The sequence below is a fragment of the Cyanobacteria bacterium GSL.Bin1 genome (assembly GCA_009909085.1).
Taxonomy (GTDB): domain Bacteria; phylum Cyanobacteriota; class Cyanobacteriia; order Cyanobacteriales; family Rubidibacteraceae; genus Halothece.
In genome coordinates this window covers 1-54,546 of record JAAANX010000062.1, presented here as the reverse complement: position 1 = coordinate 54,546, position 54,546 = coordinate 1, and the positions used below count along the sequence as shown (strand labels likewise).

Below are 54,546 nucleotides of genomic sequence, written 5' to 3'. Positions count from 1 at the left end.
GTGGGCTGTTTGGTGTTGGCAAGAGCAGTGGAATTGCTCTCTTATATACCCTTTCTTCTATCGGCCTAGTCAGTGTTGGAATTTTGGGTTACAGCTTTTCTCATTTACGCAATATTGAAACGTTAGGAAACGCCCAGTGCAACAACTGTTTGCTTAGGAAAGATTAGAATTCATTATTAAAGCGTCCGCCACGGAAGCCAGGACCTCGACCGCGGCGACCGCGTCCCCAGTTTCCTCGACGTTCGTCCATTAACTCAGCAAAATCTTCCCGCTGTTCAGGAGTCAGGACTTCTCGCATTTCTAACATACTTTCAAAGCGCAAGTTGCCCATTTCATCCCGTAAGCTCAGGATTTTGTCATGTTGTTGGCGTAAGTCGCTATTAGAAGCGTTATCATCCACCATCATATTGCGCAGAGTTTGTCGTGCCTCAAACAGAGCCTCTCTTTGTTCCATAAAGCGGGGTTGATATTCATTGCGAATCCGTTGCAGTTCATTTTTTTGAGTGTCACTGAGATCTAACTGATCTATCAACTCTCCTCGTCTGCTACCACGATGACGGGGTCCAAAATCTGCCTCATCATCAAAAGATTGAGCAATTAGTTGCGGCGTTTCTAAAGTTTGGACATAAGAATTGGTTCCAGCAAAGGCGCTAGTCGCACTGAGAGAAAGGAAAAGAAGGGTAAACAAAGAAATACGATGAAAAAACATAAAATTTACCTCCGGTTCGATGATTTGGGTTGTTCTGGAATGAACCAACTGGTTTCTGCGGGATCAGCCATTGTCACAGCTTCCCAATTTTCAATCAGAAAGGCTTCTAACTCAGCCGTTTCTTGAGGGGACAAAGAACTAGGTTGCAAGAAGCGAACGCTGGTAAAGAGAAGTAAGACACTAGCAGCGATCGCGCTACCAAATACCCATCCTTGATAACGTCTCCTTGGGAAAGGAGTAACATTGGTCGGTTGCGCTTCTGTTTCAATTTGTGCTATTAAGGTATCTTCTATATTCTCTTTCGGCGATGGAGGAGAAGGGTGATGTTCCCGTATAAATTGAACAAGACGTTCATCTGAAGAATGATGACTCATAAAACCACTCCTTGCTTTTCTAAAAAGTCCCGTAGGGCTTTACGTCCATGAAATAAACGGGATTTCACGGTTCCTGTGGGAATGTCGAGAATGTGAGCAATTTCTTTTTGGGGAACGTCCTCTAAGTCATGAAGAACAATCACCGCCCGTTGCTCAAATGTAAGGGCTTGTAAGCCTTGTTGGACTAACTGTTGATAGTGCATGGTATTGAGATCTGCACTGTTGAGTGAAGGCTCTTGTTGAGCGAGGATTTGTTTTTGTTCCCGTAACTGAGCAAACGCCCGTCTTTGATCACAAGCGACATTCCAACAAATGCGATAAAGCCAAGTGGAAAACGTTTTCGGTTTTCGGAGTTTGGGTAATCCTTTCCAAGCCCGAAAAAAGACTTCTTGGACTAAATCATCCAGCATTGACTCCCCACACAGTTGATAAAGTGTGGAACGAACCCGCCTTTGATAACGACGGTATAGGAGTCGAAACGCAGCGCGATTGTTTGTTTGACAGCATTTGACTAATTCAGTGTCACTCAAGTTAGTATTTGGCTCAGTTAACACATTCTGTCTCCCCAAACCAATTGGATTCACCCGTTTAGACAAGCGAGATCAGAAAAAGGTTCAATGTTTAGGAAAAATGTTTCTGAGTGACCAGTAAACTTTGTAAGCGGATTAATTGTCCACTATTGAGGTAAAGCAAATCCCCTTTTCCTAATAAATGGGCGGCTTGGGTTTGACTTCCGCCAAGAATAATTTTGGAGTCAGCTTCTGTGCTGGTTTTCAATGCGACTCTTCCAGTAAGATTAGCACGAATAATTGGGGTTACAATTTTTGCTTCGGGGCGTTGGGTGGAAATAATCAAATGGATACCAGCCGCTCTTGCCATTGCTCCCAAGCGTTTAATACTATATTCGAGGGCTTCGCGATCTTCTTTTTCCACCATAAAATCAGCGTATTCATCGAAAATACACACAATGTGAGGAACAGGTGTTTTCCCTTGTTGAGTCAACGTTTGGTTATAGCTTTTTATGTTGGAAGATTGGGCTTGTTCAAGTTGTTGATACCGTTGCTCCATTTCCGAAACCAATTCTTCCATGAAGCCGATCGCGCGATCGCGCTCTTTAATCACAGGCGACATCAACCAAGGGCTGTTTTCAAATTCAGGAAACGTCACCCGTTTCGGATCAACTAAAGCAAGTTTGACCACTTCTTTTGGATAACGGCGAATTAAACTTAAAACGACACTTTTGAGGAATTCACTTTTTCCACTCCCATTTGTTCCACCCACTAGGAAATGACAACTATTGGGATCAGATAAGTCGGCATCAATTAGATTTCCTTCTAAATCAACACCAAGAGCAATCTTAATCTCAGAGTGATTTTGAGTAGCTTGAACATACGTTTCAAACTCAGCAACATCTCGGCGCGATCGCGGTAAATCAACACTAATATATCCAGCTTGAGGAGAAATCAAGGGAGGGCTAGCAATGCCCATTTGCACTTGAATATCGGTGGCGCGGTTAAGAATAGAAACCACTTTTACTCCCAGGCGAGGTTTTAAGCGAATCCGAATAAACGATGCGCCAATGGTTGCGCCTTGATAGTCAGCCTTAATCCCATACGCCTGCAAAATGGCTTCTAGCTGCTGTCCTAACTGTGTTGCGTCTGGTTCATTTGTTTTTTCCGGTTTTGGTTTAGGTTTTGGCGGATCAACTGGCTTTCTTTTTTCTTCTTGAAGTGGTTTGGAATCTTGTTCTAGAAAATAGGTTTGACACGTTTCTTGTTGAGGACAAATCGGACAAAGTTGTTCGCTTTGATGGGTTTGTGGTGGCGGATCAGGTTGCGAGGGTTTCCAAGTTAACCACTCTCGCATCTGTTGGAGTTTAAACGGAGTTAATTCATGAACGGTATCTTTCAGTTCTTCCCAACTGTAAAAATAACTTTTAAATTCCGGTAAAACACAATAAACCGCACTATCAACCGGCTGTTGTTGATGGAGATGTAAGATGTAACTATACAATGCCACTTGGGCTAACTGCGCTGCAGAATCAAGGGGTGTATAAGTTTTATACTCCACCATACACAAGCGATTTTTTTTGAGATCGCGAATTAAGCTATCAAATTGTCCTTCAATTTTCTGAGTTTTCTGGTTGGGAATTGGATAGTCACAGGAGACAGCAAGTTCTTGTGAAACAAAGGTTTGACTAATGACATTATGATAATTGGCATAGTAGCGATTCTGAATGAGCAATTCACTCCAATGTTGCATTAAACCTCTTAAACCCTGCCAAATTTGTTGCAAAACCGGGACATTTTCTGGTTTAGATTGAGCCACTTTTTGTAAGCGAGGAAAAAAGATTTGGTCATAAAATCTCTTTTGCATTTTCTGGGTCACTTCCTCTGAGTCAAGTTCTTGTGGCTTGGGCTTAAAAATCTCTCTAAATTCCGGATCAGTTTTCGCAAATTCGATAAATTTAAACGCAAATTTATGAAAGGGTTGTCCAATCGCTTTCGGTTGATCGGGAGGAATAAATAGGGTCTTACCACCAAAATGTTTACTCAAATAGAATAAGCGTGGACATTCAAATGCAACCCGAACGTCAGTTACACTAAACTTAGAAAAGTTAGTTTGAGTCATTTTCTGATTCCTCTGACAATTTGGCTGGAAATTGAGTAAATAGCGATGAACATAAGCTAAATAAATCACATCCATTGCAGCGTAGCGTAATTGTTTCTGATTAAGAGGACGTTTTTTCCAGTCGCTACTTTGCTGTTCCAAGTCAACTTCATTTTGAGAAAACTGACAAAGTTCCACCGCTAAAGTTTTCAATTGTAAATTAGAAGTTCCCAAACGCTGTTTAGAAAATTGTCGAGCGAGTTGATAGGTACAAGTGATATTTTTAGCGTTTTCTTTGCCTAAATATCTTAAATCAAAGGAAACATTATGAAAAATCTTTTCAATTTTCTCATCTTTCATTAATCTCTGAATAAATAGCGTAATTAATTCAGGTTGCTGCAACACATCTAACACATAAACTGCATCGCTTGCAGTAGCATTAGAATCAGTCAATACTTGGATGAGGGAAAGGTGAGGATGCTTCGTTTTCCAATCAGCAATTTCTGTATCTATCCAAAGTCTTGAATATCGAGAGAGTTTTTGTATAATCTGCTTACTTATTTCAAAGTTATTAACATACATTTATATTTTGGTTTTTACGAAATTATTGAAATACTTTGTGCTTCTAACTCTTCCTTAGGATTAACAATTTTAATTTGCTGTTCCTTGATGAGACTTTGGATCGACTGATCAATTTCTTCTAAAGTCGTTTCCTTATTGAATTCTGCTAATGTTTGATTAGTTAAGGCTTTTCTTCCTATGAACAAAGTAGTTTGAACAAGATTCAGTATATATTCTTTAATTTCTTGATTATTTTTAGATGAATTAACCGGAGATGGTTCAACTGGAGGTTTTTCAACTAGAGGTGGTTCAACTGGAGAGGAAGTAGCTTCCAAGACTTCTAACTTGTCTAGAATTTGACACTCGTTTAATACACCAGACTGACGCGTTAATTCCTGTAAACGTTGAACATCTGGCGTTTCATAACCTACGGTCAAATTTTGATTCGTCGCAAAGCTATAAAGACTGTGGTAAGTGGCTAAGATATAAACTGAATCTAAATCAGGTATGATATGAAAATTCGGGGAAGTTTGAAAGATTTTTTGGAATCGTTGATAGCCTCGATTTTTTGCGTGACCCATCCCTTGATAACGAATGAAAATCAGTACATCATATCTCTGGTGTCGAAATAGTTCATCACAAAGGTTCATTAATGCGGCAAAACTTCTCAAGTTCTGTCCTTCATTCCAAATAATTCCGATTTCCGGAGAAGAGCGATCTTTAAAGCTAAAAGAGTTGACACCAAAGCTTGTATTTTTATTAAATATATTAACCTTCGCTTGAGTTTGCTTGAGAGTTTCAATCCCTTTCTGCAACATATTCGCTAATTCAGCAGACGAAAAAGCACTGAAATCAGTAATGTTAGCTTTTATTTTTTTTAATTCTTCACGCCAAAGTAATTTAAAGGCTGCAATTGAATCGGGTGCCTCAACTCGACCAGTTTTATAGTATTGAATGAGTTCATGACCCACCTGTAGAGCATTTCTTGGATTAGTTTTGCCACTCGGAAAACTTGGATTAGTTTCGCCACTCGGAAAATAGAATTCTAAATCTTCTTTAGTTAATGGTGCTATGCTCGATTCAGGTTGCTTTTCGAGTTGCTGATGGAATGGTCTTAGATGAACTGACCAAAGGACTTCAATTTGCTCTGTTGTAATTGGCTTTAAAGAAAGAGTTTGGTTAATCGGAGCTTTGAGTGAAACTGCAATAGAATTTTCATGTTCTTTCCAAGTATTAGTAATAACACTCAGAATTACCAGAAAATTTTTGAGTTTCTGGCTTTGAATAATCATATTTAATCTCAAAATAGATTTTAATAATTCTTCACGCTCATGACTAATATCAATTTCATCAAAACATAAAACAATGGGTAGCGTTGAGTTAGAAATATAACTCAAGTTAGCCAACAAACTCATTGCGTCATCTTCAGTTTCAATCGTGACTTTAGCACCCAATACTTTTAAGTCTTCATCGTCTAGATCATCTCCTTTTAACCATCCACACGCTAAGGCATATAAATCCGGCTGAGTCAGTGCATATAAGACACTAAAAAATGAATTCGGATTCCAAATTCCACTGGGATAAGCTGCTTTCATTTGATTAATAAAAGTTTTTCTCTTACCCAGTATTCTTTGAGTTACTCCTTCCCTTTGCTGTTTAATAATTCGCTTTAACCATAACAATAGCTGTGACTCCGTTTCTCCTTCAGGAATAAACATTAAACTCTCAATTGTTTTCCGAAGAGTATATTGAAAAACGTATTCAGCTTGAATTGAAGCAATAATATGAGCAAAAAATGCTTTTCGGTTCAGAGTTTTTTTGAGGCGACCTAAAAGATGCGTTTTCCCAGAACCGCTATCTCCTTCTAAGCGAATAGTACGGCTTTTTTTATCTTTTGCAACTTGTGTTAAAGTCTGCTCTATGCTCTCTAAGACTTCTTTATGAATCGAATTGACATTTAAATCTTGTGGTTGTTCTTCTTCCCAAAAATTTCCTTTTTTAAAGTTGGCTGTATCAAAAGGATTAATGGATTGCTTGATAATTGTTTCCAACTCTGACATAATGGAACCTTTTAATGAGTCACTTGAATAAAAAATAAAGATCCGCCAATGCGCTGAGAAATTCCTCCTTTTAGTTGTTCTGGAGTATAACCTTCAGTCTCAATTAGGGAACTGAGTTGAATTTTGTCATTTCCTTGTAAACGATAGAGAACTTGGTCTAATTCTTCCCGCTTGAAGGGAGGTTGTAATTGCTCGCGAAGATAAAAAATTGGTAAATAATTATTGGTATTATATTCTTTATCTAACTGAATGATTAACTCTAATACTTCTTTGTCTGCTAATTGATGCTGTGGCTTTTGAAAAGATTGATTGTTTTTTTGTTGACTGTCATTGGCTTGATTTTGCCGTAAAAACTCAATATAGTTACCCAATAGGTTTAAACTTACCGAGGCTGTACCACTCGGAGTAAATTCGTTTAATAGAAAAGTTTTGCCAGTTTCAGTCAAAGTAATTTTTTTGGGCTCAGCTTCCACCACTTCCAGAAATCCTCGTTCAGTTAAACTCTGAATTAAGCTGTCACGTTCTTTTGCAGGGGAAACATTAGTTTTACCAGGAGTAATAGTTCCCTTACCACAAGCATTGATTATCTTTAATTCTGTCTTAGTAATGGGTAATTCTGATGGATCTACACTAAGAAGTGCTTTCCCAGAAGAGGTAAGTTTAATCTTCTTAATCTCCTCAGCTAATGTGACCCATCTGCGATCTTGCAAACGATAGCAAATTTTATTACGTTCCGCTGCAGAAGTTCCCTGATTTGGCTTAACTTGAGTCATGCTTCCTTCGTAGTTCGCTAAACCTAACAATTTCAGTAGTATTTTTAGCTCTATTGTTTCCAAAGTTTTCGTTGCCATTTTGGACCTCTCATTATGTGATAAATATAACAAATTTTACTCTGATGAAGCACATTCTGTGTTCTCTGTTCCCAAAGCTAATAACTTTGTCCTTCACCCAACCCAGAAGTGCTATATAACATTTTTTATGGGTGTTCCAGAAGATTGAATGGCACTCCCGATAAAATAGTGATTAATCCCTATGTGTAAAAATGCATATTTTTTCAAGATGAGATGCTGAAATGTTACACACAGATAGAGATTTAAGCTTTAATTATGCTAAATTACGATTTTTATGTGTTAAGATAGCTAATTTAATTGATTTAAATCAATATTAGATTTGTCGGGGAACTTGAGCGCGATCGCGCTTGTCAGTAAACCGGTATGATTACCTAATCCGTTTCCTCTTTAAGTGAGGAACCTGATACCAATCAAGGCGACAAGCCGCTAAACCCAATGCTGGATCGGAGAGGAATTCCTTTTCAGAATGAATTCAATCGACTTTGAAAGTAGACAGTGAGTGAGTATGAAGATTTTAATGATTTCGGCAATTTTGCCCTCTCCTTACACCCAAAATTCTATTCCTACCCGAACCTTTAACTTGATGAAAAACCTAAGTGAACGTCATGAAGTTACAGTGGTTGCACAGCATTATCAAATGGCAAAAGATGATCATATTGGTACACTCGCAGAATGGGTACAAGATTTAGTGATTTTTCCCCATCATCAAGAGATGGGGCGACGGGGAATTATGAATCGGGCAAAACGGTTAGGACAATTATTAAAAGAGGGAACTCCGAAAAGTGTTTTGTCTTATTTTTCCCCGCAAATGCAGCAATGGATTGATGAAAAAGTTGCCGCTAAAGAGTTTGATGTCATTACTTGTGAGCACAGTATTAACGAAATTTATGTGCGTCCTGAATGGCAAAACCAAGTCAGAACAATTGTCAATATTCATGGTTCAATTCATGGGACATGTCAAAAATTTTTAGAGCGTTCAACTGCTGCAAAAAAAAGTCTGCGCGAGCAGTTAAATCTACCTCTCCTCAAACGATATGAGCAACAATATTGTTCTAAATTTTCAGCACTAGTAACAACAACCGCTGAAGATAAAAAACAAATTAAAGCTTTACAAACTGAAAAACCAATCACTGTTATTCCTAACGGAGTTGATTTAAACTTATTTCCAAAACGGACGGCTGATCCAGGCGGTTATCAACTACTTTATATCAGTCATCAGGAAGAATTAGCGGTGACAGAAGAAGTTAATTTCTTGTGTGAGTCGGTTTTCCCCGAACTGAAAAAACGTTATCCGCAAATCACATTAACCCTACAGGGAATCCCTGATTATCTTCAAGATTGGAAACAGGTTTCTGGAATTGAAATTGCAACCGCAGATTCTGTTTTACAGACCATTTTGCAACGCAGCACGGTCTGTGTGCTTCCCACACAAGCGGGTTTAGGCATGAAATTAGCGACATTACAGGCAATGGCAATTGGTGTTCCTGTGGTTGGCAGCGATCGCGCCCTAGAAGGCTTAAATGTCGATGGTGCTGCAGTTCCTTTGGCAGCAATGCGGGTCAATCGCTTAGAAGAATATATTTACGCGATCGGGCGCTTATTACAAGATCCGCAACTGCGCGAACGTCTCTCTCAAAATTCTCGTACTCTGATTGAAAAAAATCATAACTGGCGAAACCTAACCGAACAATATGAAAAAGTCCTTGCTAACGGTAATCTGCAAGCCACTGCATTAATTCCGGAATACGGATAATTGCTAATAGCAATCATTGGGAAATTACGTGATCGGTGAGTTGACGTAAGGTTTGATTGAGTTCTGGATTTTGCTCTTGTTGTTGGGCAATTTTTTCACAACTATACATTACCGTTGTGTGATCTTTTCCACCAAAAATTTCCCCAATTTTTGGCAAACTCAAATTCGTGTGTTGACGCATTAAATACATCCCAATTTGTCGCGCTGAACTAATTTCTCGACGACGAGAACTGCCCTTTAAATCAGCTAAAGAGACCTGAAAATATTCGGCAATCACCTGTAAAATCCGCTCGGGAGAAGTTGCCAGTTTGGCTTGCGGTGGATTCAAAAGAGAAGTCACATTTTCTAAAGTTAACGGTAAGCCTGATAATGATAAATGAGCAACGACTTGGGTTAAAGCGCCTTCTAATTCTCGAATATTTGAGGGATAATTTCTAGCTAAATACTCAACAATAGTGGGCGATAAAGGAAGGTTGTCATATTCGGCTTTTTTCTGGAGAATTGCCATCCGTGTTTCTAAATCAGGCGGTTGAATATCGGCGATTAATCCCATAGCAAAACGAGAAGAGAGCCTTTCTGAACACCTGGGAATTTGCTTCGGGGGACGATCTGAGGCGAGAACGACTTGTTTTCCTGCCTCGTAAAGTGTATTAAATGTATGAAAGAATTCTTCTTGGGTATATTCTTTTCCTTCAATAAATTGAATATCGTCAATTAGTAAAATATCGGCAGCGCGGTAATGTTCTCGGAATTGTTGGAGTTGATCGTGACGGATCGCATTAATTAAATCATTGGTAAATTGTTCAGTAGAAACATAAAATACTTTGGAGTCGGGATACAGTTCTAAGCGATAATGACCAATCGCTTGTAATAAATGAGTTTTTCCTAAGCCCACTCCCCCACAAAGAAACAGAGGATTGAATTCTCGACCAGGATATTCGGCAACCGCTAAGGATGCAGCGTGTGCCATGCGGTTATTGGGTCCGACAACAAAATCTGAGAAGGTATGTTTGGGGCTGAGTGCATTTTCAGAAGCGCGATCGCCTGCTAAGCTATTGATGTAATCCTCACTCTGTTTCCACCAAGTTAAAGGAATTTCCTCTGAGTTGGCACTAGCCGCAAAAGGTGTCGTAATTTGAACGGTTAAATTAGAGTGAGCCAATTCTTGAGCTGTTTTTGTAATCAGAGAAAGATAATATTTTTGTAACCAATTCCGAGAAAATGGATTGGGCGCACAAATCACTAAACAGTGATCATTGAGGCTTTGTGGCGTAACAGTTTGCAGCCAAGTTTGAAAGGTCGGTGGGCTAAGTTGGGGTTGCAACTGTTCCAGAATATTCTGCCAAAGCTGTTGTGCTGAGTGATCCATTATTGATGATAAATTTAAAATAAAAATGACACAATTTCCTAGTTTCAATCCCGATTTTCTTGAAGATAGTGAAGACAAAGAAGATTATTTTGACTTCTTTTTTGACCAACCGGGGAGTGAACCCGGAACCTTATGGATTGAGGAAGATGCTGCGCCTTCACAGTTAGTTTTAATTGATTATGATGCTAAGCACGCAGTGAGAAGAGTTAATATTGATCCGCTAAAGTGTGAACATTATTTAGCAAGTGAATCTGCATCCTGGTTAGATATACAAGGGCTTGGTTCTGAAAATATTCTAAAACAGATTGGTCAAATTTTCAAGCTTCATCCTTTACTGTTAGAAGATGTAGTTAATGTTCCTCAACGTCCGAAAGTAGAAGACTATAATGAACAATTAATTATTATTATTCATTTGGTACAACCGAAACCCGAAGAAGATGGTTTTTATTCAGAACAAGTCAGCTTTGTTTTAGGAAAAAAATATCTCTTAACTTTCCAGGAAGAACCTAATCATGATTGTTTTAATCCCGTGCGCGATCGCCTTAAAAACAATAAAGGTAAAATTCGCACTTCCAGCGTTGACTACCTCACCTACCTACTTTTAGATACGATTATTGATAGTTTTTTTCCTGTTTTAGAAGATTATGGTGAACGGATTGAAGAATTAGAAAACGAAGTTGTTTTTAATCCTGATCATCATACCCTCGAAAAAATTTATAAAATACGACGAGAACTTCTGGCACTAAGACGTGCCATTTGGCCCCAACAAAGTGTGATTACAACATTAATGCGAAGTGGCAGTAACTTAATTAGTTCAGATGTAGAAATTTATTTTCGAGACTGTTATGATCATGTGATTCAGCTCCTAGATATTGTCGAAAGTTATCGCGAATTATCTTCAAGTTTAATGGATGTTTACCTCTCTTCAATGAGTAATAAAATGAGTGAGGTGATGAAAGTTCTGACGATTATTTCTAGCATTTTTATTCCCTTATCTTTTATTGCCGGTGTTTATGGTATGAATTTTGAATATATGCCAGAACTGGCTTGGAAGTGGGGATATTTTGTTTGTTTAAGTGTCATGGGAACTGTTGCTTTAAGCTTAATTATTTTCTTCTGGCGTAGCGGTTGGTTAAAACGATTTTATCCCGTTGACACCAGTGGCGAAAAAATGAGCAGAAGGAAGAAGAAGTTAAGATTTCCCCGTCGCCGCCAAAAATAATCACCAATTGAGTTACATTAGACCTGACGTAGAAAGAAACCGCCCTCTTGCTTAAAGTCTGTGGTAGGGTATGCAACGACACGTCTTTTTGAAGAATACCACAATGCTTACTCTTACCGTTTGATCAATCAGTTTTGACTGCATCGGCGAAGCATCAGCAATAGAATGATCTTCTTTACAAGTTCGTCGCTAGTCTGCTAACCAGAGCATTGTTTGATTTTGATAGCAACTTCACCAGTGACCTCAGAAAAAATTAATTCAAAACACTCTTATGTCGCCTTTAACCCTTTTGTGTTAGAATTTCCGAAGATTTTGCCCTAAAAGTCAATCAACGGGGCTTAATGCTTTAATTCTTCGGAGAAGCTCATGACAAACAGTTACGGTGCTGAACAGATACAAGTTCTCGAAGGTCTAGAACCAGTCCGCAAACGTCCCGGAATGTATATTGGTTCTACAGGGCCACGAGGACTACACCATCTGGTTTATGAGGTGGTGGATAACTCAATTGATGAAGCGCTTGCTGGTTACTGCACCCACATTGAGATCGATCTTAACGCAGACGGTTCCGTAACTGTCACTGATAATGGACGGGGGATTCCCGTGGAAGTCCATTCTCGTACTGGAAAGTCAGCACTGGAAACTGTAATGACCGTTCTCCACGCCGGTGGTAAATTTGGTGGGGGAGGCTACAAAGTCTCAGGCGGACTGCATGGAGTTGGTGTTTCTGTGGTCAATGCCCTTTCAGAATGGGTAGAAGTAATAGTCCGACGGGAACACACTGCCTATAAGCAACGCTACGAGCGAGGAGTTCCCACTCATGATTTAGAAAGCGAACCGGATCCCAGTCCCGAAACCGGTACCTCACTGTGCTTTCTTCCTGATACAGAAATTTTTACCACAGGGATAGAATTTGACTATAATACCCTTGCCGGACGACTGAGAGAACTGGCCTATCTCAACGCAGGAGTCAAAATTACCTTCACTGACCACCGTAATGCAGAACAACCGCGCACTGAAACCTACTGCTATCAAGGCGGCATTAAAGAATATGTCGGTTACATTGTCGGCGAAAAACAACCCCTCCATCCTGACATTATCTATGTGCAGGGAGAGAAAGAAGGGGTACAAGTGGAAGTAGCGCTGCAATGGTGTGTTGATGCTTACAGCGATAATGTTTTAGGCTTTGCCAATAATATTCGCACAGTGGATGGGGGAACCCATCTTGAAGGGTTAAAAACGGTTTTAACCCGGACGATGAATAATGTTGCCCGTAAGCGCAACAAACTGAAAGAAAATGATTCTAACCTCGCCGGAGAAAATATTCGAGAAGGGTTAACAGCAGTGATTTCTGTAAAAGTTCCGGAACCGGAATTTGAAGGTCAGACCAAGACCAAGTTAGGGAATACAGAAGTGAGAGGCATTGTTGACTCGCTAGTGGGAGAAACGCTCACTGAATTTTTAGATTTTAATCCCAATGTTGCTGATGCCATTATTGAAAAGGCAGTACAAGCGTTTAAAGCAGCCGAAGCCGCACGACGGGCGAGAGAATTAGTCCGTCGGAAATCGGTCTTAGAATCGTCTCCCCTACCTGGGAAATTAGCCGATTGCAGTTCTCGGGATCCGGCTGAGTCAGAAATTTTTATCGTCGAAGGCGATAGTGCGGGCGGGAGTGCCAAACAAGGGCGAGACCGACGCTTTCAAGCCATTCTCCCCTTACGCGGTAAAATCTTGAACATTGAAAAAACAGATGATAGCAAAATCTATAAAAATAATGAGATTCAGTCGCTGATTACTGCCTTGGGATTAGGGGTGAAAGGAGAAGAGTTTGATATATCCCAACTCCGTTACCATCGTGCCGTGATTATGAGTGTTGCGGGGGATGAACCTACTCTCGTCATGGATGATACGGGAAAAACAGAATTGACTCCCATTGGTGGGTTTATTGATGATTGTGTGGAAGGGCGACGCAGCCAAGAACGCTATCAGGTGATGTCCTTTGACCCCAAAACCCATCAAACCCGCTTCCGTCCCCTAAAAGAGGTAATTCGTCATGGGCATGAAGAACCCATGTATCAGATTACCACTCGTTATCAGCGTTCGGTGAAAGTTACCTCCTCCCACAGTGTCTTTGTTTATGAAGACGGAGAAGTTCGCCTGAAAAAAGGCAATGAAATTCGCCAAGGAGACTGGTTAGTGGCAAGTCGTCGCTTACCGCGCCCAAGTGAACCTACAACCTCTATTGATTTACTGCGCACCTTCTACGAAGCAGGATTAACCGACAATCTTTATTTACAAGGGGAGAGTGTTCGCAAAACGGCAGCCGCGCGAGTTTTAGCGAAAGTTGAACGCCCTGATTTACTCAGTGAACCTCGGGTTCAACTTGATGCAGAAAATTGGCAACAGTTAATTACCCAACGTCAAGACTTAGGCGTAACCCAAAAACAAGTTGCCCTTGCTTGTGGCGTAAAACAACCCATTACTATTAGTCATTGGGAACGTGGGGTTAATCATCCCACCTTACCGAATTTTCTCTCCTATCTAGAAGCAATTGGCGGGAATGAAAAGGTGGTTTATCAAACGCTGCCAGCTAAAATTGACAGTTATCTCTGTGATCAAGAAGATAGTAAGAATGTCCGTTGGCGAGAGGTGAGTGATTACAAACCATTTGCTGAATTTACCCCCAGTGAGTTAGTGGAGTTGGGAAATGAAGTAAAAATCGTTCCTCGCGCCCATGTCAATAAAGCCTTCGATCGCGATCTACCTGTTACTGAGGAATTACTGTGGTTCTTAGGTTGGTATGTAGCAGAAGGCACGTTAAGCCAACATCAAGTTAGCCTCAATTTAGGGGAAAAAGATGAACCGCTAATTCCGGAACTAACCCAAGTTATCGAATCCGTTTTCGGGGAAACGCCACGTTGCTACTACGATCCTGACAGCAAAGGGATTAAACTTTATTTCCATAGCGTGATGGCTGCCCGTTTGATTCGCGCTTGGAATTTAGGCAATCTTGCCCATGATAAACAACTCCCCAATGTTGTCTTTAGTGTTAGCGAACGCTTCCAACTTGCGTTTCTAGAGGGATATTTTCTCGGTGATGGCACAATTAGCGATGCCCATATCTCGTTTACCACTAATGGGAAACATCTCAAAGATGGTTTACTGTATCTCTTTGGTCAATTAGGCTTAATTGCAACTACCACGGAACATCAGCCCACTGGAAACGCAAGCATTCAAACTCGCCATCCTTACTACACCATTAGCATCTGTCAGAAACAACAGTTAGCGAATTGTCAGCAGATTTGGCAGCGTCATCATTGTGCCGAACAATTACTCGCCTATTTGGCAAAACCCAAGCAACAAACCCCCGATTATCTTCCGATTAGCGATGATTTGATGGCGTTACGAGTCATCGAGAATCAGGAAGTGGAACTTACGGGAGAGTATGTGTATGACTTCTCGGTAGAAGGAGATGAGAACTTTATCTGCGGCGTAGGGGGACTTTGCGCTCATAATACGGATGCTGATGTTGATGGAGCGCATATCAGAACCTTATTATTAACCTTCTTTTATCGCTATCAACGGGCATTAATTGAACAAGGCTATGTTTATATTGCTTGTCCGCCTCTCTATAAAGTAGAACGAGGAAAACAACATTACTATTGCTACAGCGATCGCGAAATGCAGAATTTAGTCCGTGAGTTTCCCAGCAACGCCAACTACACCCTCCAGCGATTTAAGGGTTTAGGAGAAATGATGCCCTTGCAACTGTGGGAAACCACCATGAACCCAGAAACCCGAACCCTGAAGCGCGTGGAAATTGAAGATGCAGCGGAAGCGGATCGCATCTTTACGGTTTTAATGGGCGATCGCGTTGCCCCCCGTCGGGAGTTCATTGAAAAATACGGTCCTCAACTCAACCTTACTGACTTGGACATTTGACAGAGAATTAACAATGTACAATTAACAATGAATAATTTTAGTCTGTTATTTGTTATTTGTTATTAGTTATGGATGATTGATTTATCATTAGAAATTAAGGTCAAATTGTCTATCGCTCCCAGTTAAAAAGCAAGTAACAAAAAACTCATTTTTAATTATTAATTGTTAATTATTAATTATTAATTGATTATGGTGCAACGCTACGTCCGAGTGAAAACCACCCAAGCCCAAACCTACTACGGACTGCTACAGCTTGATCGCAGTGTACAAGTCTTGGATGCCCCCTCTTGGTTAGGAGGACAACCCACAGACTTAAAACTTGAACCGGAAACCTATGAACTTCTCGCTCCCTGCGCCCCGACAAAAGTGATTGCCGTGGGAAAAAATTATCATCAACATGCCGCAGAAATGGGGGGAGAAGTGCCGACAGAACCTTTAATTTTCCTGAAACCCCCCACTGCGGTTACGGCTCACCTCAAACCCATTTACTATCCCCAATTCAGCGAACGCGTTGATTATGAAGGAGAACTAGCATTGGTCATGGGAGAACGGACTCGCAACTGTACGCCAGAACAAGCGAGAAGTAAAATTTGGGGCTATACCATTGCCAATGATGTAACCGCACGGGATTTACAACGGAAAGATGGTCAATGGACTCGTGCTAAAGGCTTCGATACCTTTTGTCCTCTCGGTCCTTGGATTGTACGCGATTTAAGCGCTGGGGCTACTCTACAAACTTTCATCAATGAAGAAACCGAACCGAGGCAGTCGGCTTTACTCAGCGAAATGGTTTTTCCCGTAGAAAAATTGGTCTCTTATATTTCTCAAATTATGACCTTAGTTCCCGGTGATGTTCTTCTTACTGGAACCCCGAGAGGGATTGGGCCAATGCAAGTCGGCGATCGCGTTCGGATCGAAATTGAAGGCATTGGCGCTTTAGAAAATGAGGTTGTGAGTTTTAATGAAGGGAAAAGCCCTTAACTCGGATTAACGCACCTGTCCATTAACTGCTTCTGAAATGGCAGGAATTTCTGCATAAATTCCTCGTGCCGATTGCACAATCCCATAAATACAAGCTGCTAAGGTCCCGATAAAGATCATATTAAAGAAGGTTTCTATTAATAAGCCACCGCCGGCTCTCAGCCCTGCGCCTAAAATTTGCGTGCCAAATCGAATCAAGACCAGCAAAATATCAATTAAAATCGCCTGCATGGTATTAAACCGAATAAAATGACTAATATTTTCATTTCTAACCACAGCAAAGAGTAAGACAAAGAAAATAATTAGACCCGCAAAGGGAAAGCCATAATAAATTTGAATCACTGGTTGGAGAGGCGCATAGATAAACTGTAAGATCGGGAACTGCCGGAGCAGGAAATTCCCAAACGGCAGCACATAAATTAAAGGTAAAATATAAGGTAAAGCTGCAAAAAATCGGTCTTGAATTTCAGCGTTGCCGCGACCAGCCATGTGAATTAACTCCTTGATTTTATTGAGGTTTCAATATTGTATGATCTCCGTTAACTGAGTTTAAATGAGCTAGACGAAATCCCATTTGACATTCATACAGTTCCGGCTGTTGCTCACTTAAACGTCTTAACATCTGGCCACAACCAAGATGCCCCTGACGCCAGCGGGGAAGCCCACGACGATCAGCGAGTAAACAATTTTGACAGACTTGCTTGGGCGATAAGATTTGTTCTTCAGTTAATACGACTAACATGATTCCTCCTCCCAAAAACTCCCCAGCATGAGATATTAATCTCACTAGCCATACTACATCCATTGTAGAAGGGAAATTTTGAATGAAACAGTTAATTGTTGCAACGGGTAATCCGGGGAAACTCCAGGAAATGCAAAGTTATCTCCGTAACTTAGCGTGTGAGCTTGTTCTCAAACCCCCAGAATTGGAAGTAGAAGAGACGGGAACCACATTTATGGAAAATGCGCGGTTAAAAGCCAAAATTGTGGCACAAGCCACTGGACATTTCGCGATCGCGGATGATTCGGGGTTAGCCGTAGCCGCACTGAAAGGGGCGCCGGGAATTTATTCCGCTCGCTATGCCAATACCGATCAAGAACGGATTGCTCGTGTTTTAGCAGAACTGGGAGAGACCCCACAACGGGCTGCCAAATTTATTTGTGCCGTTGCCATTGCGCAACCTGATGGCGCGATTGTTCTTGAAAAAGAAGGAATTTGTGAAGGAGAAATTTTAAGAGCACCGCGAGGCAGCAACGGTTTTGGTTATGACCCGATTTTTTATGTGCCCAGTGTCCAACAAACCTTTGCCGAAATGGAAGCAGCTTGTAAAGAAAAACTGAGTCATCGGGGTCAAGCCTTCTCCGCATTGTTTCCTGAAATTTTAAAGATTACTAATGGAGAGTGAGGAGCAAAGGACAGCACAGTCGTCAAGATTAGCCCTATCTATCATCGATACCGGTAAGGGACGAGGTTAGGGGAAAGGGGAGTAAAAAGGCTATCCCCTTATCACCCTCTCCCTAATTAGGGAAAACTGTGAAAGTTAAACGGCTTCTAGATTTTTTTCGCCGGTGCGAATCCGAACAATTTGATCCACTGGCGAAATAAAGATTTTACCGTCACCGATTTCCCCAGTGCGAGCAGCATTGATAATTTTATCAACCACTGTATCCACTTGGTCTTCCTCGATCACAATTTCGATTTTGAGCTTTTGCAGGAATTCTACTGTGTATTCAGAACCGCGATAGCGCTCAGTTTGACCTTTTTGGCGACCAAAACCACGGACTTCAGAAACAGTCATTCCTACAACACCAGCATTGACCAAGGCAATTTTTACCTCGTCTAATTTAAAAGGTCGGATAATTGCTTCTACTTTTTTCAAAACTTAATCTCCTTAAATAGATAACGACAAGTCATTTTTTTTTGATAACTTTTGGGTTAGAGATAACACGTTCCTAAACAGAAGCTGTAATCTCTGACCGTTAGTCAGGATAATAGATGAACAATTGACAGTTCTGATCTACCATTCTCAAGCATAGAACTTTGGTTATTTTCACTACAATATTAGACATTCTCTCCTGAAAAGGAGATCCTTGCAATAGCTACAAACCTTTGCAACAAAAGGAAGAAAGAGACTCAGCCTCAAAAATTGTCGTTGGGGTTAGAGCTAAGGAAATCCAGTTAAGGAAATTCAGATCACTTTAAGGTATAATCTTTGTCAATTTGCTGGTCAAGTTGGAAGATTTCCCTCCCAATGGGGAAAGATAACCTCAGCTGTAGTTCCTCATTATTTTCCTAGGGGTTGAAACCTGAACCAAGCTTGAGCGGCTACACCCGCCGATGCCGATACCGATAAACTTTAGAGATCTGTCACTGAAAACTGTTGATTTAACGGTAGTGATATGAGCTTAAATAAGGCATAATTCTAGACAATGATTTATTCCTAAAAATAACTTGAGTGAAAAAATGTTACAGCCTCTCTCGAAGTTAGTTCCCAGTTTTGTCCAAAAAAGAGGAAAAGGTGTTGGCATTGAGCTAACCCCAAACCAAGTTAATGTGGCTCAGATGCGTAATACAGACCGCGGGTATGAATTAGAAGTCCTAGCCAGTAAAGAAGTTCCCGAAGGCATTTATTCTGATGGTAAAATCATCGACCCCGTGACACTGGCAGATTTAATTAAAGAGACACTTTCTGAAAACAAGATTAAGGCAAAAAAACTAGCTGCTGCTGTGCCAATGCGAGATTCAATGCTTAATTTGATTCCGGTCCCCGCAGAACTCTCGGAAGAAGAACTGAGAGATGTTGTTTTGAATCAAGAGGCTGGGCTTTATCTCCCCTATCCCATTGAAGAAATGGATTTAGATTATCAAAAATTAGGGTACTTTACGGATGAAGATGGCATCGAAAAAGTACAAGTTTTATTGATTTCTACTCGCCGCGAGGTAACAGATACCTATTTAGATATCTTTGAGCAACAAGTCGGTCTACGATTGGATACGCTTGAAATTAATACGCTTGCTCTGATTCGGACAATTCGTGAGCAATTACGACAGTACCCTTCTCAAGAAGCAGTGGTATTAGTTGATATTGAATTTGATAGTACAGAATTGGCAATTATTGTTGATGGGATCCCAGAGTTTAATCGCACGATTCCCATTGGTACGTTTCAGTTGCAGAGTGCCCTAAGTCGAGCAATGCGCCTCCCTCCCTCTCGCAATGTGGAAACCCTACAAGAAATGACACTTCCGGTTTCTTTAGAACAAGCAAAAGAAGAAACCACACCTCTTAATCCGGGAATGAATGCCTTACAGCGTGTTTTAGGGGAGTTAACGGATGAAGTTCGTCGTTCAGTTGATTATTATCTGAATCAAAGTGAGGATAAGGAAATTGTGCAGATGTTATTGGCAGGTCCTGGGGCTGGCATTGGACAAATTGACACATTTTTTAACCAACGATTAAATATTCCAACCACTCAAATTGATCCAGTTGATGCCTTATCCATCGAAACCCAAGCAGAAATTCATCTTGCACAACGTCCTGGTTTAGGAACCGTTTTAGGCTTAGCACTGAAGGAGATTTAAAATTTATGTATAGCTTAGATGTCAATTTTCTAAGAGAACGAAGACATACTCAAAAAGTACCCAAAAATACGCTGACCCAAGAAAAAAATGAAGCAGTGCCAACTGTTGAAAGTAATTTACCACTCATTATTGGTGCAGTCATTGGAATTGCTTTACCAGCAGCAGTGGGAGGATTTTGGTATTTAACGAATTTACAAAAAGCACAAATTCAACGTGAAATTACTGCGTTAGAACAAGAGTTAAGTCAGTTGCAAAGTCAGCAACAACAAGTAACTCAAAAGCGAGAAGAACTAACACAAGCGGAAACCAATTTAACCGCTTTGGCTAATATTTTTAATAAAATTAAGCCGTTATCGGCTATTTTGGAAGATGTGCGCGATCGCGCTCCCGGTAATGTTCAAATCAACGCTTTTCAACAATCAGAAGCCGAGGGCACGATCACTTTTAATTTAACGGGAGTGGGAGAATCCTATGAAGCCGTCAATCACTTTGCTTTAACTTTGCAGCGATCGCCGTTGGTACAAGCAAAAACCGTCAATTTACAAACAGCCCAAAAAGGTCAGTCGAATTTTCAACTCGTTGGCGATCCGCCACCGGTTATTGGTGAGTTATCACCCAAACCGATTATTAACTATACCCTTTCTTTTGACCTCAATGATAAAAAAGCCTCCGAGCTATTACCTTTTCTGCAAGAACAAGGGTCAATTGGATTAGTGACTCGAATTAGAACATTAGAGCGAAGAGGAATTGTACAATAATTAAAAATAAAACACAAAAATCTAACGGATAAAAGCGATGACATTTAGTGATGAACTAACACCAGAAGAGCAGCTAGAAGAAGAAGCTGCCTATCCGGAAGCATTTGGAATTACCTTTACTCCTCAAGTCAGTGGAATTGCTGTTGCTGTGGCAGGACTTGGCGTCGCTGGTTACTTATGGCTAAATTATCTGCAACCTTCCCGACAAGAATACCGTGAACTGGTTAATCAAAGAGATCAAATTGAGAGTCAAATTGAAAACCAACCGGCTTTGGAAGGGGAAATTCAACGCTTAGAAGAACAAATTCAGACCGTCCGTTTCCAACAAGATGAAGTCTTAAATCTTTTGTCCAGTGAAGATAGTTTGGATACCCTATTGTTCGACCTAGAACAGACGGTTCAACAGACAAATAGTGAAACAATAACAGCAGAAGCAAATGAGTTTCAATTAGAAAGTTTTCAACCTTTAATGGCTAACCCAGAAATCATCAATGATGGTTCTTTTGGGGCAGCAGTTAATGGTAAAATTCAGCGCAAAACCTATAGTCTAGAAGTTGTCGGAACATTTGCACAAACGCGATCGCTGATTAGAAGTATTGAACGGTTGCAACCTTTATTATTGGTTAACAACTTTAATACCCAAATTACTGAAGAAGTCCAAGGAACGTTTTCTTTAGAAGAAAACCGCTTTATTCCAACGTCTAATCCTAACCTCCGTTCAACTTTCGAGCTAGAAGCTATTCTACCGGTTAGCCGGGAAAAATTAAGAGCAATAGAACAGGAAGCAGCAGCACCACAAGAGGAGGAAAATAATGAAGAGTAAATGAACTGAAATTAAGAGTCTTTAAAAGTAATCAATAATGAGTAATGAGGAGTGAGGAAAACGTGAAATATTATTCGCAGCAAATTGGTATTTTATTAGGGACAACTGCCATGTTGGTGGCATCGCCTTTGGCAGGCATTGCTTCAGCACAAATTGAAGACGTGCAATCGCAAGCTACCGAGCAAGGTTTTACTTTAAAGTTCAGTGCTGATAGTTCTAAACGCCCACAGATTTTTACAATTAAGCGCGATAACGTCATTGTTGTCGATTTAACCGATACGCAGCTCGATCTGGGTGATAGCAATAGTATGCAGGAAAGCAATCCTTTTCCTGGTGTGGAATCGTTAAGTATTGCTCAAAATGATAATAATAGTGTACGGGTAATCGTTCGTGGCACGAATGATGCCCCCAATGCGGAGATTCAGTCTGTTGCTGACGGAGAAGTAACCCTAAGTTTCAGCGTAGAAGGGGGAGGCGGCACAGCAGAAACCGCTCAGGAATCACCACCATCAGAACAAACCTTCTCAGCAGAGCCAGAAGCAAGCCCGGATACCTCTTCGCCTGAAGGACAGGGAGAAGCAGAGGTCATGTTCCCCGATCCTGAGCTGACAGTAGATGGTCAACCGGTCAATGGTCAAAGCCCACCGCCTTCACCAGGCTTACAACCAACACGACCCCGAGCCATTGCGCCACCCGTAGGGGATATTGCCGTTTCAACGGTTGATTCGTCACCCGATATGGTTGATTTAGGCACGAATACCCGAGTGCCTCGCTTGGTGTTACGAGAAGCGCCAGTGCGAGAAGTATTATCTTTATTAGCGCGATCGGCTAATGTTAACTTGGTTTTTGCGGATCAAGGCGGTGGTGAAGATGAGGAAAATCCTGCTGAACAAACCATTTCGGTGGATTTAGAAGATGAACCAGTACAAGCTGCCTTTAATTCGATTCTGCAGTTATCAGGGCTAGAGGCGAATCGAAGGGGCAATACGATTTTCGTGGGTAAGCAATTGCCGCAGCAAGTACGTCAACTGATGACCCGAACTTTACGTTTAAACCAAGTCAGTGTTGATGCGGCTTCTGGGTTTCTAGCGACACAGGGGGCAGAAGTACAACAGGTTGTAACCCCTGTAGAACGAGAATTTAACCAAGAGACCGGGGCTCTAATTCGAGAAACTGAGCAACCCTCTGAATTAAGACCGTTAACAGTGAATCAGCCTGGAGAAGCTCGCGGTGCTTTGCTGCTGCGGGGAATCTCTGTTTCTACCGATGAGCGTCTCAATGCAGTTACCCTGGTTGGAGAACCTCGTAAAATTGCAACAGCAGTTGACTTACTCAAGCAGTTAGATGCCCGTCGTCGTCAAGTTGCGGTCAATGTGAAAATCATTGATGTCAATCTCAACAATACGGATGAGTTTAGCTCTAGCTTCTCTTTTGGCATTAATGACAGCTTTTTCGTTAGTGATGGTGGTGCAGCTGCAGCAAATTTTGGCGGGACTGTTCCTCCCACTCGGGCTAGTACAACTATCCCAGGACAACCCACTCCTTCAGTCATTCCAACTCCAATTCCAGATGGAGCAGAAGCAGCGCCATTTTTTGATAATCAGCCTAATGCCCCCTTTAATGCGACACCAGCTCGTCCTAACTTTGGCACTGAGAATAATCCTTTTCTGCCCGGAATATCTGAGATTGACGTTCAGGATGATGGAACAGTAGAAAGAGAGTTTTCTATTCCAGGCTTATTTCAGTTTCCCAGCCGCTTCCTTGCTTTACTAGAAGCACAAGTAACGAGCGGTAACGCAAAAATTCTCACTGATCCAACTCTGTTAATTAAAGAAGGACAAACCGCAGGGGTAAACCTAACCCAAGAAGTAGTTGGCAATATTATCCGAGAAACTGAAAGTAGTGATGGACTCACAACTACGACCACAACGGCTGAAATTGAGGAAGCAGGATTAACTCTTAATATTGATGTGCAACGTATTGATGATAATGGTTTTATTACCTTAAATGTCAATCCAACTGTAACTTCCATCAGTGGAACCCAGAACCTGAATATTGGTGGTGATGATAATATTATTGCGCTGCTTAATAAACGAGAGCTGAATTCCGGGGAAATTCGCTTACGAGATGGTCAGACTCTTGTCCTAGCAGGGATTATTCAAGACGAAGATCGAACGAGTATAACCAAGGTTCCTATCTTAGGCGATCTTCCCATTATTGGCTCTCTCTTTAGAAGTACCACACGAGACAATATTCGTCGAGAAGTTATTGTATTACTAACGCCTAACGTTTTGGATGAATCCTTAGCAGCCAGTGGCTATGGTAGCAATTATCAACTCAGTCCCAGCGCCAGAGAAATGCTACAACAACGAGGTTATCCCATTCCACAACAAGGACGCTAGACCAAGATAAAAATTCTTTTAATTTACTCCTGTAGGGATATGCACATGCACAGTCGTTTATCCCTACTTTTTGATCACGAGTGAAACTGCAGAAACATTAGCTATTCCTCAATTCTGAAACAGCTAGTAGGCGATCACTTTTGTCTCAAGGAAGGAGTGTGCTGATCTTGTCTCCCCTCAACCCATCATTTCCAAGTTGACAGACTACTAAAATCAATCATTCCTGGTGTGCGCCTGGGGGATGATGGAATAGGGAGTGAGGTTTTTCCAGTCCATTGCTTTCCATGAGGCGTTGGTTGCCCATAACCCGATGGGGGTCGCCATCGGCGATAATTTGTCCTTCATTGAGCAGGAGAACGCGATCGCAGACTTCTAATATTAACTCGAGATCGTGGGAAGAAATAATAATCGTTTGTTCAGAGATTTCCAGAAAATCGATTAAGCGGCGACGAGAGGATAAGTCTAAGTTCGCACTAGGTTCATCGTATAAAATTAACTGGGGGTGCATCGCCAAAACCGTTGCAATAGCAACCATACACTTCTGTCCGCCGGATAAGTGGTGGGGCACCCGTTGAGCAAGAGAATAGGTCCGGGTGATACTCAAGGCTTCTTCTACCCGCTGTTTCACTTCAGCAGGAGACAGTTGTAAATTTTCCGGACCAAACGCCACATCTTCCCAAACGGTGGGACAAAACAGTTGGTCATCGGGGTTTTGAAAGACTAAACCAATATTCGGATTAAATTCTCCGGCGTGAATGGGTTCACCAAAGACATAGATTTCCCCAGCCGTGGGTTTGAGAATACCACAAGTCGAGAGAAAGAAGGTGGTTTTCCCAGCGCCGTTGGGACCAATTAAGCCCACCCGTTCCCCCGGTTCAATTTTAAAGTTAAGCTGGTCTAAAACCGCTGGTTGGTCAGGATAAGAAAATTCTAAGTTGTGAATGGCAAGCGCACTGTCTTCGGAAGTGCGAAGGCGAGGTAATTCAGTCAGTTGTTTCATAAAAATTAAGATAATATTTCTGCGATAATTAAGCTCAGCGCGATCGCGCAAGTAAACCAAAACCAAAACTGCATTGGTGCAGTCGCTTCTTTCAACGCAATGCCGAAACCAGTGGGTTGGCGATTTAATCCATAGCGATAACCCCGCAAGATCATGGCATGGTATACCTGTTGCGATTGTTCATAACTGCGGACTAACAAACTTCCCATCAAAGAGGCTAAACGAGTTGTATTGCGCTTACTCAAGCGATGCGCCTCAAACCCACGGAGTTTCATCGCTCGCTGCATGGTGGTTAAGGTTTCGCCAAAGGATTCTAAATAGCGATAAGACAATAACGTCATATCGACAATGACGGTGGGTAAACCCAGCGATCGCATTGCTTTTATACTGCTTAAAAATGGCGCGGTTCCAAATAAAATTAAGCTAATCGTAAGAATACACACAAAACGAGTCACAATCAGCAGCACCGACAATAATCCTTCTTGTCGAATGGCAATTCCTCCCCATTCCCAAAGTACCGTTTCCCCAGAAACTAAGGGTAAGACAAATACAACCACTGCAATGAAAATCCCGGGATATTGGAGTCGTGACAAAAGAAACCGCAGGGGAAGCTGAGATAAACCGAACAAAATCGCTGTAATGGCAATCATGACCGGGAGTAAGGCCAAGGTTTCGACAAAAGCAAAGGCAAAAATGAGCCCTCCCAAGGCAATCAACTTTAACTGTTGATGCCAGCGATGAAGGGGGGAATCCAAATGAGCATACTGATCAAGGGCAAGTTTCATTGCAAATCCAAAAACTCCATTTCTAGACTAATCCAAGGGCAACACTGAAGAAGTTAACCGCAACAATTAGATTTTTCTATGTCTTTTTTCGCCATATAGCTTTTCAAAATTTAACATCTCTTCATATAATGAAAGATGTAGTCATAAGTATTTATTCTTATCTGTAATGATCGAGTCTCAAATTCCCTGGCTGAGCGCCATTATCCTCTTTCCTCTCCTCGCTGCGAGCGTTATTCCTTTCCTCCCCAACGAAAATGGAAAAACTCTCCGCTGGTTTACTTTGAGCGCGAGCTTGATCAATCTTATTGTTACTGTATATGCTTTCGGGCGTTATTTTGACCTCGACAATAGCCGGTTCCAACTGCAAGAAAGTTATCCTTGGTTGCCTGAACTTGGCTTAAACTGGTCTTTAGCCGTCGATGGTTTATCCATGCCTTTAATTGTTCTCTCCGGTTTAATTACCACCCTTGCTGTGGTAGCCGCATGGAATGTCACTTATAAATCACGATTATTTTATGCTCTTATTCTTGTTCTCTATAGCGCCCAAATTGGCGTCTTTGCTGCGCAAGATTTACTTTTATTCTTCTTAATGTGGGAACTAGAATTAGTTCCGGTTTATCTCTTAATTTCCATCTGGGGCGGCAAAAATCGCGGTTATGCCGCCACTAAATTTATTCTCTACACGGCTGCGGGTTCGATTTTCATCCTTGTTGCCGGTTTAGGCTTAGCGTTTTACGGCAACAACGTCACTTTCGACATGATGGAACTGGGAATGAAAAATGTTCCCTTTGCCCTAGAAATGCTGGCTTATGTGGGCTTCTTAATTGCCTTTGGTGTGAAACTCCCGATTTTTCCGCTACATACTTGGCTTCCCGATGCGCACAGTGAAGCCTCTGCACCGATTTCCATGATTTTAGCGGGTGTTTTACTCAAAATGGGCGGCTACGGGCTGATTCGGATGAACGTGGAAATGCTGCCTGACGCTCACGTCTATTTTGCCCCTGTTTTAGCGGTTCTCGGTGTTGTCAATATTGTTTACGGTGCCTTAACAGCATTTAGTCAAACCAACCTCAAACGTCGTCTAGCTTATTCTTCCATTTCCCACATGGGCTTTGTCTTACTGGGAATTGCGTCTTACACTGAGTTGGGCTTAAACGGCGCAGTTTTACAAATGGTATCTCACGGCTTAATTGCTGCGGCCCTGTTCTTCCTCTCGGGTGCAACCTACGAACGGACGCACACTCTTGTCATGGATAAAATGGGTGGTATGGGACAACAAATGCCCAAAATCTTTGCCCTGTTCACCGTTGCTGCAATGGCATCTTTAGCCCTTCCCGGAATGAGTGGGTTTGTCAGTGAGTTAACTGTTTTCCTCGGTATTGCCACTAGCGATGCTTACAGCAGCATTTTCAAAACGGCAATGGTCTTCCTCGCTGCCGTAGGCTTAATTCTCACCCCGATTTACCTCCTTTCCATGCTGCGTCAAGTCTTCTATGGCGAATCTAACTCTGGCATTGTCATTGAAAAATATCTCGGTGACGCCAAACCTCGGGAAATCTTTATTACTGCTTGCTTACTCCTTCCTATCATCGGTATTGGTTTATATCCCAAATTAGCAACGAGTACCTATGATGTGAAAACTGTAGAAGTGGCGCTGAAAGCCCGAGAAGCAGTCACCCCTGTGATTGCAGAACGCGGCAATACCTTCCGCGCGAGTCTCAATCCCTTCTATTCTCCTGGGTTTGTTGCACCGCGTCTTCCTCAAAGCACTTCTCAAGCCATGTTAGAACAATAAGATTATCAAATCTGAACTGAATTGAATTGAAAACTTCTTTCGGGGCGATCGCGCGATACTCGCAAAACGAGTCGGCACAGCCATCGCCCCGAAATTTATTTATAATTGCTGATGCAATTGAGGGATTACTCCAACCGCAAGGGGTTGCCGTTGTGGTCGAAGCAACCCATCTGTGTTGCATCTATTTTGATCGCTGATTAACCTGGCTGTAAGGAGTCTGGGTTTCAAAAATCCCAATTTAAATGCGTGTCAGCTGATCTTTCACCGTTAATCATTTAATCGTTCTCCTCCCATTGGATGATTGCTCTTTTGACAACCTTTGTTTACAATTATTTACATATTACAGTGAACTACATTCTTAAATCATTCAGAGGTCATCATGGAAGAAAATCGTAACGACTTTAAATTTGGTTTCAACACCTCCGCAGAAAATTGGAACGGTCGCTTAGCCATGATCGGCTTTATATCTGCCATTCTTATTGAACTGCTTAGTGGTCAAGGTGTCCTTCACTTTTGGGGACTTCTGTAAATTTTATTTTCGTTAGTGGAGGACGGCATAAATCACTCCTCTGCTCCTCTCTCACTCTCAAATTAAGTTATTAACCTGTTATACTGAAAAGCTGGGTAAATCCATACTTACCCAGCTTTTGCCTATCTGCCAGGTTGCAAACAAATTTACCGTAAAGTCCTACCCGTTGGTTTGGGGTACCTTGGTTATCCATTAGTTAGCCTTCTGTAAGGGATGTGCGTTTCTAAATGCTTGCCCGAAGACCAATCTTGATTTTTGGTCGGGTCTCTATTCAGTCGTAATGATTCAAAATAGCGCTTGCCACTTATCTGAGCGACGAGTTATTAGGAAAGGTTATCCGTACTCTGCCGTGAGACGGCGGCTGGAGCGAGGAGCGAAGCGACGCAGTGAAGATCTGCGGATAACCGTTGGTCAATTTAGAACTAGGAAAATGTGATGAATGTTGAATTGCGTTCTTACCATGCACATGCTGACCATGAAGTCATAGAAAGTTTAGGCAGCCGTGCCAAAGAGGGTTTAACCCCTGAGGAAGTTGCTCGTCGCTATGAACAGTATGGCTGGAATGAATTGCAGTTTCAGCCTGGAAAACCGGCGTGGCTCCGGTTCCTCCTGCAATTTAATCAGCCTCTCCTCTATATTTTGCTCTTGGCTGGGGCGGTGAAAGCATTTTTAGGATCGTGGACCAATGCCGGGGTAATCTGGGGCGTGACTCTAATCAATGCGATTATTGGCTATGTGCAAGAAGCAAAGGCAGAAGGCGCGATCGCGGCTCTAGCAAACGCTGTCACCACTGAAACCACGGTTTTGCGAGAAGGACAACCCCTGCGAATTCCCTCACGAGATCTGGTACCGGGGGATATAGTCATGTTGACATCAGGGGATAAAGTGCCGGCGGATTTGCGGTTGCTACAGGTACGCAACTTACAGGTGGATGAATCTGCCCTGACGGGGGAATCAGTTCCTGTTGAAAAATCTGTCCAGGTGCTGACTGTGGATACCCCACTGGCTGAACGGTGCAACATGGCTTATGCAGGCAGTTTTATCACCTTCGGACAGGGACAGGGCATCGTGGTCGCCACTGCCAACGCTACTGAAATGGGGCAGATTTCGCGATCAATGGAAAAGCGCGTCAGCCTCAGCACACCGCTAACTCGGAAGTTTGAGAAATTTAGTCGTACCCTGCTCTATGTGATTTTAATTCTGGCAGCTTTCACCTTTGTGGTGGGGTTGGGGCAGGGAGGCTCCTGGATTAATATGTTTGAGGCAGCAGTTGCCCTGGCCGTCAGTGCGATTCCCGAAGGCTTACCGGCGGTGGTAACGATTACTCTCGCGATCGGGGTGAACCGGATGGCGAAACGCCATGCCATCATTCGCAAATTGCCGGCAGTAGAGGCTTTGGGCAGTGCGACGGTGGTTTGTTCGGATAAAACGGGGACGTTGACGGAAAATCAGATGACCGTTCAGGCGATTTACGCAGGGGAGCAACACTATCGCGTCAGTGGTGGGGGCTACAGTCCAAAAGGCGATCTTACCCACGTTAGCAACGGCAATGAAATCGTGATGGATGCAGTTGATCTGCCACCGGCGTTAGCTCAATGTTTAATCGCCGGTATTCTCTGCAACGACTCCCAGCTCAAAAAAACGGGGACAGATTGGGTAGTGGTAGGCGACCCAACCGAAGGCGCCTTGATTGCGGTCGGGGAAAAAGCAGAGTTGAGTCAAGCTAAACTCACGAGTGCAACCCCGCGCATGGATGCCATTCCCTTTGAGTCTGAGTATCAGTACATGGCAACGCTGCATGATGCTCAACCGCGAATGATTTACGTGAAGGGTTCGGTAGAGGCGATCCTGTCTCGGTGTATCCAGATGCTTAATGCTCAGGGACAGTCAATCGCGCTTGATGCTGTTCAGATTAAACAGGAAGTCGATGCCATGGCAGGGCAAGGATTACGGGTGCTTGCCTTTGCTCAAAAAACGGCAGCAGCTCATCAGCACGCGATCGACCATGAGGACATTGCCTCCGATCTGGTGTTTCTGGGACTACAGGGCATGATTGATCCGCCCCGTCCCGAGGCGATCGCGGCAGTTCATGCCTGTCAGTCAGCAGGGATTCAAGTCAAGATGATCACCGGCGACCACATTGCCACAGCCCGGGCGATCGCGCAACGAATGGGAATTCAAACGCCTGCCGGGGTTGTCGCCTTGACCGGGCAACAGTTAGCTCAAATGAGTGAGTCGGAGCTGCACAATGCTGCCATTGAGGGGTCTGTCTTTGCTAGGGTTGCGCCAGCCCAAAAACTGCAACTGGTGGAAGCCCTCCAGTCCAAAGGCAATATCGTTGCCATGACGGGGGATGGGGTCAACGATGCCCCAGCACTGAAGCAGGCGGATATTGGCATTGCCATGGGCAAAGGCGGGACGGAAGTTGCCCGTGAATCTGCTGCGATGCTGTTGACGGATGATAATTTTGCCTCCATCGAAGCTGCGGTGGAAGAAGGACGCACGGTTTACCAGAATTTGCGTAAGGCGATCGCGTTTCTCCTGCCGGTAAATGGCGGGGAATCGATGACGATTTTGATTAGTGCCTTGCTGGCGCGGGCGTTGCCGATTTTATCTCTGCAAGTCCTCTGGCTGAATATGATCAACTCCATTACGATGACGGTTCCCCTTGCCTTTGAACCCAAATCTCGGGGGTTAATGCAACAACCACCCCGTAACCCGAATGAACCCCTCCTCACCCCAAAACTATTCCGTCGCATTCTGGTAGTATCAGTTTTTAATTGGATTCTGATTTTCGGATTGTTTGAATGGGCGCGGACCTCCACAGGGGATATTGCGGTGGCACGAACCATGGCGATTCAAGCCCTAGTTGCAGCCCGCATTGTTTATTTGATCAGTATCAGTCAGTTAGGGACAAACATTGGGCAATATTTGCGCGGTCAGGGGAGCGCGATCGCTAATGCCCCAATTCTGCTTTTGGGAATTGCCGGTGCCATCATTTTGCAAGTGCTGTTTAGTCAGTGGAGTGTGATGAACATCCTGTTTGAAACCGCACCCCTGACCTGGAAGCAATGGCTGATTTGTCTGTTGCCGATGCTGCCAATGATTCCAATCGCACTATTGGCAAATTGGATTGATCCACCCCAAGCCAATGCCACAGAAAATCGTTAGTTGCTATCCCGAGGAGGCGATTGAAAAATTCTATAACTTTAACCAACTAAATATCTCGCCGATACTTAAACGCAAATTCCCCACTAAATCAGGAACGGGTAAAATCTCTTCTGGCTCTGCCAGCAGTTGGGGTTGTTGCCCTTGAGGGAAAACAAGGATGGATCGCGCTTTGGGATCAATCAGCCAACCCATTTCAGTGCCATGATTCAGGCAGTGTAAAATGATTCCCGTTACTTTAGTTGAACTTTGGTCTGGAGAAAGGATTTCAACGATCCAATCTGGCGGAAGAGGAAAGACATTGGCAATATCCCCACTCTCATCAACGGGAATGCGTTCCCAAGCAAAGACGGTCACATCAGCGACAACAGAACTTCCGCCAAAGGTACAGCGCAACTCGGGAAAAGCGTGAGCAATGCGCTGTTTTTTGACAACTGCATTAATTATATTTACCAACTCACATTGAAGAATACTATGCTTTCCTTGGGGCATAGGCTTTTGAATAATCTGTCCGTTAATATATTCGCTGGCTGGCTTGGTTTCCGGTTGTTTCAGAAACTCCTCTAAGGTAATTGTTTTCTCTGGAACTTGTACCATAGCCGATATCCCCATTAATTAATAAAATTTTAAGAATCGCGCCTTCCTACAGCTAAAAGCTGCAAAAGATGACTCCAACCGGATGTAGTTTGAGTTTTGCACCTAAGCCGAAGGAAAATTGCACTGAAGAGCAGCTACCGCGAACCCTAGGCTCAAATTCATCTATTTGAACCAGCTTTAACGCTTAAATTACCCAAACCCACGTCCGCTTTTGGTTTGCGACCAAAGCCAAACTTCTCCCGCTTCGCTGCCAGCAACCAGATGATGACCTTGCGGATGCCAACTCAGACTAGAAAATCCCGCTAAGGTTGGGTTAAACGATTGTAGCAACTTCTGACCGCGATGCCAAAAGTGAAGCCAGCCATCTTTCCCCACTGAGGCAAGTCTCAGACTTTGGGGATGAAACGCCAGAGCAGCTACTTGTTCTTCATGACTCACCGCTTCACTACTCCAGCCAATGCGTTGATTTTGACTCCGTTCCCAAACCACAATATCATTGCCACTACTGGCAGCTAACAGAGGCGCACCGGCACGATTGGGAAAAGAAGACCAAGCTAGTTGACGGACTTTACCCGTAAAGCCCTGCATCAGCCAAGGATTGGGATTTCCCCATTCCGTAACCAACAAGGTTTGATCAAGATTGCCACAAGCCAGATAACGAGCGTCAGGAGACCATTTCACGGCAATACTAGCAGAAGGAACTTCAATCAATTCGGGGTCATCATCCCAGTCTTGAGTATTCCAAACTTGTGTCGCCTGATATCCTCCCACTGCTAGCCATAATCCATCCCTGCGCCAGTCTAAATCTAGCACCGATGAGGCTTCAAAATTCAGAGTCGTGATAATTTCTTGAGTCATTGCATCCCAAACTTGGATATACTTTCCCAAGCTGAAGGCAAGGTGATGATTCACTGGATTCCACACTAAACAATCAATCCACGTAGAAGGATAATCTAGGGTGGCTATTACTTGAGGAGAATCAGAAGACACCTCCCAGATTTTTACTTGTCCTAATTGTCCAGCACTGGCTAGAAATTGACCATCACTAGAGAAAGCCAGACAAGCAACCGCATAATCATTGGCGGATTGCAGGAAAACGGGAACAAAGGAATCTAAATTGAAAAGGGCAACTTCTCCAGAAGCAGAACTGACGGCAAAGTCTCCAGTTGGCGACCACGCGATCGCGCTAATATAATCCGATAAACGACTCTCTCCTGTAGCCTGAAATGCGATACGACTTCTCATTTTTTAATTAAACAGTTTCGGAATCCAGCTTTGAGTTCAGCTTCATCTAAATTACGTCCAATGAAAACCAGTTCATTTTTACGGGTTTCATGGGGAAGCCAAGGACGATCTGCTTTACCATCAAACAACATATGCACCCCTTGAAAAACAATACGATTGTCCTCTCCTTGAATGTTGAGAATACCTTTCATCCGAAAAATATCGGGTCCTTGATTACGAAGAAGTTCACCGACCCACTGGTCTAGTTTATCGCCATCGAGAAGTCCTCTCTCATCAATCACCACTGATTTAACCGTCTCATCATGTTCGTGCGCGTCTTCCCCCAAGAAATCAGGATCCACTTCTAAAGCGCGATCGAGATTAAACGCCTGTACCCCCAAGATACGATCCATTTCCACTTGTGCATCCTGCGTGCGATAAATCTTTGCCATGACATTCATCCCTCGAATGCGCCCTTCTAAATCTTTCAATTCCGTTGGACTCACTAAATCCGTTTTATTCAGTAAAATTACATCCGCAAAGGCAATTTGTTCTTGGGCTTCTTCCGCATCCCAATGCTGATGGATATGTTTAGCATCGATCAGTGTAATCACCGCATCTAAATTGGTTTGCGCGCGGACATCTTCATCCATGAAAAAAGTTTGAATCACTGGGGCTGGATCGGCAATGCCTGTGGTTTCAATAACCAGATGATCAAATTTATCCCGCCGTTTCATCAAATTCCCAATCATCCGAATCAGATCACCACGCACCGTACAGCAAATGCAGCCATTGTTCATCTCAAAGATTTCTTCATCGGTATTAACCACCAACTGGTTATCAATGCCAACCTCTCCAAATTCATTAACAACGACGGCAACTTTTTTGCCATGTTCATGGGTGAGAATCCGATTCAGTAGAGTCGTTTTACCAGCACCGAGATAGCCCGTTAAAACGGTAACAGGGACAGAATTTTGAGCGGTAATCATCAGTTCATCCTTATATCAATATGATAATCATTATCATTTTAGCAAGACCCTCTTGTAAAGGAATTTAACAAAAAATTAAAAATCTTACGTTTTTGGGAACGCGATCTCGCCGAGCTCAATTAGGCATTTACTCCAACTCCTAACTGAATCAGTGTTTATTTTGCCCTAGGGGGGTTAGGGATTTCTTTCACCAAACTTTTAGCTGATCGTCGTCAAGGAAATAGGACTGGTAGCAAGTGCTACAGTTAAATCAATTGATTGATTCAATTTAATAGATATCAATCTATTTCTATTTCAAAAGCTATCGTTTCTCAATCACGATTTGTAGGAGTGCCAATCCATGCCCTTTTCCATTGAATCAGCCCGCAATATTTTTCCAGAAACAGCCGCCGCTGATGCTGTTCCAGCCACGATTGCGCGCTTTAATCAACTCAGCGCTGAAGACCAACTTGCCTTAATCTGGTTTGCTTACAAAGAAATGGGGAAAGGTATCACCATTGCCGCCCCTGGCGCAGCTAATATGCAATTTGCCGAGCCCACTTTGCAAAAAATTCGCCAGATGACTTTTCCCGAACAAACGCAAGTCATGTGTGACCTAGTGAACCGAGCCGATACAGAAATCAGCCGTACCTATGGCACTTGGAGCCCTAATATTAAACTCGGCTTTTGGTATCAACTGGGAGTCTGGATGGAACAAGGTCTCGTTGCTCCCATTCCCGATAACTATAAACTATCAGCAAATGCTTCGGCCGTTTTACAAACCATTCGCACCTTAGAAAGCGGACAGCAAATTACAGTATTGCGGAATGCTGTTGTTGATATGGGGGTTGACCCGATGAATTTAGGGAACGTCAAGCGAGTGACTGAACCCGTAGAGCCTCCTCAAGATATGTCGCAACGGGAACAAGTGAAGATTGAAGGCGTTAGCAACCCGACGATATTCAGCTATATGAATAACCTCAATGCCAATGACTTTGATGCTCTCATTGAACTCTTTGAGGAAGATGGGGGATTACAGCCTCCTTTTCGACGCCCGATCGTTGGTAAAGATAAAATTTATCAATTCTTCCGCGAAGAGTGCCAAAATCTGAAGTTGTTGCCTGAGCGCGGTGTGTCAGAACCCGCAGAAGATGGTTACACTCAAATCAAGGTAACGGGTAAAGTACAAACGCCTTGGTTCGGTGCTGGCGTGGGCATGAATATTGCGTGGCGCTTCTTACTCAATGACCAAAACAAAATTTTCTTTGTTGCTATTGATTTACTCGCCTCTCCTAAAGAACTGATGAATCTTGCCAACTAGGTTTTAACTTCGTTATGACTTCAGGGAAAGGGAAACAGCCAAATTCCTTTTCCCTTTTTTAATAGATTAGAACCCTTTATGAGAATTGTGCTAAGATATATTGCGAAAATTAATAAACTTGATAATCAAACATAAATAATGCAAGTAACTGACAAGCAATGGTCTTCTCAGGAAGAGAAAATTGCACAAGAAGCGTTTAATAAAGCATACAAACGGGAAATCGCTGCTTTGATTCAAGAGGTAGAGCAACAAGCCAAACAGGTGGAAGTAGTAGAAGATCTATGGCATCTACACGATCTTTTAAGTGCAAAACGTCACGAAATTGATGGAAAGTATCACTATGACCCTTCAACCCTTCTTTTCATCTTGGCTGAATTGGTGCAGGGAGGATGGTTGAAATTACAGGAGTTGGAGGGGTTGGAACAGAATAAGGTTTCTAAAATTAAAGCCCTAACTCTCATGTAGTATGAAATCCAAAAGAGAATGCTATTATGACAGGTTTCTCAGTTAATTCCTAGCCAGAATGATAATCATTATTATTCTAAAATTCCAACCCCCAAAGAGACTACCTCAGGGGTTTTCTTGAATCACCTTAGATTCTAGCGATGACAATCACACCCCGTGTGACCACATCCAGAACCGTTGGGGTGACCATTCGCGCAAGCCTCACTACAATAGAAGTGACCATCTTTCTCAATCGCAGTATCTGTTTTCACGATACAAACGCAAGATTCACAAGCACACTTCATCTGATCGACAGTAACTGTCATAATTTCAACCCTCTCTGTTATTACGTGAATATCTGTTCAGATATAAATATAATAACTGAACAACGGTTCACCTGTTATAAACCTGTTATAAAATTTTGCTTAAGCAATCTTCCAAAGCTAACTCTTGAAATTTATGAATGCTCAAACCCAATCATCCGCAACGCCTTCGTGTGAAATTACTCATTCTCTACAAACTGAGGAACTTAGCGCTTATATCGAGGAAGTCCTCCCCGTGGAAAAATCACAACGGATGGCAGAGTTTTTTAGTTTTTTGGGTGATCCCAATCGGCTACGGATTTTGTCTCTACTGGCGAAACAGGAACTGTGTGTCTGTGATTTAGCAGAAAGTTTAGGGATGAGTGAGTCGGCGGTTTCTCACCAACTACGAAATCTCCGTGCCATGCGTCTTGTGGGCTACCAAAAGCGAGGACGTAAAGTGTTTTATCACTTGGCAGATCACCACATCCTAGAGTTATATCAAGCGGTGGCTGAGCATTTGGATGAAAAATGATAACGTTTGATGACTAGCCTAGCTGCGCGATCGCGCTGGCGAAAAACTATGTGTACTTGCTATGATTTGGACATGAGTGTATGCATACCACAGAACAGGCTCTTGCCTGTGTCAGAGTGTGTCAGATGCTCTCAAATGGCTATCAACTGATTTTTCTGTTTCGGTACAATCAGAACACCAGCGTCGTGTTTATCCTTGCTGGTGTAACGGCTCAAGCCTTACTTCCAGCCAGTTTCTTGGATTTTGAGCTATGTAGCTGTTTATGGCACACTTTGTGCAAGTGGACTAAATTCTCAGGGTCATCTGAGCCACCTTCTTTCACAGATATTATATGGTGGGTTTCGATTTCTTCTTCGTTATAGAGGCTGTCACCACAGACAGGACATCGATGATTTTGCATTTTAGCTAATTGTTCGTATTTAGAGCCTTTTGCCCATTTGTGTTTTCCTATCTTGAGGCTTCTTTTGTGCCAATAGTCCCGAAGTGAGGGGTCATCAGGGCTTGCGTCACCCTTTACTTTCACGTGCCTGTTGACACTCCCCCGCGCTTTAGCCGGGGGAGTGTCAAGCCTGAGAAGGAGTGTTGTACAAATATAGGTAGACGTTAGCCGTTCGGGAGTCAGGTTTGATCGAGAAGAGTTAGAAAGAAGGAGATGAGCTTGTGGCGACAATCCTACGCAAATGGAGTTACCAATATCAATGGTTATATGACGCGATCGCGCGACTGTCTGCTTTATCAGTCGGCGGAGAAGCCCGCTTCCGAGAACTGGCGCTACAAGGACTTTCTTTCGACGCGCATTCCCAAATTTTAGACTTATGCTGTGGGGCAGGGCAAACCACCCAATTTCTGCTGCAATATTCTCATCATGTCACCGGCTTAGATGCCTCGCCGCTGGCGTTAGAACGGGCAAAAAAACGTGCCCCTGAAGCCAATTATGTGGAGGGATTAGCCGAAGCACTCCCCTTCGCCACTGCTAGTTTTGATATAGTCCAAACCAGTGTCGCGTTACATGAAATGAAACCGGAACAACTCACCCAGATTTTAGAGGCAGTCTATCGCGTTTTAAAACCTGAGGGAACTTTTGCGTGCATCGACTTGCATCAACCCCACAATCCCATTTTTGTGCCGGGATTAGCTGCATTTATGACTTTATTTGAAACGGAAACCGCTTGGCAGTTTGTCAAACTGAATTTACCGGAAAAATTGAGCGCGATCGGCTTTAAAGATTGCCAGCAAACCCTTTACGCTGGAGGTAGTTTACAAGTTGTGCAAGCTAAAAAATAAGCCAGTAACGTAATTGTTAAGATGAATGCTGAGAATGCTTTGGTATCGATTCAAGAGTTGAACCGAGAGCCAGTCGTGCTTGATCCAGTTCATAGGTTTTTTGCAAGTTCATCCAGAGTTCTGCGGTTGTGTTGAAATATTGTCCCAGTCTTAATGCTAAATCAGCCGTTAGATTACTCTCCCCCCTGATTAGTTGCGTAATATAATCTGCTGGTACGTTAATTTGATTTGCCAAGTCAGTGGCACTCAAGTTTAAAACGTCCAGTTCATCAGCAAGAATTTCTCCGGGATGAATGGGTGTACGAGCCATAGTACTTTCCTCTAAGGATGATAATCAACAATTTCTACTTTTTCCGGACCATCCGCATCTTGAGACCACTCAAAGCAAATTCGCCACTGGCTATTAACCCTAATGCTATATTGTCTTGCGCGATCGCCTTTGAGAGCTTCTAAGCGGTTACTGCGTAACTGTCTCAGATCGTCTAAACTCATCGCTGCTTCTAGAATACGCAATCGTTTTTCAGCTTGGCGACGAAAACTCTCAAATTGCGGAACTCTTTCACCATTGGCAAAACGTTCGGTTCTGGAATCAGCATAGCTTTGGATCATAACGGGTTAAGCACATCAACTATTTTTGCTTACCTTTGACCCATCATTTGTAACTGATACAAACTGGAATACATTCCCCCTTCTGCAATCAATTCATCATGGGTTCCCGACTCAACGAGTTCGCCCTGTTTTAACACCAAAATCCGATCCACATCGCGAATAGTTGAAAGACGGTGGGCAATAATAATGGCAGTGCGTTCTTCTAACAAATGACTTAAGGCATCTTGCACTAACGCCTCTGTTCCCACATCTAAACTGGCAGTTGCTTCATCGAGTACCAGAACCCGGGGATCGCGAATCGCAACCCGTGCAAAAGCAAGCAATTGTTTTTGTCCGCCCGATAAGTTATTGCCTCTTTCTCTTAAGGGTGTATCGTACCCTTGGGGAAGTTGTTCAATAAAGCGATTCACATTGGTCATTGCTGCTGCTTGTTTAACCGTCTCAAAAGAATAACGTTCACCCAGCGTAATGTTATCTTTTACATCACCGGCAAAGAGAAAATTCTCTTGCAAAATGACCCCAATATGCCGACGTAAGTCTTTTTGCGGCAAGTCTCTAATATCAATTCCATCCACTAAAATGCGACCGGAAGTGGGTTCATAGAGACGACACAATAACCGAATAATTGAACTTTTTCCTGCGCCTGTGGGACCGACTAACGCCACTTTTTCGCCGGGTTTAATGAGAAAGTCTAAGTTTTTTAGCACGGGTTCATCTTTTTTATAGGCGAAGGAAACATTCTCAAACCGAATTTCTCCTTTCACACCTTCTGCGGTACTGACGGCTGATAAGTCCTTTTGTTGTTGTCTTTCTGGATCGCGAATTTCAATGGGTTCACTTAATAATTCAGTGATGCGTTCAACCCCAGTGAATCCGGTTTGGAGAAGAGTAAATTTCTCCGCAAACTGTCTCAAAGGCTCAAATAAACGTTGCGCATATAAAATAAAAGCCGATAGCGTACCAAAGTTTAAACTATCCCCTAAAATTAGGATTCCCCCTAATGCTAAAACGCCCGCGATCGCGATCAGTGCAATCCATTCTAACGTAGCGGAAACTGCCGATTCATAAAAAATCGTTTGTTTAATTTCTTTTAAATAACGCTGATTAATCTTCCGAAACAGATCATTATTGAAATTTTCTCGTCGGAATAACTGGACAATATTAATCCCAACAACATTTTCTTGTAACATTGAGTTGAGACTCGATAATTCTTCTCGGGAACGATAGTTCGCGTTACGATACTTCCTCTGAAAATAAATAATTAACCCAGTAACGGGAAAGAACATTAAAATCAGTAATGTTGCTAACTGCCACTGCAGGGTAAAAATCGTAATTGTAATGACAATAATATAAACAATATCACTAATAATTCCCACCGCGCCGGTTGAGAAAACATCTCCTAATGCTTCGACATCGCTCGTCAGACGAGTCACTAAACGCCCGACAGGGGTGCGGTCGAAAAAATTAGCTGCCAGAGAGGTGACATGATTAAATAAATCATTGCGAATATTAGCCGTGATTTCTTGCCCTACACGCTGCACTAAATAGCCCTGCAAAGCATTAAAAATGAGCCGGATGACAATTGTTAGTAATAAAAGCCCCGTGAGAATATTTAAACCTTGACTGAAAGACATTCCGTCCAAAAATGACCAGGTTTTTTCATCTTTTAAAAAAGAGATTGCTTGTCCAATAATTAAGGGTTGAACTGCACCTGCAATTGATAAGGGAATGAGTAAGCTTAAAGACGTAATGAGGAGGGGTTTATTGCGAGTCGCATAGGGGGCAAGACGGAGTAGCAGTCGCCAGTCATTTTCTTGGGGGCGGGTATTCTGTTTAACAGAAGGAGATGCGGTCATATTGTTTTTGCAGTTGTCAGTCCTTTCTTACGATAACACTGGCTATTTGAGGGTGATTTCGTTCTCTGGTTCAGTTTTAAAGGGGAAAAAGGAAAGTTACTCCCTTTCACCCCAACTTTCTCTTGCATCAGATTGAAGAGTCAGGATCCTGAGTGCTCAATTTTCCTAAACCATTGGTCAGAGAATAGCTAAAACTCAGTCCTCTTAACCAAAGTGCCGGAAACCGTTTTTCTAACCAAGATTGATTATTTTGCAGCCACTGCGGAAACCAACCTCGGAATAAAAAACCAATGATGGCATCAAGGGTAAAACTGAGATAGCTACCGACCCACCGGAAAAAGTCTTTACTACCCGCTTGTTCCCAAATCCAACCAATGAGGGCAGGATTCATCCAAGCTGCTTTCAGGGCAAGACGGTTGAATAAAAGCCAGCCCGCGCGATCTTTAATAAAGGTATCGGCAACCGCAGGGGGTTCATTCGCCAGTAAGCCAAAGAAAGTATTTAACATAGCGTTAATCCGTTGCGGAGGCAGGGTTTTACCGGTGGGAACCATCATGCCTTTGGAAAATAGCCAAGTGACGGCAACATTACTTTGGTAGGCACGAACTTGGTTGAGGTCTTTGGCTTGTAAGAGGTCATGTTTGAGGGCAGTATCCAGAAGCGTCGTCAGTCGATCCAGGTTACGAATCAGCGAACCAAAGCCAGTAAAGACCAGAGGCGATTGGAGGGAGGCAGCATCGCCTAGGGCGAGTAAGCGATCAAACGCCACAGCGCGATCGCGATCGCCAACGCTAAAATGACCGGGAATATAACCAAAGGTCGCTTTTTTCCATTGCAGTTGTTCCATGTCACACCGACGATACTCTGGTAATATTGTAAAGAAATCTTCATACATTTCTAATAAAGAGCCGGGGTTATCCGGGTGAACTTGATGATAATGGAAGAGATAAATCGTCAGTTCTTCTTCGGCAGCAGGAAATAACTCCCAAATCAGTTGTCGTCCCCGGGAAATATCCCCATGAGAATTTAAAACATCCCCATAATCTGAATCCCAAACCCCAGGTGGGAAGCCGCTTTTCACGGTAGCGCCGACAGTGGGACAAACACTATCAAAAGCGCGATCGCCGTTGAGTTGCCAAGCAATGGGAGACGCTGAACCCATGGCATCAATTAACAGCCGTCCCACTGCCTTTTTCGGAGTTTCGCTAGGTAAATGTTGACAGTTCACTGTGACTGCAGTTTTACTCACTTGTGCTTCGCTAAACTCGGTCTCATCCCAAATTTCTCCTCCTGCGGCTTGTAGTTTTTCTCCACACAGGGCTAACAGTTTTTCCGAATCGAGGGCAATATTTAAGACAGTTGGGGTATGTAAGACATCTCCTTTGAGATGAGGGGGATTATTGCCATCAAAGAACTTGTTAAAGCCATCCTTGTATTCGCGGGCAATCAGGGTTTCAAACTCACTAGCCGTGAACAACCCTAAATCAATCAAAGCCTGAAACTCTTGGCGAGAAATATTCCATTCCCGGTTCATCCGTCCAAAGGGAAGCCGTTCTAATAACAAAACCCGATAGCCTCGTCGTGCCATTACAGCGGCATGGATTACCCCTAAAGCCCCCCCCACATAAATTAAATCATAATCGGGTAATGCTTCTGGCTCAGCCGTTGTTCGTTTAATAACCGTTTTTGGTTGTTTTGGCTGATGAGCCTCAGCGCGCCAGCGTTGTTCCCACCAATAGACACGGGTGAGGGCAGATTCGCCATTGGGAATTTTTTGGAAGAAATGAACGGTCTTCGGATAATCTTCCGCTAATGCCGAAAAAATAGAGTGTTGAGAGAAGTCAACGTTTGGCAATTCTGGGTAAGCTGGCGGAAATTTTTTTTCTAGAGAATATTTAAGATGTTGTGCTAAACGACGGGCAAAAGCAGCAGGAAAGTTACCCCAACGAAAAGCTTTGAGATAAGTCGTGTTTTGGACCGACCAGAGAAACACAGAAACTTCCCCAGCTGTTTGTGGAAACTGTAACCTAACGCCTTGTCTCGTTGTTTTTTTATAACTTGAGTCTAGCTGCCAAGTTTCTTGTAACCAATGATAGACCAAGGTTGAATCGCTAACAGGAACTTCCGTGTACAAAATCTCTTCCATAATTGCCTTATTTAACATTAATTTTGTGATACACTGACGATTAAAAGTGCTAAAAGTACGCTAAACTTTCAGATACTCAACATTAAAATTGTTTAACAAAAGTTAACAGTCTTATTATTTATTAAAGAAAACACTGTGTATTGTAAACCAGCCATGAATTATCCCATCCCAGCGACAGTAGAAGAAATAGAAGCGCTTAAAGCCAACCCGGTTGATGAAGAATTAATTGCCGCTGTAATTGCGGGAGTCGTACAAATCGCCCGTGCGCAAGGGCAAACCCTAGACGAACTAACGGCAGAAGTCCTAGCAGACGACCATTGGTTGGAACCGTCTCAAAGACGATGGCTTAGTGATATTGTGGCGCAAGCCTGGCAAAGTCTTTGTCATAATGATCGATAAATTCTTTTGCCAACTATGTCACCAACCGTTAGCCTAATTTCTGCATCCACTTACGACTCGCCAGCGCTAGAACACTCGATTCAGGAGGTCTTAGCGCCCTTAGGCGGAATCGAAACGTTTGTTCAACCGGGAGCAAACGTGTTACTCAAACCGAATTTTCTCACCGGTTCTCGCCCCACCAAAGAATGTATTACTCGTCCAGAAATCGTTGCTTGTGTAGCAAAACTAGTGAAGGCAGCAGGGGGGAAACCTTTTATTGGCGATAGTCCAGCCTTTGGCAGTGCCCATGGCGTTGCCAAAGCAAACGGTTATTTACCCTTTTTAGAAGCATTAGAAATTCCAATCGTTGAATTTCATGGCAAACGGTATGAAATCGCCAGTGAAACGTTTAACCATCTGCGTTTATCGAAAGAAGCGATGTCAGCAGATGTGGTCATTAACCTACCCAAAGTCAAATCCCATAGCCAATTGACCTTAACCTTGGGGGTGAAAAACTTGTTTGGTTGTGTCCCTGGAAAAATGAAAGCCTGGTGGCACATGGAGGCGGGAAAAGATAGCCAGCGCTTTGGAGAAATGTTAGTAGAAACCGCAAACGCGATCGCGCCAGATTTAACGCTAATTGACGGTATTATCGGACATGAAGGAAATGGTCCGAGTGCAGGGGAACCTCGCTTCTTAGGCTTACTAGGCGCTTCTACGGACGTTTTTGCTTTAGATCGCGCCTTAGTCGAAATTCTCAACGTTAATCCTCAAAAAGTACCGACCGTTGCTGCTGCCTTACGTCAAGGACTTTGTCCAAAGATGAATGAAATTGAATTTCCTCGAAAAACACCAGCCGCCCTACACGTTCAAGATTGGAAACTCTCCGACCAACTGCATGCGATTGATTTTGGTGCCCCAAGAGTGCTCCGTTCCCTGTTTAAACATCTTTATATTCGTTGGATTAAAGAACCGGCACAAACTTATTCTTCTCGCTAAGTGAGATTTGATGCCAGTTTGTTGTTTTTGACACAGTGACGCCTCCGCCAATGATTAGAATAGAAATTAGGGGCACAAAGAGCACTGTTGACTCTCTTTCTCTCAATTATTTTAATGACTTTTTTACCAGTTATTTTCTTGTATGGATTCCAGTAGTTTGCCTGGCAGGTCTTTTCAACCCAACCCTTATCGATGGGTCAGTTTACTTGGGGGCGCGATCGCGTTGCTAACTCTAACGATTCCCCCGGCAATTATTACCTACTACTCAGCCAACAAGGCACTTGAAACTGTATTCCCTACCTCCTCCCTGAACACTGAAGCGCAGCCCCACTCAGTGGTCGAAAAACGCGATTAGTTTTTTTTCGGGAGTTTAACGCGATCTAGGAAGGGATACTCCCTAGGATGACCACTGGAGAAATGTCTTTCCTGTAACAGGAATATTGCTGCTCGGCTCAGGTTGGGTAAATTTCATTTGCATGGAAAAAATTTGCTTACCATAATGGGAGTAGGCTGTTACAGCCTGCTCAGCCACTCCATTTGCAAAAGAAACTTGAAACTGGAATTGACCTTCAGCGTTAGCTTGAATCTGATCTTCCCCGACCACAAGTGTTGATCCCGGTTCCGTTTTGCCGGAAATCATTAATTCAGCCTCTCCGGCTAAAGCCACTTGCGGGGTCGTTGCTGCATCCGAACCCGTGCTGTCTTGCTGGTCTTCTTTGGTAGGATAGGGGACAGCCCACAGCCCCCCCCCAGAAGGAAAAACATAAGAACTCATCGTAGATCGCGGTTGCATAGAACTATAGAATGAACCCGCCAGTCTTCCTCCTTCTAAAGGGTCAGACATTTCAAAAATTTCTTCGTAAATTTGCCAATTGCGATCTCGGAAACGTTGTCTTTGCTCCTGAGAACTTTTCGATTCCGGTAGTGTTAACTCTTCTTCCGGGATGGATTGGAGATGTTCTTCCCAATTGACTTCAATAAAGTGATCTTCAATCCAGTCGGAGGGATAGACGGGTGGCGTATGAACGGATGCGGACCGGGCTAGCATTAACCAGCTGCCATCAGGACAGCGATAGCCAATTTCACAGAGATAATCGCGATCGCTGTTGGGGATCGGAACATACCATTCTCGGGCTAATTCATCTATCGGATATTCTTGTACGCTATGACGATGCTGCAGCTCTAGATCAAGGTTCGTTACATCATACAGGCGTAATAATAGTTGTTGTCCCCCCTGGCGACGCAATTCTTCTTTGTGTTCATTGGGAACATCCCAATAAACATAACTCCATTCCGGATCCCGAGGCATCATCACAATCCTACTCTTACCATAGCCACCGGGTAATTCGGGTAATCCCTCATCCACTGACGTTAAATCATCATCACTCATTGTATTGTCACTGGTTCCTAATTCAAATTTGGCTGCTTCCATCACCTCTTGGGTTTCTGAGCCCGGAATTGGCGAAGCAGATTGTTTTCTTTGCCGTTCAATATTTTTAATTGCTTCTATTAACTGGGCTTTACGCATCCGGCTGTAACGAGAGATGCTGTACTCACTCGCTATTTTCCGGAGTTGGCGCAATGTCATTTCTTCTAGAGGAGGGCGTGCTGTTGGCATTAGCTTTGGTATTGGAGGACGACAAAATAATCGAGCAAGACGTAGGGAGCGCTGCATTTATAGTTTTAGCAGATGATCACTGGGCAAGGTCAAGAGGTGGAACAGCTTTTTTTTCGGGTTTGACGGGTTGATGCCCCCTTGGGGGATCATTATGTCATAAAATCTTGACATCAGCGATCCCCACTCCGGTTGGAAAAGGGGTAAAGGTTGGGTACACATTGATCCCAGTGAATGGGGGAGGAAGCTTGCGGTGTTGGGGGTGGCGGTGAGTAGGAGTTAATAATTAACAATTAGTAATGAATAATGAGGGGTGTAGCCATTACCAGTTAACGCTATCGGTTAACTTTGTTCCTGTTGCCTATTCCCGCATCGGGTTATTGCCAAATTTGTGGCACTCTATTGATCAATTAATTCCCAAAAAAAGTTGGGCGCTCTTACTTCCACCCAACTTAATGATTGATAATTTTTGATTGCAGTGTGATTAATGACTAAGACTCAGCAAAAATTCGGGTTGCTGCGGCAACGCCAGCACCCGCATTCATCGTTTCATGTCCTAACTCTCGGAGTGCTGCTTCAAGAGACCCAATCACCGTTAAGACATCTCGTTCACTGACAAATCCCAAGTGACCAATTCGGAAAATGCGTCCTTTGAGTTCATTTTGTCCGCCAGCAAGGGCAATATTAAATTGTTTTTTCATGACCGAACGCACTTTTTCCGCTTCTACCGTTGTGGGTGCAACAGCGGTCACAGCACGGCTCGCTGCATTATTGGGAGCTAGTAAGGCTAAACCAAGTGCTTGAATTGCTTCCCGGGTGGCTAGGGTGTTGCGTTCGTGACGGGCAAAAATATTTTCTAACCCTTCTTGGCGCATCATCTCTAAGGCAACTTGTAAGCCAAACATGAGATTAATCGGTGGGGTGTAAGGGGTGCTATTTTTAGCAGTTGATTTACGATAAGCTCCTAGATCAAGATAGAACTTAGGTAGTTTAGCGGTTTCATACGCTTTCCAGGCTTTCTCACTGACCGCAATAAAACCTAAACCGGGAGGAATCATGTAGCCTTTTTGGGAACCGGAAGCCACCACATCTAAGCCCCACTCATCAATGGGAAGACTGACGGCACCCAAACTCGTTACCGCATCAACGATAATTAACGCTTCCCCATGATTTTTGACATGGCGGTTAATCGTTTCTAAATCGTTGAGAACCCCAGTGGAGGTTTCGGAATGGGTGACAATAACCGCTTTAATTTCTTTATTGGTATCGGCTTCGAGTGTCTCGCGGATTACTTCTGGATCAAGGGCATCTCCCCATTCTGCAGTAATACGTTCGGTTTGTAAGCCAAAGGCTTCGCTCATGTCAGCCCAGCGTTCGCCAAATTTGCCATTACAGGCAACAATAACGCGATCGCCAGGACTAAGGAAGTTAATAATACCAGCTTCCATTGCCCCTGTGCCACTGACAGTAAGCGTTAAAACATCTTGTTGGGTCTGATGAAGCCATTTTAGGTTTTCGTTAATTTCACCAATGATTTCGCTAAATTCTGGGCTACGATGACCGATGGGGTGTTTAGCTTGGGCGAGTAAAACCTTCTCCGGTACCGGTGTGGGTCCCGGAATCATAAGTAAATCTTTATTTTCCATAGCATCTCCTTTGTATCTAGTAATCGGTGCAAAGCTTCCTTCCGTTATCTTTCAGCGCAACTTTCTAAAACTTGAGGTGTCTCAGCATGAAAGCAGAACTTGGAATTCAATGCCAACGCCTGCTCTAACTTTGAGTGAGGAGGCAATTGAGAAAAGCGGTTGGAGTTAGCGGGTTATATTATCTCACCTTATTGATCACAGCTGAATGATTGCACTGGTTTCGGGTCAGGATTCAGCGACCAGCGATAATCAAATGGGTACTGGGTTTGCTCACAAATGGCCTCAATTTGTTTTTGTTGAGCGAGTGCCTTACGCAAGGTGACGATCAGCTGTCGTGTTTGATCCCGTAAGGTGGGGTGAGAATAAGTGGCAGTGATGGTTTGTCGTTCTAAGAGTTGTAGCAGTAACTCGTAATGGATGTGAGAGGGAAGAGGTAACGGTTCCATAAACGTTTGAGAGGAGGCACACCAAGGGTTAACTGAGCAAGTTATGGGAAGTGGTTTGCTATATCCTACCAATTATACAGGGCGCTGATAGCATCGCTAGGATTAGGTTTCACGAGTAGGGATTCTCCAATCAACACGGCACTTGCCCCTGCTTGCTCTACCCTTCTGAGATCTTCAGCGGTATGCAAACCGGATTCACTAACGAGGGTAATGCCTTTGCGGTTTAATTGTTCTTGGCGTTGCTCAATTAAGGTCGTCGTTGTTTGCAGATTGACAGAGAAGTCTTCTAAGTTGCGGTTATTAATGCCAATCACGGTAATGCCATCTATATTCAGGGCGCGATCGAGCTCTTCTAAAGTATGGACTTCCACTAACGGGGTCATGCCTAAACTATTAATAATCTTGACAAAATAGTTCAAATCTTGATCATTTAAGATGGCAACAATTAATAAGATGGCATCCGCACCCACAAGCCGGGCTTGATAAATTTGGTAAGGATAAATAATAAATTCCTTACATAAAACGGGTAGATTAACTGCCTCTCTAGCTAAGCCTAAATTTTCAAAACTCCCCTGAAAAAATTCCACATCAGTGAGAACCGACAAACAACTTGCCCCTGCTTGCTCATAGGTTTTGGCTAACGCAATCGGATCGAAATTGTCTCGAATCACTCCTTTACTGGGAGAAGCTTTTTTCACTTCTGCAATCAATGCGGGATTTCGGTTTCCATGCTGCAAAGCCCCCAAAAAATCTCGTACTGGTGGAGCATTTTCTTTAACTTGTTTTCCTAACTGGAGAAAGGGAAGTTTTTCCCGTTGGCGATCCACTTCTTTCTCTTTTTGCCAAACAATTTTTTCGAGAATATTTTGCGGTTCATCATTCGGAAATGCCACTTGGTAGCGAACCGTATCAACATTAACGGCGGGGTTTGGAGGTCGTCTTCTAATTTGCATTACCAATAGAAATTTTTCAGAATATGACTAATCAGATTGTTGTCTAAATTAAATACGGAGAAACACCGCAGTTACTAGCCGCTTGTGCTAATTGACGATCAAGAGTTGCTAGGGGAAGTCCCTCACGGATCGCAAGTTCTAGATATGACGCATCGTAGGCGGAGAGCATTTCCATTCTTCCAATGGCAAGAGTGCTTTCTAGGGCACGAATTGCTGTTTGCTCATCCGTGTTAATCGGTAAAGCTTGAAGTAACGCCACTAATCTTCCCGTTTGCGCGCGGGTGATACGGAAACGACGCTCTGCAACTAACAGAACATTTGTTACTTCTAACGTCCACAATTGCGGAACGATCGCGCTTGTCTCTTGTAAAGAATCAAGGACCCGATCAGCATAAGGATCGCTTTCATCTTCAAAACACCAGCTTAATGCAACCGAGCAATCTAAAACAAAACGAGTCAAAACCGTCTCCCTTCTTCAATCATTTGTCGGACTGATAATCCGGCTAATGTCATTTCACGACGTAAAGTCCGTAATCCTTGAATCACAGTGGAGACATCAGGAGAGGTTGGTTTGGGAAGGGGGGTTAGCAGAGCAACAGGATGCCCGTGTTTAGTAATTGTAATTTGTTCTCCCGCAGCCACTTCATCTAATAACTTAGGCAAATGAGTTTTTGCTTCATAGGCGCCAACTGTTTTCATAACGGTGTGATTAAATTTAGGCTAGTCTAAGACTAGACTAGCACGACTGGCTGCGAAGAAAAACATCAAGACATCCCACGGAAAAATCATTAAGCCTTAACTTCTGCTCGTTTGAACGCTTCATCTAACACTTCAGAAAGGGTGGGATGGGTGTGGACATTAAAGGCTAAGTTTTGTACCGGTTGACCCGACGCGATCGCGTTGGCTGCTTCTTGAATTAAATCGGAAGCGTGCATCCCAATAATATGTGCCCCGAGTAATTCTCCGGTATCTTGACGATAGATAATTTTTGCGACGCCATCTTCTTCTCCTTCTGCAAGGGCTTTAGAATTGGCTTTGAAGTAGGTGCGAACCGATTTTACTTTAAATCCTTCCTCTTTGCCTAATTCTTTTGCTGCATCTTCCGTTAACCCGACATAACTAATTTCGGGATGGGTAAAGGCAGCCGCAGGAATCGCCCGATAATTGACAATATGTTCATCGCCACAGATATTTTCAACCGCAGAAATGCCTTGTGCCGAAGCAGTATGAGCTAACATCATTTTGCCGGTGGCATCGCCAATTGCCCATAAATTGGGAACTGGTTCACCATTAACAGTGACTTGTAAATGGTCGTTCGTCGGAATAAAACCGCGACGATCTGTTTCTACCCCCAGATTATCTAAGCCAATGTTTTTCGTGGCGGGAATTCTTCCCGTTGCCACTAACGCCGCATCCACTTCCAGAACTTCGGTTACTTCCTTGGTTTTGGCATCCGCTAGTTCAATAACAACCGGAGAACCAGGCTTGACACTTTTCGCTAGCGTGGCGGTGTAGGTTTCAATATCACGGGGTTTGATCAACACTCGTTCGGCAATTTTAGCAATATCGCGATCAAAGCCTGGCATGAGATTATCGAGCGCCTCAATCATCGTAATTTCTGATCCCAGTGCCGAATAAATATCAGAAAATTCTAAGCCAATGTAACCACTACCGATAATCGCAATCCAATCAGGAATCGAGGTTAATTTCAGCGCATCATCACTGGTATAAACGGTTTTACCATCAATTTGAATACCAGGGGGGACGAAAGGCGTTGAACCGGGAGAGAGAATAATATCCCGTCCCGTAATTGTTTTTTCCCCTTCTTCAGTGAGGATACTGACTTTTTGCGGCGCAACGAGTTTGCCCCAGCCATTGATGGTATCAACTTTCAGGCGATCTAAGCTATTGCTCATATCCCCGCGAATTTTTTCTACCAGGCTTTGGGCATGGTTAGCAATCGTAGCGCGATCAAAGTTAACGTTGCCGACATTAATTCCTAAACTTTCTAGGTGATGGGAATTTTGTAATTCTCTGACTCGTCCAGATGCAGCGAGTAGGGCTTTCGAGGGCACGCAACCGCGATTGACACAAGTGCCTCCCATATCTTTTGCTTCAATGATGGCCGTTTTGAGTCCGCGTTTGACGGCATGAAGGGCTGCGCCGTGTCCACCGACTCCTGCACCAAGAATGATTAGATCATAATCAAATTCAGCCACTACATCTTCCTCCTTCTGTTTCTTCTCTGGTCGAATTCTTATCTTAACGGATTCTGATCCAATCCCAAAGTACGGGAGTAATGAGGATTAACCGTTGTTGAATCATTTGTTGAAGATTTGTGAAATGGCTAAACTAAATCATGATCAGGTAACGAACCCAAAAAAATTGCAGTTATGCCGAAATCGACGCAAGCTCATCTTGAACGTACAATCAAAAAAGACCAACCCCTCGAAGTCAGACAACAAGAACTGAAGAAAATGAACTACTATATGGGGGCAAAACTCCTGGAAGTGGGAGTTGATCCACAATCGCCAGATATTCTCTATCGTTGGTCGATTAAAACAGATGGCAATCAGCAAACTTGTACGTTGAGCGCATTTTGGGGTGACTCAAAAGCAAAACTCCTTTCCGGAGATTATCCCCTCACGGGTGAAGAATTAATCAACTGTGCCAAAGCCAACGTCTCAAAAGGGATCGCTACGGCTGCCCAACTCTGTGGTTATGCCTCAGATCTCAATCGTTTCCGTTCCTCTCTCAAAGAGGCAATGGCAGAAATGGGATTAGAAGACGAATCACTGCAAAAATTGTTGAGTTCATAAATGACAGTTCCTTCTGCTTCTTTACCCACTGGATGTCTGATTCGACGTGCCACTGCCCAGGATCAGTGGCGCATTCGCCAATTAGTGCTGAGTGCAAAGCTTGATCCGACGCAGTTGCGCTGGCAGCAATTTTGGGTGATTGAATATAAGGAAAAAGTGATTGCTTGTGGACAGTTACGCAGCTTTGAAAACGCCCAGGAATTAGGCAGTTTAGTCGTCGCAAAACCTTGGCGCGATCGCGGCTTAGGAACCGCTTTAACCCAACACCTAATTGAAGAAGCGACTCAGCCTCTTTATCTAGAATGTTTAGGGAAAAGACTGGCGCAGTTTTATGCTCGTTTTGGCTTTGTTCGTGTAAGTTGGCAAGCCTTACCGCGATCGCTGCAATTGAAATTTGGTCTATCGCAATTGGCAAAGACGGTATTAAGACTCCCTGTGGCAATTATGGTGCAGCAAGGGCAGTCTAAAAGTCCCTCTTAACTGCGGAATAACCGACTGTACTGGGTTTCATGCTGCATACTCGCCAGCCCTAGCCCCCAGCTACAGGTGTAGAGATCATCATCGGCAAGAGGCAAAACGGCTGTTGCTGTATTTTCTATGTCAGTGTGTAGTTGTAACAGAATTTGCTGTCCAGTGGTTTGACCCAGGGGAATTAATTTGACACCGGCATTCATCAGATTCGTTGCCCAACTGTGAAGATAACCCAAAACCGCTGAATCTTCATCGATTTGCCAGTGGGCGGCACCAATGCCAAACGCGATCGCGCTATTACAAGGTTTTCCCACTGCTTTCATCCCTTCTTCTAACTCAGAATTACTGTCTAATGCCAATAGCAAACGAGTTAGCGTATTTCCCATTTGCCAACTCTGTTCTCGGAGTTCAGACGTTTCCTTAACCGCACTCCCCCAGTGATTCCAAGCCTGTAATCTCTCTAAATCTCCGGTTAGCCAACAGCGATATCCCCGAAGCATCAACGCTGTTTCCAGGCGAATTGCCCCGTGTGAGAGTTCCTCCCGCAGCCATTGTTTTAATCCTTCCTCGCCCTGAATCATCTGTCGTTCAATGGCAGTTTCTAACCCTTCGGAGTAGCTGTAGGCACCCAAGGGTAAGGCAGAACTAGAGAGTTGGAGGAGTTTAAGAATCACACGATGATTTTGTTGACGGTTTGCGCTGCATCCTAGGAAGGAACGCTAGAGAGTTTAGAACAAAGTGCTTTAGCGATGTCTTCCCATTCTGTAGCTAAGCTGGTTTGACTCGCTGGTTTTCCCGCCCGTCGATACCAATAACGGGCATTGCCGATATCTCCTTCTTCCCGATGCAGATAAGCATGAACCCAGGCACTATCTTGATCATTGGCATCTTGGACAATTTGATGAGCTTTGTCCCAGTTGCCTTGTCGATCAATCCATAAGCCTTGTAAAGCAGGAGGTAAGGAACTAGGACAAGGTTTTCCTTGCGCGATCGCGCTGGTGAAGTCTTCAAACCTCATGGTTGTTACCTGTCTAGTGCATCAACTCTATTTTACTGATTAATGACCCTGATGATAAGCCCCTAGTTCTGGGAAGAACGGGGTTACTTCTGCAATTACAGTTAATCCCATGTGTTCAAGCATTTTTTTGAGAACGGGATCAGGAGACAATCGCAAGTAATCAAGGGTAATTTCTAAGGGAACATGACGATTTCCCAGATGATACGCTGCTTTGAGTAACTCTTCAGGTTGAGTGGCTTTAACTGTTAAGACTGCTTCTGGCTTCGCAACAATCCGAACGATACTTGTCCTATCGTCTGATTCTAAACAGTCTCCCGCTTGCAAGATTGTCCCTCGCGGTAAGCGTAAATAACAGGCTTCTCCACTGTCTAAGGTGAGATGTTGACGAGGGCGCGATCGCGCTTCGGCATCCAGGGAAAGCGAATCATTTGCTTCCCATTTCTCATCGTAACGCTGAGTAAAAATTAACATTTCTGAGTAGGCTAAGCTGTTGTGCATTTAAATTGGGATATTCGCATGCTTTAGAATTGTCTATCAGTTGGATTAAGTCACTTACTATACTTTGGCGCGATCGCGGTGTTCTCATTTCTTTCCAAACACGTTCACGCAGCTAAGACGGAGTCTGATCGCGCACCATAGATAAATTCCAATTGCGCTAAAGACTGACTCAAGCAATGATCAGCTTGCATGAATAAAAGTTTTGCCTCATTTAACCCCGTTCTATGGATAAAATTCAATCGCACTTGAGTATGATCAATTATTCGTAGGAGAATTAGCTAACCAAGAGTTCAGATCATCCTCATTTTCTAAATTAAACATAGCAACACCTAATTCCTCTAACTGAGAACTGTTTAAACTCATTATCTCTGCTTGCGTTTCTGAAGATAACTCTCCTAAACGATGATTAAGTAAGTGAAGGATTAATTCTTGCTTTCCTTTTTCTTTTCCTTCTTCTTTCCAACTGGTTGTAATTTCCATAATTCCCTCCTTGACGGCTATTGATTCAATTTGTTCAAATTCTTGATTGAACACTTCTAACTCGCTTGCGGTTAAACGGAGATAAGTATCAACAAACCCAGAAATTAGTTGCATTCGAGCTGGGTTTAGACGTAAAGTGGCTAATAAACGCAGACATTCCAACTTGACTCGCGGACGTTCGGTGGGGGCAATGTTCATTTTTGCCATTAACGCGCAAGCCACTGGATTAGCTTGATTGAGAAAATCTCGCCAGTTTAAGCGGTTAAGCTGAATCACCCGATAGTTAAATTGTAAGACTTGGAAATCAGGAAATTCAACTTGGTAATAATTAATCGCTTGTTTTTTCGGTTGGTCATAAGAGAAAATGACAATGGGATAAATGGGTAAATCAAATTTTTCATGTAACCGCGCAAAGTAACGGAACATTCTCTGGTTAAAGTTACTTTGAGATGAGGCTTGATTTTCTAGATGAATCAGAAAGTAAGAGTCTTCTCCCCGAAACTGTACTTCGGCTAACAAGTCGGTTTCGTAGCGGTCTCCCCTTGTCACATCGGTAAAGACTTCTTTATCCCGAAAAGTAATAGATTCGGGTTCAAGATATTCCAAAACTTGAGGAAAGAAAAGCTCAAGAAATTCGAGAAAAAAGGTGGAAATTAATTCTTTGAATA

The 54,546-nt window shown here is 43.2% G+C and carries 53 protein-coding genes and 2 pseudogenes; 23 read left to right on the top strand and 32 right to left on the bottom strand.

Features of this window, described 5'->3' with window-relative positions:
* Positions 1-163: 163 nt before the first annotated feature.
* The 6 genes from GVY04_07185 to GVY04_07160 form a co-directional block, all read right to left on the bottom strand.
* Complete coding sequence (locus GVY04_07185) at positions 164-709, bottom strand: periplasmic heavy metal sensor (GenBank protein NBD15923.1); 546 nt, start codon at positions 707-709, stop codon at positions 164-166.
* 5 nt (positions 710-714) lie between these two features.
* Positions 715-1,083 carry a hypothetical protein gene (locus GVY04_07180; GenBank protein ID NBD15922.1) on the bottom strand — a complete coding sequence of 123 codons (369 nt, stop codon included), beginning with the start codon at positions 1,081-1,083 and terminating at the stop codon, positions 715-717.
* Positions 1,080-1,637 carry a sigma-70 family RNA polymerase sigma factor gene (locus GVY04_07175; protein ID NBD15921.1) on the bottom strand — a complete coding sequence of 186 codons (558 nt, stop codon included), beginning with the start codon at positions 1,635-1,637 and terminating at the stop codon, positions 1,080-1,082. The genes GVY04_07180 and GVY04_07175 overlap by 4 nt, the downstream gene beginning before the upstream one ends.
* A 67-nt stretch (positions 1,638-1,704) precedes the next feature.
* On the bottom strand, positions 1,705-4,275 hold the full coding sequence (locus GVY04_07170) for a cell division protein FtsK (protein ID NBD15920.1): 2,571 nt from the start codon (positions 4,273-4,275) through the stop codon (positions 1,705-1,707).
* Between the two features lie 14 nt (positions 4,276-4,289).
* The gene (locus GVY04_07165) at positions 4,290-6,314 is read right to left on the bottom strand and encodes an ATP-binding protein (GenBank protein ID NBD15919.1); all 2,025 of its coding nucleotides are present in this window, start codon (positions 6,312-6,314) and stop codon (positions 4,290-4,292) included.
* An 11-nt stretch (positions 6,315-6,325) separates the two neighbouring features.
* The gene (locus GVY04_07160) at positions 6,326-7,150 is read right to left on the bottom strand and encodes a hypothetical protein (GenBank protein NBD15918.1); all 825 of its coding nucleotides are present in this window, start codon (positions 7,148-7,150) and stop codon (positions 6,326-6,328) included.
* Between the two features lie 520 nt (positions 7,151-7,670).
* On the opposite strand from GVY04_07160, the gene GVY04_07155 reads away from it, so the two are divergent.
* On the top strand, positions 7,671-8,918 hold the full coding sequence (locus GVY04_07155; protein NBD15917.1) for a glycosyltransferase: 1,248 nt from the start codon (positions 7,671-7,673) through the stop codon (positions 8,916-8,918).
* Between the two features lie 13 nt (positions 8,919-8,931).
* Here GVY04_07155 and dnaA read toward each other — a convergent pair whose 3' ends face one another.
* Complete coding sequence (gene dnaA / locus GVY04_07150) at positions 8,932-10,287, bottom strand: chromosomal replication initiator protein DnaA (GenBank protein NBD15916.1); 1,356 nt, start codon at positions 10,285-10,287, stop codon at positions 8,932-8,934.
* A 25-nt stretch (positions 10,288-10,312) separates the two neighbouring features.
* Between dnaA and corA the strand changes: the two genes are divergently transcribed.
* The 3 genes from corA (at position 10,313) to GVY04_07135 (ending at position 16,429) form a co-directional block, all read left to right on the top strand.
* A complete protein-coding gene (gene corA / locus GVY04_07145) occupies positions 10,313-11,509 on the top strand; it encodes a magnesium/cobalt transporter CorA (protein ID NBD15915.1) in 1,197 nt (398 codons plus the stop codon).
* A gap of 366 nt (positions 11,510-11,875) precedes the next feature.
* Entirely contained in the window at positions 11,876-15,448 is a 3,573-nt protein-coding gene (locus GVY04_07140) for a DNA gyrase subunit B (GenBank protein NBD15914.1), read from the top strand.
* 189 nt (positions 15,449-15,637) lie between these two features.
* Entirely contained in the window at positions 15,638-16,429 is a 792-nt protein-coding gene (locus tag GVY04_07135; GenBank protein NBD15913.1) for a DUF2437 domain-containing protein, read from the top strand.
* A 6-nt stretch (positions 16,430-16,435) separates the two neighbouring features.
* Here the strand turns inward: GVY04_07135 and GVY04_07130 are convergent, their stop codons facing one another.
* Complete coding sequence (locus tag GVY04_07130; protein ID NBD15912.1) at positions 16,436-16,918, bottom strand: hypothetical protein; 483 nt, start codon at positions 16,916-16,918, stop codon at positions 16,436-16,438.
* A gap of 19 nt (positions 16,919-16,937) precedes the next feature.
* Complete coding sequence (locus GVY04_07125) at positions 16,938-17,171, bottom strand: hypothetical protein (GenBank protein ID NBD15911.1); 234 nt, start codon at positions 17,169-17,171, stop codon at positions 16,938-16,940.
* A gap of 82 nt (positions 17,172-17,253) precedes the next feature.
* Here GVY04_07125 and rdgB point away from each other — a divergent pair, with 82 nt between their 5' ends.
* Positions 17,254-17,835, top strand: a complete 582-nt coding sequence (gene rdgB, locus GVY04_07120) for an RdgB/HAM1 family non-canonical purine NTP pyrophosphatase (GenBank protein NBD15910.1) — start codon at positions 17,254-17,256, stop codon at positions 17,833-17,835.
* 135 nt (positions 17,836-17,970) lie between these two features.
* Here rdgB and GVY04_07115 read toward each other — a convergent pair whose 3' ends face one another.
* On the bottom strand, positions 17,971-18,309 hold the full coding sequence (locus GVY04_07115) for a transcriptional regulator (protein NBD15909.1): 339 nt from the start codon (positions 18,307-18,309) through the stop codon (positions 17,971-17,973).
* A gap of 584 nt (positions 18,310-18,893) precedes the next feature.
* On the opposite strand from GVY04_07115, the gene pilM reads away from it, so the two are divergent.
* From pilM to GVY04_07095, 4 genes are read left to right on the top strand one after another with little or no spacing between them, the layout of a single operon-like run.
* Positions 18,894-20,009: a type IV pilus assembly protein PilM gene (pilM, locus tag GVY04_07110; protein ID NBD15908.1), complete on the top strand. Its 1,116-nt coding sequence runs from the start codon at positions 18,894-18,896 to the stop codon at positions 20,007-20,009.
* A 5-nt stretch (positions 20,010-20,014) separates the two neighbouring features.
* Positions 20,015-20,767 (top strand): fimbrial assembly protein, encoded by a 753-nt coding sequence (locus GVY04_07105; GenBank protein ID NBD15907.1) that lies wholly within the window; start codon positions 20,015-20,017, stop codon positions 20,765-20,767.
* A 37-nt stretch (positions 20,768-20,804) separates the two neighbouring features.
* Positions 20,805-21,590 carry a pilus assembly protein PilO gene (locus GVY04_07100; GenBank protein ID NBD15906.1) on the top strand — a complete coding sequence of 262 codons (786 nt, stop codon included), beginning with the start codon at positions 20,805-20,807 and terminating at the stop codon, positions 21,588-21,590.
* Between the two features lie 44 nt (positions 21,591-21,634).
* Positions 21,635-23,992, top strand: a complete 2,358-nt coding sequence (locus GVY04_07095; protein ID NBD15905.1) for an AMIN domain-containing protein — start codon at positions 21,635-21,637, stop codon at positions 23,990-23,992.
* A gap of 217 nt (positions 23,993-24,209) precedes the next feature.
* On the opposite strand, the gene GVY04_07090 is transcribed toward GVY04_07095, so the two are convergent.
* Positions 24,210-24,992 (bottom strand): ATP-binding cassette domain-containing protein, encoded by a 783-nt coding sequence (locus GVY04_07090; GenBank protein ID NBD15904.1) that lies wholly within the window; start codon positions 24,990-24,992, stop codon positions 24,210-24,212.
* A 5-nt stretch (positions 24,993-24,997) separates the two neighbouring features.
* Positions 24,998-25,777: a cobalt ECF transporter T component CbiQ gene (gene cbiQ / locus GVY04_07085; protein ID NBD15903.1), complete on the bottom strand. Its 780-nt coding sequence runs from the start codon at positions 25,775-25,777 to the stop codon at positions 24,998-25,000.
* 166 nt (positions 25,778-25,943) lie between these two features.
* Between cbiQ and GVY04_07080 the strand changes: the two genes are divergently transcribed.
* From GVY04_07080 to GVY04_07065, 4 genes and pseudogenes are all read left to right on the top strand, one after another.
* Complete coding sequence (locus GVY04_07080; protein ID NBD15902.1) at positions 25,944-27,572, top strand: NADH-quinone oxidoreductase subunit M; 1,629 nt, start codon at positions 25,944-25,946, stop codon at positions 27,570-27,572.
* Between the two features lie 104 nt (positions 27,573-27,676).
* Positions 27,677-27,769 (top strand): annotated as a pseudogene (locus GVY04_07075) (hypothetical protein).
* A 179-nt stretch (positions 27,770-27,948) separates the two neighbouring features.
* Positions 27,949-28,101, top strand: coding sequence for a chlorophyll A-B binding protein (locus tag GVY04_07070; protein NBD15901.1), 153 nt, complete (start codon positions 27,949-27,951; stop codon positions 28,099-28,101).
* A 435-nt stretch (positions 28,102-28,536) separates the two neighbouring features.
* Positions 28,537-31,272 (top strand): HAD-IC family P-type ATPase, encoded by a 2,736-nt coding sequence (locus GVY04_07065; GenBank protein ID NBD15900.1) that lies wholly within the window; start codon positions 28,537-28,539, stop codon positions 31,270-31,272.
* Positions 31,273-31,302: 30 nt separating this feature from the next.
* Here the strand turns inward: GVY04_07065 and GVY04_07060 are convergent, their stop codons facing one another.
* The 3 genes from GVY04_07060 to GVY04_07050 form a co-directional block, all read right to left on the bottom strand.
* The gene (locus GVY04_07060) at positions 31,303-31,866 is read right to left on the bottom strand and encodes a Uma2 family endonuclease (protein ID NBD15899.1); all 564 of its coding nucleotides are present in this window, start codon (positions 31,864-31,866) and stop codon (positions 31,303-31,305) included.
* A gap of 189 nt (positions 31,867-32,055) precedes the next feature.
* On the bottom strand, positions 32,056-33,111 hold the full coding sequence (locus GVY04_07055) for a hypothetical protein (protein ID NBD15898.1): 1,056 nt from the start codon (positions 33,109-33,111) through the stop codon (positions 32,056-32,058).
* A complete protein-coding gene (locus tag GVY04_07050; GenBank protein ID NBD15897.1) occupies positions 33,108-34,079 on the bottom strand; it encodes a GTP-binding protein in 972 nt (323 codons plus the stop codon). The genes GVY04_07055 and GVY04_07050 overlap by 4 nt, the downstream gene beginning before the upstream one ends.
* 340 nt (positions 34,080-34,419) lie before the next feature.
* Here GVY04_07050 and GVY04_07045 point away from each other — a divergent pair, with 340 nt between their 5' ends.
* Positions 34,420-35,379 carry a Red carotenoid-binding protein gene (locus tag GVY04_07045; GenBank protein ID NBD15896.1) on the top strand — a complete coding sequence of 320 codons (960 nt, stop codon included), beginning with the start codon at positions 34,420-34,422 and terminating at the stop codon, positions 35,377-35,379.
* A gap of 138 nt (positions 35,380-35,517) precedes the next feature.
* Complete coding sequence (locus GVY04_07040) at positions 35,518-35,844, top strand: hypothetical protein (GenBank protein NBD15895.1); 327 nt, start codon at positions 35,518-35,520, stop codon at positions 35,842-35,844.
* Between the two features lie 134 nt (positions 35,845-35,978).
* On the opposite strand, the gene GVY04_07035 is transcribed toward GVY04_07040, so the two are convergent.
* Positions 35,979-36,149: a metallothionein gene (locus GVY04_07035; GenBank protein ID NBD15894.1), complete on the bottom strand. Its 171-nt coding sequence runs from the start codon at positions 36,147-36,149 to the stop codon at positions 35,979-35,981.
* Positions 36,150-36,282: 133 nt separating this feature from the next.
* Between GVY04_07035 and GVY04_07030 the strand changes: the two genes are divergently transcribed.
* Complete coding sequence (locus GVY04_07030; GenBank protein NBD15893.1) at positions 36,283-36,660, top strand: metalloregulator ArsR/SmtB family transcription factor; 378 nt, start codon at positions 36,283-36,285, stop codon at positions 36,658-36,660.
* A gap of 211 nt (positions 36,661-36,871) precedes the next feature.
* Here the strand turns inward: GVY04_07030 and GVY04_07025 are convergent.
* Positions 36,872-37,189: pseudogene (locus GVY04_07025) on the bottom strand (group II intron reverse transcriptase/maturase).
* Positions 37,190-37,320: 131 nt separating this feature from the next.
* Here GVY04_07025 and GVY04_07020 point away from each other — a divergent pair.
* Positions 37,321-37,944: a methyltransferase domain-containing protein gene (locus GVY04_07020; GenBank protein NBD15892.1), complete on the top strand. Its 624-nt coding sequence runs from the start codon at positions 37,321-37,323 to the stop codon at positions 37,942-37,944.
* 16 nt (positions 37,945-37,960) lie between these two features.
* Here the strand turns inward: GVY04_07020 and GVY04_07015 are convergent, their stop codons facing one another.
* From GVY04_07015 to GVY04_07000, 4 genes are all read right to left on the bottom strand, one after another.
* Complete coding sequence (locus tag GVY04_07015) at positions 37,961-38,254, bottom strand: HigA family addiction module antidote protein (protein NBD15891.1); 294 nt, start codon at positions 38,252-38,254, stop codon at positions 37,961-37,963.
* A gap of 11 nt (positions 38,255-38,265) precedes the next feature.
* A complete protein-coding gene (locus tag GVY04_07010; GenBank protein NBD15890.1) occupies positions 38,266-38,553 on the bottom strand; it encodes a plasmid maintenance system killer protein in 288 nt (95 codons plus the stop codon).
* Between the two features lie 29 nt (positions 38,554-38,582).
* Positions 38,583-40,409 (bottom strand): ATP-binding cassette domain-containing protein, encoded by a 1,827-nt coding sequence (locus GVY04_07005; protein ID NBD15889.1) that lies wholly within the window; start codon positions 40,407-40,409, stop codon positions 38,583-38,585.
* A 127-nt stretch (positions 40,410-40,536) separates the two neighbouring features.
* Positions 40,537-42,555: a flavin-dependent dehydrogenase gene (locus GVY04_07000; protein ID NBD15888.1), complete on the bottom strand. Its 2,019-nt coding sequence runs from the start codon at positions 42,553-42,555 to the stop codon at positions 40,537-40,539.
* A gap of 153 nt (positions 42,556-42,708) precedes the next feature.
* On the opposite strand from GVY04_07000, the gene GVY04_06995 reads away from it, so the two are divergent.
* The 3 genes from GVY04_06995 (at position 42,709) to GVY04_06985 (ending at position 44,287) form a co-directional block, all read left to right on the top strand.
* Complete coding sequence (locus tag GVY04_06995) at positions 42,709-42,954, top strand: hypothetical protein (GenBank protein ID NBD15887.1); 246 nt, start codon at positions 42,709-42,711, stop codon at positions 42,952-42,954.
* Positions 42,955-42,969: 15 nt separating this feature from the next.
* On the top strand, positions 42,970-43,932 hold the full coding sequence (locus tag GVY04_06990; GenBank protein ID NBD15886.1) for a DUF362 domain-containing protein: 963 nt from the start codon (positions 42,970-42,972) through the stop codon (positions 43,930-43,932).
* Between the two features lie 142 nt (positions 43,933-44,074).
* Positions 44,075-44,287: a hypothetical protein gene (locus GVY04_06985; protein ID NBD15885.1), complete on the top strand. Its 213-nt coding sequence runs from the start codon at positions 44,075-44,077 to the stop codon at positions 44,285-44,287.
* Between the two features lie 42 nt (positions 44,288-44,329).
* On the opposite strand, the gene GVY04_06980 is transcribed toward GVY04_06985, so the two are convergent.
* The gene (locus tag GVY04_06980) at positions 44,330-45,550 is read right to left on the bottom strand and encodes a DUF4912 domain-containing protein (protein NBD15884.1); all 1,221 of its coding nucleotides are present in this window, start codon (positions 45,548-45,550) and stop codon (positions 44,330-44,332) included.
* 296 nt (positions 45,551-45,846) lie between these two features.
* Here GVY04_06980 and GVY04_06975 point away from each other — a divergent pair, with 296 nt between their 5' ends.
* On the top strand, positions 45,847-46,020 hold the full coding sequence (locus GVY04_06975) for a hypothetical protein (protein NBD15883.1): 174 nt from the start codon (positions 45,847-45,849) through the stop codon (positions 46,018-46,020).
* Between the two features lie 18 nt (positions 46,021-46,038).
* Here the strand turns inward: GVY04_06975 and GVY04_06970 are convergent, their stop codons facing one another.
* The 6 genes from GVY04_06970 to lpdA form a co-directional block, all read right to left on the bottom strand.
* On the bottom strand, positions 46,039-47,193 hold the full coding sequence (locus GVY04_06970; protein NBD15882.1) for an aminotransferase class V-fold PLP-dependent enzyme: 1,155 nt from the start codon (positions 47,191-47,193) through the stop codon (positions 46,039-46,041).
* Positions 47,194-47,381: 188 nt separating this feature from the next.
* Positions 47,382-47,639, bottom strand: coding sequence for a hypothetical protein (locus GVY04_06965; GenBank protein NBD15881.1), 258 nt, complete (start codon positions 47,637-47,639; stop codon positions 47,382-47,384).
* 65 nt (positions 47,640-47,704) lie between these two features.
* Positions 47,705-48,592, bottom strand: coding sequence for an indole-3-glycerol phosphate synthase TrpC (gene trpC, locus GVY04_06960; protein ID NBD15880.1), 888 nt, complete (start codon positions 48,590-48,592; stop codon positions 47,705-47,707).
* Between the two features lie 43 nt (positions 48,593-48,635).
* Positions 48,636-49,052, bottom strand: coding sequence for a PIN domain-containing protein (locus tag GVY04_06955; protein NBD15879.1), 417 nt, complete (start codon positions 49,050-49,052; stop codon positions 48,636-48,638).
* Entirely contained in the window at positions 49,049-49,291 is a 243-nt protein-coding gene (locus GVY04_06950; protein NBD15878.1) for a type II toxin-antitoxin system prevent-host-death family antitoxin, read from the bottom strand. The genes GVY04_06955 and GVY04_06950 overlap by 4 nt, the downstream gene beginning before the upstream one ends.
* Before the next feature lie 89 nt (positions 49,292-49,380).
* A complete protein-coding gene (gene lpdA / locus GVY04_06945) occupies positions 49,381-50,811 on the bottom strand; it encodes a dihydrolipoyl dehydrogenase (GenBank protein NBD15877.1) in 1,431 nt (476 codons plus the stop codon).
* A gap of 174 nt (positions 50,812-50,985) precedes the next feature.
* On the opposite strand from lpdA, the gene GVY04_06940 reads away from it, so the two are divergent.
* On the top strand, positions 50,986-51,411 hold the full coding sequence (locus GVY04_06940; GenBank protein ID NBD15876.1) for a hypothetical protein: 426 nt from the start codon (positions 50,986-50,988) through the stop codon (positions 51,409-51,411).
* Positions 51,412-51,891 carry a GNAT family N-acetyltransferase gene (locus GVY04_06935; GenBank protein NBD15875.1) on the top strand — a complete coding sequence of 160 codons (480 nt, stop codon included), beginning with the start codon at positions 51,412-51,414 and terminating at the stop codon, positions 51,889-51,891.
* Here the strand turns inward: GVY04_06935 and GVY04_06930 are convergent.
* From GVY04_06930 to GVY04_06915, 4 genes are all read right to left on the bottom strand, one after another.
* A complete protein-coding gene (locus GVY04_06930; protein NBD15874.1) occupies positions 51,888-52,556 on the bottom strand; it encodes an urease accessory protein UreF in 669 nt (222 codons plus the stop codon). The genes GVY04_06935 and GVY04_06930 overlap by 4 nt on opposite strands.
* A gap of 32 nt (positions 52,557-52,588) precedes the next feature.
* The gene (locus GVY04_06925) at positions 52,589-52,900 is read right to left on the bottom strand and encodes a hypothetical protein (GenBank protein NBD15873.1); all 312 of its coding nucleotides are present in this window, start codon (positions 52,898-52,900) and stop codon (positions 52,589-52,591) included.
* A gap of 39 nt (positions 52,901-52,939) precedes the next feature.
* A complete protein-coding gene (gene ureE, locus GVY04_06920; protein ID NBD15872.1) occupies positions 52,940-53,371 on the bottom strand; it encodes an urease accessory protein UreE in 432 nt (143 codons plus the stop codon).
* Between the two features lie 282 nt (positions 53,372-53,653).
* A partial coding sequence (locus tag GVY04_06915) for a DUF4351 domain-containing protein (protein ID NBD15871.1) occupies positions 53,654-54,546 on the bottom strand: 893 nt, incomplete at its 5' end.

Excerpts from the sequence above, each read along its gene's own strand:
- GVY04_07185 (NBD15923.1), bottom strand. The coding sequence starts at position 709 with ATGTTTTTTCATCGTATTTCTTTGTTTACCCTTCTTTTCCTTTCTCTC.
- GVY04_07180 (NBD15922.1), bottom strand. The coding sequence starts at position 1,083 with ATGAGTCATCATTCTTCAGATGAACGTCTTGTTCAATTTATACGGGAA.
- GVY04_07170 (NBD15920.1), bottom strand. The coding sequence starts at position 4,275 with ATGTATGTTAATAACTTTGAAATAAGTAAGCAGATTATACAAAAACTC.
- GVY04_07165 (NBD15919.1), bottom strand. The coding sequence starts at position 6,314 with ATGTCAGAGTTGGAAACAATTATCAAGCAATCCATTAATCCTTTTGAT.
- GVY04_07155 (NBD15917.1), top strand. The coding sequence starts at position 7,671 with ATGAAGATTTTAATGATTTCGGCAATTTTGCCCTCTCCTTACACCCAA.
- dnaA (NBD15916.1), bottom strand. The coding sequence starts at position 10,287 with ATGGATCACTCAGCACAACAGCTTTGGCAGAATATTCTGGAACAGTTG.
- corA (NBD15915.1), top strand. The coding sequence starts at position 10,313 with ATGACACAATTTCCTAGTTTCAATCCCGATTTTCTTGAAGATAGTGAA.
- GVY04_07140 (NBD15914.1), top strand. The coding sequence starts at position 11,876 with ATGACAAACAGTTACGGTGCTGAACAGATACAAGTTCTCGAAGGTCTA.
- GVY04_07135 (NBD15913.1), top strand. The coding sequence starts at position 15,638 with ATGGTGCAACGCTACGTCCGAGTGAAAACCACCCAAGCCCAAACCTAC.
- GVY04_07130 (NBD15912.1), bottom strand. The coding sequence starts at position 16,918 with ATGGCTGGTCGCGGCAACGCTGAAATTCAAGACCGATTTTTTGCAGCT.
- GVY04_07125 (NBD15911.1), bottom strand. The coding sequence starts at position 17,171 with ATGTTAGTCGTATTAACTGAAGAACAAATCTTATCGCCCAAGCAAGTC.
- rdgB (NBD15910.1), top strand. The coding sequence starts at position 17,254 with ATGAAACAGTTAATTGTTGCAACGGGTAATCCGGGGAAACTCCAGGAA.
- pilM (NBD15908.1), top strand. The coding sequence starts at position 18,894 with ATGTTACAGCCTCTCTCGAAGTTAGTTCCCAGTTTTGTCCAAAAAAGA.
- GVY04_07105 (NBD15907.1), top strand. The coding sequence starts at position 20,015 with ATGTATAGCTTAGATGTCAATTTTCTAAGAGAACGAAGACATACTCAA.
- GVY04_07100 (NBD15906.1), top strand. The coding sequence starts at position 20,805 with ATGACATTTAGTGATGAACTAACACCAGAAGAGCAGCTAGAAGAAGAA.
- GVY04_07095 (NBD15905.1), top strand. The coding sequence starts at position 21,635 with ATGAGGAGTGAGGAAAACGTGAAATATTATTCGCAGCAAATTGGTATT.
- GVY04_07090 (NBD15904.1), bottom strand. The coding sequence starts at position 24,992 with ATGAAACAACTGACTGAATTACCTCGCCTTCGCACTTCCGAAGACAGT.
- cbiQ (NBD15903.1), bottom strand. The coding sequence starts at position 25,777 with ATGAAACTTGCCCTTGATCAGTATGCTCATTTGGATTCCCCCCTTCAT.
- GVY04_07080 (NBD15902.1), top strand. The coding sequence starts at position 25,944 with ATGATCGAGTCTCAAATTCCCTGGCTGAGCGCCATTATCCTCTTTCCT.
- GVY04_07065 (NBD15900.1), top strand. The coding sequence starts at position 28,537 with ATGAATGTTGAATTGCGTTCTTACCATGCACATGCTGACCATGAAGTC.
- GVY04_07060 (NBD15899.1), bottom strand. The coding sequence starts at position 31,866 with ATGGTACAAGTTCCAGAGAAAACAATTACCTTAGAGGAGTTTCTGAAA.
- GVY04_07055 (NBD15898.1), bottom strand. The coding sequence starts at position 33,111 with ATGAGAAGTCGTATCGCATTTCAGGCTACAGGAGAGAGTCGTTTATCG.
- GVY04_07050 (NBD15897.1), bottom strand. The coding sequence starts at position 34,079 with ATGATTACCGCTCAAAATTCTGTCCCTGTTACCGTTTTAACGGGCTAT.
- GVY04_07045 (NBD15896.1), top strand. The coding sequence starts at position 34,420 with ATGCCCTTTTCCATTGAATCAGCCCGCAATATTTTTCCAGAAACAGCC.
- GVY04_07040 (NBD15895.1), top strand. The coding sequence starts at position 35,518 with ATGCAAGTAACTGACAAGCAATGGTCTTCTCAGGAAGAGAAAATTGCA.
- GVY04_07035 (NBD15894.1), bottom strand. The coding sequence starts at position 36,149 with ATGACAGTTACTGTCGATCAGATGAAGTGTGCTTGTGAATCTTGCGTT.
- GVY04_07030 (NBD15893.1), top strand. The coding sequence starts at position 36,283 with ATGAATGCTCAAACCCAATCATCCGCAACGCCTTCGTGTGAAATTACT.
- GVY04_07015 (NBD15891.1), bottom strand. The coding sequence starts at position 38,254 with ATGGCTCGTACACCCATTCATCCCGGAGAAATTCTTGCTGATGAACTG.
- GVY04_07010 (NBD15890.1), bottom strand. The coding sequence starts at position 38,553 with ATGATCCAAAGCTATGCTGATTCCAGAACCGAACGTTTTGCCAATGGT.
- GVY04_07005 (NBD15889.1), bottom strand. The coding sequence starts at position 40,409 with ATGACCGCATCTCCTTCTGTTAAACAGAATACCCGCCCCCAAGAAAAT.
- GVY04_07000 (NBD15888.1), bottom strand. The coding sequence starts at position 42,555 with ATGGAAGAGATTTTGTACACGGAAGTTCCTGTTAGCGATTCAACCTTG.
- GVY04_06995 (NBD15887.1), top strand. The coding sequence starts at position 42,709 with ATGAATTATCCCATCCCAGCGACAGTAGAAGAAATAGAAGCGCTTAAA.
- GVY04_06990 (NBD15886.1), top strand. The coding sequence starts at position 42,970 with ATGTCACCAACCGTTAGCCTAATTTCTGCATCCACTTACGACTCGCCA.
- GVY04_06985 (NBD15885.1), top strand. The coding sequence starts at position 44,075 with ATGGATTCCAGTAGTTTGCCTGGCAGGTCTTTTCAACCCAACCCTTAT.
- GVY04_06980 (NBD15884.1), bottom strand. The coding sequence starts at position 45,550 with ATGCCAACAGCACGCCCTCCTCTAGAAGAAATGACATTGCGCCAACTC.
- GVY04_06975 (NBD15883.1), top strand. The coding sequence starts at position 45,847 with ATGAATAATGAGGGGTGTAGCCATTACCAGTTAACGCTATCGGTTAAC.
- GVY04_06970 (NBD15882.1), bottom strand. The coding sequence starts at position 47,193 with ATGGAAAATAAAGATTTACTTATGATTCCGGGACCCACACCGGTACCG.
- GVY04_06965 (NBD15881.1), bottom strand. The coding sequence starts at position 47,639 with ATGGAACCGTTACCTCTTCCCTCTCACATCCATTACGAGTTACTGCTA.
- trpC (NBD15880.1), bottom strand. The coding sequence starts at position 48,592 with ATGCAAATTAGAAGACGACCTCCAAACCCCGCCGTTAATGTTGATACG.
- GVY04_06950 (NBD15878.1), bottom strand. The coding sequence starts at position 49,291 with ATGAAAACAGTTGGCGCCTATGAAGCAAAAACTCATTTGCCTAAGTTA.
- GVY04_06940 (NBD15876.1), top strand. The coding sequence starts at position 50,986 with ATGCCGAAATCGACGCAAGCTCATCTTGAACGTACAATCAAAAAAGAC.
- GVY04_06935 (NBD15875.1), top strand. The coding sequence starts at position 51,412 with ATGACAGTTCCTTCTGCTTCTTTACCCACTGGATGTCTGATTCGACGT.
- GVY04_06925 (NBD15873.1), bottom strand. The coding sequence starts at position 52,900 with ATGAGGTTTGAAGACTTCACCAGCGCGATCGCGCAAGGAAAACCTTGT.
- ureE (NBD15872.1), bottom strand. The coding sequence starts at position 53,371 with ATGTTAATTTTTACTCAGCGTTACGATGAGAAATGGGAAGCAAATGAT.